The following is a 42,550-nucleotide window of genomic DNA, read 5'->3' as shown; positions in this document are numbered from 1 at the left end:
ACGGACGACGGGTCGGCCGCCGCGCTCCGCTCCGCCGCAGCCGCGCTGCGCCTCGCGGTGCCGGACGTCGTAGCGGTCGCCGCGTCGGTGACGCGCTCGGCGTCGGGGGTGGGTGAGGTCGCGTGCGTGGGCACGGTGACGTCCTTTCACGGTTCCGCGCTGACCGGGCGGGTCCGGGGGTCGGGCACACGGGCCGGGTCCACTCCCCGGACCGGGTCGCCGGGCTCGTCACCCGACAACGGCTATACCGTCCAGCCGGTATAGTAGTCGACCGTCCGGACGGTGCACAAGGTGATCTCCGTCGCTAGGCTCGACGCCCATGGCCCCCACCCGCGACCGCATCCTCGACGCGCTGCAGGACGTCCTCCTCGAGGACGGCCCCGGCGGCGCCACGCTCGACGCGGTCGCCGAGCGCGCGGGCGTCTCCAAGGGCGGGCTGCTCTACCACTTCCGCAGCAAGGACGACCTGTTCGAGGGACTGCTCGACCGGCTCGACGCGGGCGGCGCCGCAGCGGACGCGCAGTGCCCGCCCGACCCCGACGGCGCGGCGCGCTGGTTCCTCGACGGCTCGCAGACCGCCGACGGTCCCGAGGAGCGCACGCTGCTCGCGGCGCTGCGCCTGCTCGGCACCTACCCGCCCGCGAGCGACCGCATGGCCCGCTACCTCGACGACTGGGCCGCGGGCCTGCGCCGGGCGATCGGCGACCCCGTGACCGCGCGCCTCGTGCAGCTCGTGGGCGACGGCCTGTTCCTGCACGCCCTGCTGGGCAGCGGCGACACCCCGCTCGACGCACGCGTCAAGGACGCGGTCCGCACCCTGCTCGACCAGGCCTGACCCCGCCGCGCCCCGCCGAGCGCGGTACTCGTTTCCGGCGCGCTCGGTGGCGTTCTGCCGCACTCGGCGGCGTAGCGCGCGCTGGGCGCGCGGCACATGATCGGCGGTGGGCGGGTCAGTCGGTGGCGGCGGGTGACGACGCCGCGGCGGGCAGGTGGGACGCGAGCAGCTCGGCCAGGTGCACGCCCTGCACGCCCGCGAGCTGGTCGGCCTGCGTGCGGCACGAGTACCCGTCGGCCAGGTAGACGTCGCCCGGCGCCGCGGCGCGCAGCGCGGGGAGCAGCGCGTTCTCGGCCACCGCGACCGACACGTCGTAGTGCCCCTTCTCCATGCCGAAGTTGCCCGCGAGCCCGCAGCACCCGGCGAGCGTCGAGAACTGCGCGCCCGCGTCGGTGAGCAGGCGACGGTCCGCGGTCCACGTCATGACCGAGTAGTGGTGGCAGTGCGGCTGCACGACGGCCGTCACGTCCGACAGGTCGGGCACCTGCCACCGGTCCCCCGGGCCGATCGGCGCGGGCGCGGTCAGCAGCTCGGCGAGCGTGCGGGTCGCGCGGGAGACGGCCGTCGCCCGCGGGTCGTCGGGCAGCAGGTCGACGAGGTCGCTGCGCAGCACGGCCGTGCACGACGGCTCGAGCCCGACGATCGGGATGCCGTTGACCGCGAACGGCCCGAGCACCTCGAGCAGGTGCTCGAGCTGGTGGCGCGCACCGTCGAGCTGACCGGTGCTGATCCACGTGAGGCCGCAGCACGCGTCGTGGTCGGGCACCAGCACGTCGTAGCCGGCGTCGCGCAGCACCGCCACGGCCGCGTGCGCGACCGACGGCGCGAGCGTGTCGCTGAACGAGTCGGTCCACAGCAGCACGGGCGGACGCGGCGCACCGTGCTCGGCACGGGCCCCGCCCGTCGCGTCGTCGGCCGCCGCCGCACCCCCGGCACCCGCGGTCTCGGCCGGCAGCGCGACGCGCTCGGCGTCGCGACGCCCGACCACGCGCACGTCGCCCGCGCGCCGCCCGTCCTGGCGGGCCCACGCACGGAACGGCACGGGCGCGAACGACACCATCTTCCGACGGGTGTCCATGCCGCCCAGCCTGAGCACGAGCTTCGCGACGGGCCGCACGCCCAGCACCGCGTTGGCGAGCGCCGCGAGCCCCGGCACGCCCGTGACCAGGCGCGCCCAGCGCGGCAGCCAGCCCAGCGCGTAGTGGTTCACGGGGCGCAGCCGGCCCTGGTAGGTGCGGTGCAGCACCTCGGCCTTGTACTGCGCCATGTCGACGCCCGCCGGGCAGTCCGACGAGCACGCCTTGCAGCTCAGGCACAGGTCGAGCGACTCGTGCACCTCGGCCGACGACCAGCCGCGCGACACGAGCGACCCGTTGGCCATCTCCTGCAGCACGCGCGCGCGGCCCCGCGTCGAGTCCTTCTCGTCCTTCGTCGCGAGGTACGACGGGCACATGAACCCGCCCGCGGCGTGGTTGTCGGCGCGGCACTTGCCGACGCCGACGCACCGGTGCACGGCGGTCGTCAGGTCCCCGCCGTCGTGCGCGAACGAGAAGCCCGACGCGGCGGGCAGCGCGCGCGCCGCGGGCCGGCGCAGGTCGGCGTCGAGCGGCCGCGGCCGCACCAGGACGCCCGGGTTGAGCAGGTCGCGCGGGTCGAACAGGTCCTTGACGGCGCCGAACAGGTCGATCGCGCGCTGCGAGTACATGACGGGCAGCAGCTCGGAGCGCGCACGCCCGTCGCCGTGCTCGCCCGAGAGCGAGCCGCCGTGCTTCGCGACGAGCGTCGCGGCGTCCTCCATGAACGCGCGCAGCGGCCCGCCCGAGCGCTCCATCGGCATGTCGATGCGCAGGTGCACGCAGCCGTCGCCGAAGTGCCCGTAGGCGAGCCCGTCGACGCGGTGGTCGGCCATGAGCGCCTCGAGCTCGCGCAGGTACGCGCCGAGCCGCTCGGGCGGCACGGCCGAGTCCTCGAACCCGGGCCACGCCTGCGCACCCGACGGCGTGCGTCCGCCCAGGCCCGCACCGTCCTCGCGGATGCGCCACATGGCCGCGGCCTCGGGCCCGGGCGGGAAGATGCCGACGGCGTCGGTGCCGGCGTCGGCCGCGAGCGCGCGCGCCGTGGCCATCGCCTCGTCGAGGGTCGCGCCGCCGACCTCGCACATCATCCAGCCGGCGCCGGGCGGCAGGTCGGGCACGGCCGACGCGCCCTTGACGCGCCGCACGACGTCGACGAGCCGCGAGTCCATGCCCTCGATCGCGAGCGGGGCGTGCGCGAGCAGCGCGGGCACCGCGTCGGCGGCCGTCGGCATGTCGGGGTAGCCGAGGACGACGAGTACGGGCGCCGACGGCACGGGCACGAGGTTCACGGTCGCGCCGAGCAGCGTGACGAGCGTGCCCTCGGTGCCGACGAGCATCTTGGCGAGGTCGGTGCCGTGCTCGGGCGCGAGGTGCTCGAGCGAGTACCCCGACACCTGGCGGCGGAACCGGCCGAGCTCGGTACGGATCACGTCGAGGTGCGCACGCACGAGGCCGTCGAGCCCGGGGACGACGTCGAGCGACCCCGCCCCGGCGCGCGCCGTGAAGCGTCGTCCTGTGCCGTCGACGACGTCGAGGTCGACGACGTTGTCGGCCGTGCGCCCGTAGGCGACGGCCCGCGGGCCGCACGCGTTGTTGCCGATCATGCCGCCGAGCGTCGCGCGGGCCTGCGTCGACGGGTCGGGCCCGAACCGCAGGCCGTGCGGCGCGGCGGCCTTCTGCAGGTGCGCCATGATGACGCCGGGCTCGATACGTGCGGTGCGTGCGTCGGGGTCGATCTCGAGGACGCGGTTCACGTGCCGCGAGAAGTCGAGGACGATGCCGGTGCCCACGGCGTTCCCCGCGACCGACGTGCCGCCGCCGCGCGAGGTCAGCGGCGTGCCGGTCTCGCGCGCGACCTGCAGCGCCGCGAGCACGTCGTCGGTGTCCCGCGGGAACACCACGACCTGCGGCACGACGCGGTAGTTGGACGCGTCCGTCGAGTACTCGGCGCGCCGGCGGGAGGAGTCGTCGACGCTCCCGCGCACGACGTCGCGCAGCGCGTGCACGACGTCCCGGACAGGGGGCGTTCCGGTCGTCACAGCCACGCCCGGCAGTGTCCCACCCCCCGCGTAGGACCCGACACCCGCGTCCACGCGCTGTCCGGCACGAGCACCGTCAGCGGGTCAGCGGGCAGCCCGCGCAGGACACGGGTCGCTGCTCGCGCGGCGGGCACGTCGGGCACGCGGTGCGCCCCAGCGCGGACGACGACGTCTGCACGAGCCCGACCCGCGCGGCGTGGTCGAGCACGGTCTCGACGAGCCCGACGTCGACGCCGAGCCGCCGCGCGACCGTCGCGGGCCCGGCACCCCGACCCGCCTCCGCGACGACGTCGGCCAGGAGGCTCACAGCAGCGCCCCGACCCGGAACACCGCGACCGCCAGCAGCCACGCGACCGCGAGCTGCACCCCCACGCACCCGAGCGTCCAGCGCGCCCCGAACAGCCGCCACTGCTCGGCGACCGTCGCGAGGCACGGCGTGTACGCGAGCACGAAGACCATGAACGCCGCGGCGGCCGCGGCCGCGTGCCCGCCCGACGACTCCTCGAACGTCGCGCGCAGCCGGTCCCCCAGGTCCCCCGAGGCGGCGGGGTCGTCGGGCTCGTCGACCGCGTACGCCTGCGCGAGCGCACCGACCGCGACCTCCTTGGCGACGAAGCCCGTGACGAGCGCGGCCGACGCGTGCCAGTCGCCGAACCCGGCGGGCGCCAGCACGGGCGCCACCGCCTCGGCCGCGCGCCCGTACAGCGAGTCGGCGACCGGCACGTCGCCGACCGCGTGCCCGCCGACCACCGGGACCGCGAGCGCGACCCACACGACCGTGAGCGTCACGACGATGACCTGCCCGGCCTTGGTGAGGAAGGACCGCACCCGCGTCCACGTCGACACCGCCAGCGCGCGCAGCCGCGGGCGCTGGTAGGCGGGCAGCGCGAGCACGAGCGGCTCGCGCCGCAGGTCGCGGAACAGCGTGACGCGCAGCAGCAGCCCGCCCAGCACGACCAGCCCGATGCTCGCGACGTACATGAGGAAGTTCGCCGTGCCCGCCTGCCCGGGGAAGAAGATCGAGGACAGCAGGACGTACACGGTCAGGCGCGCGGGGCAGGACGTCCACGGCACGAGCAGACCGACCATGAGCCGCTGGCGCGCGTGGGGCAGCGTGCGCGTCGCCGCGAGCGCGGGCAGGTTGCAGCCGAACCCGACGACGAACGGCAGCATCGCGCGCCCGTCGAGCCCGATGGCGCGCATCGCGCGGTCGGCGACGAACGCGGCGCGCGCGAGGTACCCGCAGTCCTCGAGCAGCGCGACCGCGACGAACATCATCGCCATGAGCGGCACGAACGACGCGACCGTGCCGACGCCCGCGAGCACGCCGTCGACCAGCAGGCCGACGAGCCACGCGGGTGCGTGCAGCGCGTCGAGCCCGGCCGTCACGCCGTCGGCCAGCGGCCCCGTGACCAGGCGCTCCGCGCCGTCCATGATCGGCGCGGCGGCCGCGGTCGCGAGCTGGAACAGCAGCCACATGACCCCGAGGAACACGGGGACGCCCGCGACGGGGTGCAGCAGCACGCGGTCGATGCGGTCCGAGCGGGTCCGCACGCCCGCGGGCGGCGTGCCGCCGACGGCGCGGACGTGCTCGTCGACCCACGCGAACAGGGCCTCGACCTCGTCGGGCGAGGGCTCGGCGCCCGCCACGGCGTCGGCGGGCGCGGCCGGGGGCAGCAGCACGTGGCCCGCGTCGGGGTCGCGCAGCGTCGTCAGCACGGCCTGCGCGAGCGCGTCGGCGCCGCGGCCGCTGCGCGGGTGCACGGCCACGACCTGCACGCCCAGGCGCCCCGCGAGCGCGTCGGCGTCCACGTCGATGCCGCGCGAGCGCGCCACGTCGACCATCGTGAGCCCGACGACGACGCGCAGCCCGAGCCGCGCGACCTGCCCCAGCAGGTACAGCGAGCGCGCGAGCGCCCCGGCCTCGACCAGGACCACGGCGACGTCGGCCCGGCCGAGGTCACCGCCCCCGGCGACGACGTCGGCGGTCACCTGCTCGTCGGGCGTGCGGGCCACCAGCGAGTACGCGCCGGGCAGGTCGACGAGCCGCAGCTCGGCACGGGCCGCGGACGGCCCCGGGCGCCACGTGCCGGTCTGCAGCTCGACGGTCGTGCCGGGGGCGTTGACCACGCGCTGCCGGGCGCCGGTGAGCGCGTTGAACAGCGTCGACTTGCCCACGTTGGGGTTGCCCACGAGAACGACGAGCGGTGCGTCGAGCGTCGTCGTGGCGCCCGCGGGCTGCTCGTGGCAGCTCACGACGTCGCCCCCGCCGGGGAGGGGTGGGCGGGGGCGACGTCGACGGGACCGACCGCGACCCGGATGCGCGCGGCGGTGCGCGCGTCGACCGCGAACCGGTCGGCGCCGACGGCCACCACGAGCCCGCCGAACGCGGCGCGGTGCGTCACGCGGACGTCCCCGCCGGGGCGCAGCCCCAGCTCGTGGAGACGGACGCGCGGCCCGTCCTCGAGGTCGACGGCGACGACGCGGGCGGCCGCTCCGGGCGGCAGCGTGCACAGGTCCACGTCGCCGAACGTAGACCTGAGGCAAGGCTCACCTCACGGGACCCAGGTCCCGGGCCCGGACGTGCGCGAGGGCGGACCGGCGCGCGGCCGGACCGCCCTCGCGGCGGGTCAGGGGGTCAGTGCTCGAGCGTCGCGTCCAGCGTGATCTCGACGCCCGTGAGCGCCTTCGACACCGGGCAGCCGGCCTTGGCCTTCTCGGCCGCCGCGCGGAACCCGTCGGCGTCCAGGCCCTCGACCTCGCCGCGCACGTGCAGCGCGATGCCCGTGAGGCGGAAGCCGCCCGCCGGGTCCGGGCCGAGGCTCACGTCGGCGGTCACCTCGAGGGCGACGGGCGTGCCGCCCGCCTCGGCGACGTCGGCCGACAGCTGCATCGCGAAGCACGACGAGTGCGCCGCCGCGATGAGCTCCTCGGGGCTGGTCGTGCCGCCGGCCTCGTCGGCCGCGCGCTTCGGGAAGGAGACGTCGTACGTGCCGACCTTCGAGCTCGACAGCTCGACCTGGCCGCCGCCGTCCTGCAGCGTGCCGTTCCAGGCGGTCCGTGCGGTGCGCGTGGGCATGTCCACTCCTCGTGCGTCGGGTGCCGGGCGCGGGCAGCGCCCCGGGTCCGAGCCTAGGCGCTGGCCGGCTCCCCCACCCGGCCACGCGACAGGGCGCCGCCGCGCTAGGGTCGCGGTCGTGCCGGGCCGGCGACGTGGCCGACGCGACACGTGCGAGACGGTCCACGAGGCGCAGGGGGCGCACGCGATGTCATCGGTCCGCGGGTCGGACGCCCTCGCGGCGGGGTCGCCGCTGCCGTCGCACCGGCTGGACGTCGAGGGGCTCGTGCTCCGGTACGGCCGCGCGGGGTTCACGCTCGCCGTCGACCGCCTCGCGCTGCCCGCGGGCGTGCACTTCCTCGTCGGGCGCAACGGCTCGGGCAAGAGCAGCCTGCTGCGCGTGCTCGCAGGGCTCGAGCGCCCGCAGGCGGGCACGCTGCGGCTCGACGGCGCGGAGGTCGTCGGCGCGGACGCGTGGCGGGCGTACCGCGCGGCCTCGGGGTACCTCCACCAGGACTTCGCGGTGCGCGGCCGGGCGAGCGTCCGGGCGTACGCGCGCTACGGGGCGTGGCTGCGCGGCGTGGCGCGCGACGAGGTCGGGTCCCGTGCGGACGAGGTGCTCGACGCGGTGGGGCTCGCCGACCGGGCCGAGACGCGCGCGAGCCGCCTCTCCGGCGGGATGCAGCGCAGGCTCGGCCTGGCGGTCGAGCTGGCGAACCACCCGCACGTGTACCTGCTCGACGAGCCGACGTCCGGCCTGGACTTCGAGGCGCGGGACGCCGTGCACGACGTCGTGACCACGGCGGTCGACTCGGGTGCGGTCGTGGTCGTCGCGTCCCACGACGACCACGAGCTCAACCGGTACCCGGGAGCGACCCACCACGTCCTCGACGCGGGACGCCTCGTCGGGTCCGTCACCGGCGACGGTGCGGTCACGGTGCAGCGGCTGCTCGGCGGCGTGCGGTGACGCATCCACGCACGCGTGAGGTGCTCGACGCCGCGGCCGTGTCGGGCGCGCCCGCCGCCGCGCTGCTCCTGACGGCGGCCGGTGCGGTGCTGGTCCTCGCCGAGGACCCGGCGACCAGCCGGTGGCTCGGCGCGACGCCCGACACAGGGCTCTTCCTGTCGGTCCTGTCCTTCGCGGTCGGCGGCTGCCTGTTCGCGGTGGTCGGGTACCTGGCGGGCGCCCGCTGGTCGCACGACCGCGGGTATCCGCTGCGACGCAGCGTGCCCGGGTTGCCGCGCGTCGTCCTCGTGTCGGTCGCGGGCGACCTCGTGTGGCTCGTCGGCGCGCTGCTGCTGGTGCACCTCGTCGCGTTCGGGCGGAGCGCCGCGCTCGGTGCGTCCGCGCCGCTGTCGGGCTGGCCGCTGAGCGTGCTGGGCCTGGCGTCCGCGACGTCCTGCTACGTGGTGGCCGCCGTCGTGGGCGCCGCGCTGCGCACCCCGTTCGGGGTGGTGCTCGTCGCACCGGCGCCCTACGCCGCCACGCTGCTCGCGGGCGAGGTGGCCGTGTCGTCGCGCCCCGAGGTGCAGCAGCTCGTCGCACCGTTCGTCGACCAGGCGTGGTACCCGAGCCTCGTGCCCGCCGCCGGTCCCCTCCTGGTGCTCGCGGCGTACTGCCTCGCCGTGGCGGCGACCGCCGGCACGGCCCTCGTCGTGCTGCTCGGGGCGCGGCTGCACGCGGCACGCCCGCACGCCGCCACGGTCCTGCTGCCCGCGGCCGCCGTCGTGGCGTGCGCGGGCCTCGTGACGGCGGGGTGGTCGCCGAACGGGTTCGCGCGACCCGACCCGTCCGGCCCGGCGTGCTCCGCCGACGGGCGCGTGTGCGTGTGGGGCGGCTCCCGCAGGACGCTGCCGGTCCTGGAGGCCGCCGAGCGACGCGTCCGCGCCGCCGTCGAGCGGGCCGGCGCACCCGCCGACCTCCGCTTCGTGCAGCACGGCCTGCCGTCCGACGACACCGCGGTGCCCGTCGACACCCCGCCCGGGCACGTCGGGGAGGCCGACGTGCGCGCGCAGATGGTCGCGGCGTACGCGCAGCGGTGGACGGACCGGTGCACGGGCACGGCCGACGACCCGACGCTCCTGCCGACGCTGCACGACGCGCTGCTGCGCGCGGCCGACGACGGCTCGTCGGAGGACCTGGGCCCGGCGCTGCGACGTGCCCGTGCGTGCTGACCGGCCCGTCGCGACGTGGTGCGCGCGGCGCCTGGTCGGCCCGGCCCTGCTCGCGGCCACCGGGGTCGCGGCCCTCGCCGCGCTGCTCCCGGCGACGCTGGGCACGCCGCAGCTGCGCGGCGGGGCGCTCGAGACCGCGACGGCCGTCCTCACGTCGTTCGTCGTCGCGACGTGCCTCGTCCCGCCCCTCACCGCGGGGGACCTCGCCCTCGAGGAGCGGTCGCCCCGCCCCGTGCGCGCGCTGCGCGCGGGGCTCGGCGTGCTGCTGCTGGTCGCGACGTCGGCCCTGGTCGCGGCGAGCGCGCTCGCACGCGGCGGTGACGCGGCGACGTCCGCCGCCGCGGTGCGCACCCTCGTCGTCGTCGCCGCGCTCGCGCTGACGGCCGCGCGCGTGGCCGGAACGACGGCGGGCTTCGCGGCGGCGCTCGGCTACCTGGGGTGCTGCCTCTTCGGGGGAGCGTCGGCCGACGGGACGGTCGAGGCGTGGGCACGTCCGCTGGCGCCGTGGCGCACCCTGCCGGACGTGCCGCTGCTCGTCGTGGGCGCGGTGGTCGTCGTGGCGCTGTTCGCCGCGCGACCCCGGCGCGGGCGCCTGCGGGCGCGTCCGTAGGGCACGGACGTCCGCACCCTCAGCGGGCGCGCTCGAGGTGCCCCGCGACGACGTGCGACGGCGCTCCCGCCGCCCGCAGCGCCCACGCCGCGCGTGCGTGCAGCGCGCGCCGCCGCTCGGCGCCCAGCCCCGCGTAGAGCGCGGTGCGGACGACGTCGTGACGGAACACGAGCCGGTCCCCGCGCGCGTGCACGACACCCGCCGCGAGCGCGTGCCGCAGGGTCCGCCAGCAGTCGGCGACGGGCTCGTCGGCCAGCGCCGCGAGGTCCCCGACGACGAACGACGCCCCGAGCACCGCCGCGGTGCCGAGCAGGTCCAGCACGTCCGCGTCGAGGTAGGCGACGTGCGCGCGTCCCACGTCGTCGAGCTGGTCCAACCACGTCGACCCGACGGTCTCGACCGTGCCGCGCGAGCGCTCGAGCACGCCGCACGCCTGCGCGGTCCGCAGCACCTCCACGACGAGGCTCGGGTTGCCGCCCGTCGTGGCGAGGACGCCGCGCAGCGCCGGGCCCACCGTCGCCCGCAGGAGGTGCTGCGCGAGCTCGACCGTCGCGGCCGGCGCGAGCGGCGCGAGCTCGAGGTACCGCGCACCGGCGCGCGTCCACGCGGCCACGACGGCGTCGAGCTCGGTGCGGTGCGGCACGCCCCGCAACGTCATCACGGTCAGGGCGTGGGGCAGCGCGCCCTCGCCCGCGAGCTCGGCGAGCAGGTGCAGCGAGCACGCGTCCGCACGGTGCAGGTCCTCCAGCACGAGCACCCACGGGCCCTGCTCGCCGCGGTGGCGCAGCAGCGCCGCGAACAGCTCGTCGGCGCGCGCGTACCGCGCGGGCGCGGCGGTGCGCTCGGCGGGCAGGACGTCGAGCAGCGCGTCGAGCTCGGCGACGACCGGGCCGCGGGAGTCGCGGCGTGGCGTCGGTGCGAGCAGGACGTCGGCGAGCAGCGCGTACGGCGACCCGTCCGGGCCGGCCGCACGCCCCGCGCACACGCCGACCCCCAGCAGCGCCGCCGACCCCTGCAGCGCCTCGACGAGCCGCGTGCGACCGACGCCCGCCTCGCCCTCGATCAGCACGGTCGCCCCGCCGCCCGTGGACACCGCGGAGAGCAGGTCGTCGAGGTCGTCGAGCTCGGCACCGCGCCCGACCAGCGGGCGCACGGGTGACGTCGGCTCCGTCATGCAGCCGATCGTAGGACTCAGCCGGTGTACTCCCAGTGCCACGGCTCGGGCTTGCTGCCGGACGCACGCGCCCACTCGGGCAGCGTCCAGTCGTAGGCGGGGGCGTTCTCGCGCATCCACTGGTGCTGCGCGGTGCCGAAGGTCTGCACGCTGCCGCCGAGGTCGACCGCGACGCCCAGGCCGTGGTTCGACGTGCCGGGCGTCGCGCACAGCGAGCCCTTGGCGGCGCGGCACGCGACCTGCGCGGCGTACGAGCGGTACGAGTCGGAGACGGCCAGGTGCGTGCCGAAGCGGTCGAAGAACGCGGCGTCGAGCGCGTCGAGCGCCTCGGCGGCGTCGCAGCGCAGCATCGCCCGGTCGTCGAACCCGACGCCGCACAGCGCGGAGCTCGGGATCTTGCCGTTGGCGTACCCCTGCAGGGACGCCTTCCACGCGGCGCGCTGCGCCTCCTGCTCGGCGGCGACGCGCGCGGCGTCCGCGGCGGCGGCCTCGGCGGCGGCGGCCTCGGCCTTCTTCTGCTCGGTCGTCGTGCGGACGACCTCGGCGGCCTGCTTGACGCGGTCGAGCGCGGCGCGCAGCGGCGTGGTCGCGGGGTCGGACGTGTCGGGCAGCGTCGCGTCGGCGATCGGGTCGCCGGTCGCACCGGTCGTCGGCGCGGGCGTCGAGGAGGTGCCCGGGGCGGGCGCGGCGGCTGCGGTCGCGGAGTCGGTCGCGGACGGGGTCGCGGAGGCGCTCGGCGACGGGCTCGCGGCTGCGGCGTCCGTCGCGGCGGCGCTCACGTCGGCGGAGGGCTGCGGCGTCGCCGCGGCGTCGGGCGCGGCGCCCTGCTCGGCGGACGTGCGCTCGAGGTCGCGCGACACGTTGGGCGTGCGGTCGACGTCCGACGCGGCGGCGGGCGCGTCGACGTCCTGCATCGCGGCCTGGAGCTCGGCCGTCGCGGCGTCGAGCTCGGCGAGGACCTCGCCGGGGACCGCGGCCTGCTCGGCGTCGGACCGGACGACCGACACCTGCTCGACGACGCCCTGCGCGGCCTGGACGGCCTGCGCGCGCAGCTGCTCGGTGCGCGCGTCGTGCGTGTCCGTGGTCGCGGTGTGCACGAGTGCCGCGACGTCCTCGGCGATGCTCGGCTCGGCGTCGGCGGCCGCGACGACGGCGCCCATGCTCAGCACGAGGCCGAGTGCGACGCCGCCCTGGGCGACGCGCTGCGGGACCCGTGCGGCGCGCACGGTACGGGGGCTGGCGGCCGGCTGCGGACGTGGCGCGACGTGCCTGCCGCCGCCCGACCGACGCCGACGGCTCGGCAATCTGTCACTCACGCGAAACACGTTAAGTGAGTCGGACGGTCGCCCAGTCGGCTTGAGCGGTTCAGCGCGCGAAGATCGTGTGCACATCCTGTTACCGGACCGTCACACCTCGGCGCGCCGCCCCGCACTACCCTGGCTCCCGTGACCGCTGACGACGCCCGCCCCCCGGCGCGCGGCGTGGACCCCGCACCCGACGGCAACGGCCTCGACGACCTGTACGACATCGCCCGGCTCGCGCGCCGGCTCGACGTCGAGCACGCGACGATCCGCGTCTGGCTGTCCCGCAAGGTGCCGTGGCTGCCCCCGCCGGACGGTCGCCTCAACGGTGGCGCGGTGTGGCGCGCGACGACCCTCGAGGGCATCGAGCAGCGGCGCTTCCGCCGCCGCCCCGGCCGCAAGCCGCGGTTCACCGCCGCCCCCGCCGCGGCGGACGTGCCCCGCACGGGCGCCATCCCGATCGTCACCGCACGCACGGGCGCGATCCCGGTGGTCCCGCCGCGCACCGGCGCCATCCCCGTCGTCACCGCACGCACGGGCGCGATCCCGGTGGTCCCGCCGCGCACCGGCGCCATCCCGGTCGTCACCGCACGCACGGGCGCCATCCCGGTCGTCCCGCCTCCGGGCAGCCCGCTGGGCGGGCGGCGGGGCGGGCCGCTGCCGACGCCGCCCCACGGCACCGAGGCGCTCTCGCCCCGCTGACGCGCACCTGCGACCCCGCTGCGGCACACCCCCGCGCGGCCCCGCTGCCGCACGCCCGCGCGACCCCCGGTCGCCGCGCGCCCGCGGCGACCGGCAGGTCGTGCGACCTGGACGGGACACCGACTCGTCCGTGAAGCACTCGCGAAGACGGCGAACCGGACGAAGAAGAAGTTGTGGAGAAGGGGTGACGAAAGCCCCTACCGGTCAGTAGCGTGCACAGGGTGCCCGGCGGCTGTGACCACAGCCAACGTCGGGTATGACGTCCGGGGGGGCCGTCTGCGGCCTGCCGTGACGTCGTCGTGCCCCCGACGTCCGACCCCCGGGATGGATTCCATGCCACGTCGCCTGCTCGCCGGCCTGACCGCCGCGTCCGTCGTCCTCACCAGCGCCCTGCTCGGCACACCGGCCGCGAGCGCCGCCCCACCACCGGACGACCTGTCCGGCCTGCTCGTCGCGGGCGACGTCCCGGTCACGAAGGTCGAGGGCGTCGGCGACGCGCTCGCCGAGGCCAGCGGGACCGTCACGGCGTTCGTCGAGCTCGACACCCCGTCGGGCGTCGAGGTCGCCGCCGAGGGCGGCACCCCGGCCCAGGTCCGCGAGGCCGCGGCGACGACCGAGGCGGCCGCGGCGGACGTCGTGCCGGCCGAGGCGTCGACCGCGACCGCGCGCACCGCCGCCGCGCAGCCGCAGCGCCTCGCCACCGTCACGAACCTCGTGTCGGGCGCGCTCGTGCTGGGCGACGCCGACCAGCTGCGCACGCTCGCCGACGACCCGAACGTCCGGTCCGTGCGCCTGGTCGCCGAGCGCACGCTCGACAACGCCGCGCAGGTGGAGTTCACCAAGGCCCTCGCGACGTGGCAGAGCACGGGCGTGCTCGGCACCGACATCACGGTCGGCGTCATCGACACCGGCATCGACTACACGCACGCCGCGTTCGGCGGCCCCGGCACGGTCGAGGCCTACGAGGCCGCGTACGGCGAGGACGGCACGGCCCCGGTGCCGGCCGGCTCGTTCGACCCCGACAAGTTCCTCGGCGGCTACGACTTCGCCGGCACCAACTACCGGGCGGACGGCACCGACCCCGCCGAGCTCGTCCCGGTGCCCGACGAGAACCCCATCGACGTCCACGGCCACGGCACGCACGTCGCCGGCACCGCCGCCGGCTACGGCGTGACGCCCGACGGCACGACGTTCGACGGCGACTACTCGACGCTCGAGTCGGTCCTCGACTGGCCCGTCGGCCCCGGCACCGCGCCGATGGCCAAGCTGTACGCGCTCAAGGTGTTCGGCGACGTCGCGGGCTCCACGAGCCTGTCGTCGCTCGCGCTCGACTGGGCGGCCGACCCCAACGGCGACGGATCGTTCGACGACCGCATCGACGTGCTCAACCTGTCGCTCGGCGCCGCCGGCGCGCCGGCCGACGACCCCGAGTCGCTGCAGGTCTCCGAGCTCACCGCGCTCGGCACGACCGTCGTGCTGTCGGCCGGCAACGAGGGCGACATCGAGGACGTCGGCGGCTCGCCCGGCAACGGCTTCGCGGGCCTGACCGTCGCGTGGTCGGTCGGCAAGGACCTCGCGTTCGACGCGACCGAGGTGACCGAGGCGTCCGACCCGGCGCTCGTCGGCCGGCACGCCGGTCAGAACTCGGTCAACTACAGCGGCCCCGACGTCACCGCGCCCGTCGCCTACGTCGGCGCGACGTTCGACGGCTGCACCCCCTTCACGCCCGAGCAGGCGTCGACCGTCGCGGGCAAGATCGCCTACCTGTGGTGGGACGACGACGACGCCACCCGCGCGTGCGGCTCGGTCGCACGGTTCAACAACGCCGAGGCCGCGGGTGCGGTCGGCGTGCTCCTGCCCACCGAGCTCGCGGTGTTCTCCGCCGGCATCGGCGGCAACGCGACGATCCCCGGCTTCCAGCTCACGGCCGCCTCGACCGACGCGCTGCTCCCCGAGATCGAGGCGGGCACGCTCGTCACGACGATGGGCCCGTCGCTCGCGCTGAGCACCCGGCAGGACGTCGCCCCCGACACGCTCTCGACGTCGTCGTCGCGCGGCGTGCACGGCTCGCTCGGCTGGGGCAAGCCCGACGTGGCGGCACCCGGTCAGCAGATCGTGTCGGCGAACGTCGGCTCCGGCAACGGCGGCGCCAGCAGCAACGGCACGTCGATGGCCTCGCCGCACGTCGCGGGCATCGCGGCGCTCGTCCGCGAGGCGCACCCGGGCTGGTCGGCCGCGCAGATCAAGGCGGCGATCGTCAACACCGCGACGCACGACGTCGCGACCGAGCCCGGCGGCGACGTCTTCTTCGGCCCGCCGCGCGTCGGCTCGGGCCGCGTCGACACGCTCGCCGCGGTCACCAACGACACGCTCGTCTACAACGCCGAGCGGCCGCAGCAGACCTCGGTGAGCTTCGGCCTGGTCCCGCTCGCGGACAAGACCGTGACGATCCGCAAGGCCGTCACGGTGCAGAACCTCGGCTCGACGGCGCGCACCTACGCCACGAAGGTCACGTCGAGCACCACGTCCGGCGGCGCGACCATCACGGCCGCACCCGCCAACCTGCGGGTGCCCGCGGGCGGCACGGGCGTCGTCACGCTGACGTTCACGGCCGACCCGGCCACCGTGCAGCGCGAGATCGACCCGACCATGCAGGCCGAGCAGATCGCGGGCCTGCCGCGCGAGTTCGTCTCGCAGGTCTCCGGCCGGCTCGTGCTGACGTCGGGCGACAAGGAGTGGCGCCTGCCCGTGCAGGGCACGCCGCGCCCGACGTCCGACCTCGAGGCCGCGCCGCTCGCGTTCCCCGACCCGTCGGCCGCCACCGCCGAGCTCGCGTTCAGCGGGCGCGACGTGCAGTCGCTCGGCTGGTACGGCCTGGCCACGCCGCTCGTGCACGCGGCCGACTCGCCGCGGCTCGAGGAGCTGCCGCCGGGTGCCGAGACCTCGGCCTCGACGATCAAGGCGGGCGACATCCGGCACGTCGGGTGGGCGTCCACGGCGCCCGCGCTCGCGGCCGACGGCGGCGACCCCGCCGAGGGCTACCTGGGCGTCGGGATCGCGACGGACGGCGACTGGGCGGCCCTGGGCCACGCGCTCAAGCCGTTCGTCCTCGTCGACACCGACGGCGACGGCGAGCCCGACGTGATGTCCGTCGTCGCCAAGCTCGACGAGACCGACTACACGGTCGTGCAGACCTACGACTACGACACCAACGAGCTGATCGCCGGGCCCGAGCTGCTGTACCCCTTCGGGGGGAACATCGAGATGGGCGCGTTCGACAACAGCACCGTCGTCGTCCCGGTGCCGCTCGCGGCGCTCGGCGTCGAGCCCGGCACGCCGGTCTCGGTGTGGGCGCAGATGCGCAGCACCTACGCCTTCCCCGCCGACGGGATCGTCGACGAGGTCGGGCCGTTCACGGTCGACCCGTACGACCCGCCGCTGTGGTTCGGCTCGAACGTGGGCTCGGACTTCGTCTCGCAGACGTTCGACGGCGCCACGGTCGAGGCGCACGGCGGACCCGGCGCGGCGGACCAGAAGGTCCTCGTGCTGCACCACTCCAACGGCACGGGCGACCGCGCGCAGGTCGTCGACGTCACGGTGCCCGACGCCGTCGAGACCGTCACGACGCTCGACGTCGAGTCCTCGTCCACCGCCGGCGAGGAGACGCTGCTGCAGGCCGCGGTCACCCCGCCGGAGGCGACGGGCACGTTCACGTTCTACGACGGCGAGGTCGAGCTCGGCACGGCCGCCGTGACGGACGGGACCGGGGTGCTGGCCACGTCGACGCTGAACGCGGGCACGCACGCGCTGCGCGTCCAGTACACGCCGGACTCGCCGCTGTACACGGCGTCGTCGTCGGCGGTCGTGGAGCTGACGATCGAGGCGTCCGCCTCGACGACCACGCTGCGGGTGAGCCCGTCGCTCGTCCGTTACGGCAAGCCGGCGACCGCGACCGTCACGGTCACGGGCGCCAGCTGGGCGCCGGCGGGCACCGTCACCGTGCGCGAGCGCGGCAAGGTGGTCGCGTCGGGCGAGCTCGTCGTCGACGGCCTCACCGGGACCGCGACGATCCCCCTGCCGCGCGACCTGGCCACCGGGACGCACCGCCTCACCGCGGTGTTCGACGGCACGGCCGACGTCGCACGGTCCGAGGGGCAGTCCCAGGTGGCCGTGGTGCCGGGCACGTCCACCGCGACGCTCGAGACCGAGTCGTGGACCGTCCCGCGCGGCAGCACGCCGAGCGTCACGGTGCGCGTCGGCGGCGGCGAGGGCGCACCGGCCGCGACCGGCCGCGTCACGGTCCTGCTGGGGCTGCGGCCCGTCGGGACGTACACCCTGCAGGACGGGGCCGCGGCGGTCACGCTGCCGGCGCTGCGGTCGTCGTCGGTGGTCACCGCGCTCTACCTCGGTGACGGCAACTACCTGCCGACCGTCACCGCGAAGGTGATCAGCGCTCGCTGACATCCGTCCCGCGACGAGCGGGTGTCGTCCGGCGTCCGTCCGGGCGACACCCGCTCGCGTGCGTCAAGACCTCTCGCGGGGCGGCCGATGAGAGCCGTATGGGACTGGACCGACGGACGCCGCAAGGGAGCGGACCCGTGCTGCCCACCCCCCACGGGCCGGCCGATGCGCACCTCGCCGACGACGGCGCGCACCCGACCGTGGCGGACGGCCGAGCACCGGACGAGGGCGCGCTGCAGCGGGTCGTGGAGCATCTCGAGGACGTTCCGGACGACGAGCGCACGACCGACGGGGCGTCGGGCGGCGACGGCACCGTGGCCGCCGAGGTCGGTCCCGTCGCCGCGGCGCTCTCCGACACCCGGCACACGATCGACGGGCTGAACCCCGCCGAGCTGCTGTTCCTCGCGCAGCAGCGGGCGCTCGTCGCCGGGCTCTGCGACGACCCGGGCGACGCGACAGCGGTCGGCGCGCTGTTCGACCGCGTCCGCGAGCAGTGGGCGCAGGCCGAGGACCGACCCGACCCGCGCTCGCTGGCCGACGCGTTCGGCGTCGCCCTGGGCGACCTCGTGCGGGCGCAGGCCCCCGCGCTGGACTGGGCGGTGTGCAGCGACCGGTACGGCACCGAGATCGTGCTGGCGCAGCGCACGCCCGAGGTGCTCGTCTACCCGATCGCCGCGGTCGCGCAGTACTGGGAGTCCGCCGCGCAGGGCTGGTTCGTGCGTCACCTCGCGGACGTCGTGCACGGCGTCGTCCCGCGCGCGCCGGCCGCCGTCGAGGACTGACCGGGCGTCGGCGCGTGACCTCCCGGGCCGTCCGCGGGGCGTCGGACCGCCGCGCCCGGTGTGTCCGTCTCACCCCACGGCGTCCCGTGCGGATAATCGTCCCGTGACCACGTTCGACGACAGCGACCTGTTCGACCACGTCGAGGACGCCCCCGGCCCCCGCCCCGGCCGGCGCGTGGGGGTCGTGCTCGCCGTGGCGGCCGCCCTGGTGGTCGCCGGGGTCGTGTGGCTCCTGGTCGCCCGTGCGCAGGCCGCCGCCCCGCGCGCCGACGGCATGGCGGTCGAGCTGCTCGACCGCCGGCAGGAGCCGACCGACGACGTCACGGCCGAGGTGGCGCAGGAGACGGGCGTCGACCCCGCGACGACACGGTTCGCGGTGCGCACCTCGGAGGGGCAGCACTTCGCCGCGCTGCGCTGGGACGGGGCCCTGTGCCTGCTCCTCGTGCCGGACGGCGACGAGCCCCGCGTGTCGTGCGCCGCGCCCAAGCCGCGGGCCGTGGCCACGCTCACGGCGGAGGACGGGTCGAGCGTGCGGCTCGGCGCGGACGACGCTCCCCCGCCCCCGGCGGGCGAGGAGTGGCAGCCCGCCGGGTCGAACGTGTGGGTGCTGCCCGCTCCCCCGGCCGCGGGCTGACGGCCGACGGGTCCGCGCTCAGCGGGCCGAGGCCGCCTCGGTGAACGCGTCCACGACGCGCCGGACGCTCGAGGCCACCCCCCAGCGCTCCGCGAGCCCGACGAGGGCGTCGGGCTCGGCAGGTGCCTGCGGGAGCCGGTCGTCGACCTCGGCGACGGGTGCGTCGGGCGCGACCGTGACGACGCGCGGCGCGACCGCGAGGTAGTCGGCCGCGTCGGTCAGGCGGGTCCGCTGCGTCGCCGTCAGGCCGCGGTCGCCGGCGTCACGCGCCGCGAGCACCCCGGCGAGCGTGCCGTACCGGCGCAGCAGCGCCGCCGCGGTCTTCTCACCGATGCCCGGCACGCCGGGCAGGCCGTCGCTCGGGTCGCCACGCAGCACGGCCATCTCGGCGTAGGCGCGCCCGGTGGGCACGCCGTACCGCTCGTCGAGCACGCCCTGGTCGACGACCAGGAGGTCCTTGACGCCCTTGACCGGGTAGAGCACGCGCACCGGCACGTCGTCGTCGACGAGCTGGAACAGGTCGCGGTCGCCCGTGACGACGTCGACCGCCGAGCGCTCCCCCGCCGGGCGCGCGGACTCGCGCGCGACGAGCGTGCCGATGACGTCGTCGGCCTCGTACCCGGGTGCCCCGAGCCGCGGGACGCCGAGCGCGGCCAGCAGGTCGACGATCACGGGGACCTGCGCCGTCAGGGCCTCCGGCACGTCCTCGACGCCCGTCGTGCCCGGCACCTCGCGCGCGACGCGGTGCGCCTTGTACGACGGCACCGCCTCGACGCGGAACGCGGGCCGCCAGTCCTCGTCCCAGCACGCGACGAGCCGCGTCGGGCGACGCTCCGCGACCAGCCGGGCGACCATCTCGAGGAAGCCCCGCACCGCGTTGACGGGTGCCCCGTCGGGGGCACGCACCGAGTCCGGGACCCCGAAGTAGGCGCGGAAGTACAACGAGGCGGAGTCGAGCAAAAGCAACTTCTCCTGCCGCGATGTGCCCATGAGTTGGAGCGTACGACCTGACCGACCACGCCCGCCCGCCTTCACCCGGACTCGCCTGTTACAAGCTCGGGCCTGACGAAGCACTCTTCCGAGTGGATGGACGGCTTCGTCCCGCCCGCACGACCCCCTATCGCGGGCGTAGCTATCGCGGGTCCGGCTGACCTACTCCCGCAGGTGTCCCTCCCAGGCTCACACCCGCGCCACGTCGGCGCCGCGTTCTCCGGGGACGGGTGCGTCGATCGAGCGCGATCCGGAGGGGAGCGTCGACGTGGTCACGCTGGGGCTCCAAACCCCGGGCGTCTCCTTTTCTACCTGAGGGGCGAGACTAGGCTGGCGTCGCCCAGGCAGCGGGCGCGCTAGGTCTTTCTGGCGTTCGCACGTGCTAGCGAACGGGTGACGGTGAGCGAAACCGGCTCGCGGCAACGCGCACCGACGCAAGGATGCGGACATGTTCGGCACCGTTCTGTGGGATGTGTACACGCGCGACCAGACTCCTGAGGTCCATAGAGCGCTCGACGGAGTGGCCAGCGCCGAGGACAACTACGGCTGGGCGAGCACCGCGGTCTACGCGTTCTACGACCCGGGCCGCACCGGCACGCGCAACGGCGTCGACCCGCTCCTGTACATCGGCCTCGCTGTCGACGTACCGAACCGGTTCGCGCAGCACAATGCCCTCTACCCGACGCCGGCACGGTCCTGCAAGCGTGAGCAAATCGCACACTGGTTCACCGAGCACGAGCGCCTCGGGTTCGCGACCTTCGTGCAGTCGCCGCTCGATCAGGCGCACGTCGCACGGTTCAAGAAGGCGATCGACGGTGACGTCGACTGGTCCGAGGAGTTCGCATACGACCAGGACTCTCGAGACGCGATAGCCACCCTCGAGGGTCAGCTCATCGAGGCCTCACGTCTAGGCACCGGCGCCCTCCCTCGGTGGAACAAGGTCGGCGGCAGCAGGACGGGCGCCGGGCAGGCCAAAGGAGGAATCGGGGCATCACTCATTGCGCTGCTCACCGGCGCCACCGACAACCTGTTCGTCGCTCGCCGATCGATCCGCGAGCTGTGGACCGACGACGAGGCGTGCGAGTTCGAGATGGACCTGCTGCACCCTGCGCGAACGCAGGCGTTGATGTCGGCGACCGACGCCCCGGCCGGCAACACGGAGATCCGAGCGCGGCTGTTGGACACCGCTCGCGGCCGGGCACTGTTCGCCGACGCGTTCAACACCGAACGAATCGCCCGGATGACGGCTCGCAACTACCTGGAGTCCAGCACCCGCTCCTCAGTGTCTGGCCGCCTCCACGGATCGGACGCGAGCGGTGAACGGTTACCTTTCGACTATGCCGCTCGTTAGTGTCAGCGCAGTACGCATCCAAGGCGTGCTGGCGAACCGGCGCATGATCGCCGCGGACGTCGCGACCCGGATCACGCGCCCTGTCGACCTCGGCGCCATCGTCGAGCAGGACTCGGAAGTCGACCTCGACGACCTAATCGCGATCGCGGTTGTCGTGAAGCAGCCGTGGCCGTACCTTCTGATCGACGACCCGGAACCCTCCCCCGACCGATCAGGACCACCGCACCGTCACGAACCGACGTAGCGGCCTCAGCGCGGCGCTCATCCACGAGCTTGAAGCCGCCGAACGCACGCTCGAAGCCTCCGCGGATCTGTTCCCGGAGGCGCGCACGCGGTTGCCAGCCGTGATCATCGCCCGGACTCCGACGTCGAAGCCGCCGGCCGCCCGGTGCGTGAGGCCCTCGGAGTTTCAGTCGGGCAGCAACGCGCGCCACGAGGTCAGTACGGTTATTTGCGATTGTGGCTCGCTGCGCTGCACGACCAGCATGTGTACGTCTCGCAACGCCGGCTGGACGACCCGACCGTGCGGGCGTTCAGTCTGCGCCGCAATGCTCGGTGCATCGTCGCCGTTGACACGGGCGACCGCCCTGCGCTCGGGTGTTCTCCTTGGTGCACGAATACGTTCACGTCCTGATGCACGCGACCCGCGTGTGCGACCTCGACGACCACGCCAGCGTCGAACGCTTCTGCAACGCGGTGGCCGCGGCCACGCTCCTCCCGGCGGCTACGGTTCAGGCCGAGCGAGCATGGGCGTGGGGGGAACGACCCTGAGGAGGACGACGCCCACCTCCAAGACCTGCGCCGCCTCGAGGGGGTCAACCAGGCTGTCATCCTGATCAGGTAGCGCGACCGAGGCATCCTCAGCCTGCCGATGTTCGACGCCCTCGACGCGCGCCGCCAGCGCCGTCGGTCCGAATCGAGCCCAGCGGAAGCTACTACCCCACGCAGATCAACCGTGTCGGAAGGCTTTTTGCCCGAGAGGTCTGTCGAACGGTGCCGCTGGATGACGTCGCGACCCTCGCTGTTCGGCGTCACACCCCGCTACTGCATCGACACCAACGTGATCGTGTCGTTCCTCAGTCGCGGCGACGACGAGTTCTACGGCTCCGACGTGTTCGCTACGCAGTGGGCGGTGTTCGAGCGCCTCACCACGAATTCCGGGGCCCTACGACGGAGCAGCTCGCCCTCGCGAAGACGATCGTCAACAGGTGCCCCGCTTACGGCCGGGACCGCCACTACCTCGGCGATCTCATGGTCATCACACTCGCGGGCGTGCACGACCTGACCGTGATATCCCTCGAACGCAGTGAAGGATCTACCCCCTCCCGCACCCGTCCGAATATCCCGTTCGCGTGCGCGGAGTTCGGGATACACACCACTGGCATGTCAGGGTTGCTGCGGCGGGAACAACGCTAATCGGCTGCGCGTGCGGGCGCACGAGCCGCCGCCCCCGGATCCGGGTGTCACTTTCCCGACCCAGCGATGCGCGACATCGACGCCGTTACAAGCCCGGGCAGTCCCTGAGACCACTTCGAACGCGCGCTCGAGGCCGACGGGTGCCCTCGCCGTGCGCTTCCGCCGAGACGCGCGCCGGAGCAGATCGTGCGGTTGCAGGACAGGTGTCGTTGTGGGCGTCCACACACGTTGCCGGATCGCGTTACCCGACGCAGGAATCAGGTCCGCGTGCCGCTTATCGAGTCGGGGCATCTCTGCAGGTTCGCTGTGCCGCCCGGCCTTCCTACTCGGACACCAGCACACGCAGCGGACCTTTGGTGATAGCGCGCAGGTAGCTCTCGGCCCCGGCGAGGAGCCGGAGCTGCTCGGCCGAGCACCGCACCTTGCTGATGCCCGGCTGCGCGACGACGGTGACGAAGCGCGGGTACAGCTGCGGGGCGAGGGACACGACGCGGTACAGGTCCTCGATCGTGCCCACCTCTAGCGGGTGGCGGTTGTGCCGTCGGTAGTAGGCCCGGACTCGACGGTCGAGGTGCTTCAGCAGAGGCAGCCCGCCGTGGTCGCGCCAGCGGGCTCCGCGAGTGGCCTGCCCGCAGACGTCGTACAGGTCGTCGACCCGCGCGCCGGGGGTGCTCCCCACGGAATACTTGCAGTGCACGAGGGTGATGACCAGGTCGGAACCGTCGATGCGCAGCCCGACCAGGTCGGCGGCCTCGCCCGCCCTGTCGTCGTCGATGAGGACGTCGAAGTCCTGCTCGGCGAGCAGCTCACGGGCCACGTACGCCTGGATGGAGTCCGCACGCCGGGCGTCGCCCTGCGACTCAACGCGAATGTCGACCCCGTCCCAGGTCCGCACCTCGAGACGGTTGCGGTCAAAAGGTTCCACGCTGTCACTGGCGTCGACCAGGTGGTCGTCGCCGGTGATCATGCGGTCTCCCGACAGGTACAGGGTCGGCTTGTGCGCGTTAAGCCAGTCCGACAGCGGGACGGGCTCCCCACGACGCGCGCTGACCTGGGCCTCGTCGCACACAGGGAGGTAATGGACGCCGTCCTGCCCGACGCTGGCCGTGTAGCCAAGGCGCCAGTCCGGGGTCACCACGGTGAAGCGGAACGGCCCAGTGGTGCCGTGGTCGTCGATCTCGAAGTCGGCGTCGGTGATCATGACGCTCTTCCCGTCGTGCTCCAACCGGAGCGCCGTGCCGTTGCCGAGGTACAGCTCCCAGGGCCACTCGACCGCGAGCAGCGGGTGCGCGGGGCGCGCCGTCACGGGCGTCGGGACGAGCATCCCACCGAAGACGGCGTCGACGTCAATCGTCCGGTCGGTCAGCCGGGCGCCCTGCTGCACGCACCAGTTGCGCCACTCGAGCAGGCCGTTAGCTGCGCGCATGGACCAGAACCGTCCGGACATCGCGGCCGCGATGGTGACGCGGTTGCCGGTGTCGTAGCCGGAGGCGGCGATGTGGGTCCTGGACTTCGGCTGCCCGTTGGCCGGGCGGATCGCGTTCTCGACATTCGATCCGACGAACAGGGCGAACCGCGCCTCCCGGTCACGTGGGTCGAGCAGGCCCACGTTCGTGGGCACCACGCGGTCGACACCGCCAAAGACCCGGAAGGTGGGCTTTCCCTTGAGCGCCACGGCGGGGTGTCCGAGTACTGCCTCCGCCAGGGGTGCGTAGTCCTTCTTGGTGTCCGAGCCGTGCACGAACAGCAGCCCGTGCCGGACGTCGAGGAACATGATGACGAGGTTGTAGCTCGCGACCTGGAGCGAGGGGATCCGCCCCCACCGCAGCTCCGCGGGCACCTCAAGGACGAACCAGGCCAGGTCGCCGTGCCGGCTCGTGCTGACGACGCCGTCGAGGATCCGGTCACCGTAGGCGGTGCGCGCCGCTTCAGGAGCCCAGTCCGCCACCGAGGTCTCGAACGCGACGGCGCTCATCTTCGGCTCGAGCAGGCCGACCGGGATATCAGCCGGGTGGTCTGGGAACGAGTTCGCGAACTCCCGCTCCTCCTCGGCGCGTGCGGTCTCCTGCTCGGAGATGTTACTCAGCACGCTGTTCCAGTCCGCGTCCTCGCGCAGCAGGTACCGCATCGGCGACCACGCGATCTCGGGTTCGCGCTTGACGAAAACCGACGCGGTGCCGACCTTGTGCTTCGTGGAGACGCGCGCGACCCGCCCGATGAGCTGGATCATCGGGCTCAGCGACCGCCGAGCCTCGTGGAACGCCGCGACCTTCAGGGTCTGCAGGTCGAACCCCTCGCCGAGCATGTCGACGCACACGACGATCTTGCAGATCCCGGAGCGCAGGTCGGCCAGGTTCGACTTGATGGCCTTCTTCGTCAGGCCCTCGTGGACGATTCGGGGCTGCAGATCACGGGCGATCTCGGTGTAGAGGTCGTGGAGCTCTTCGGCGTGCGCGCGATCACGGGCGCGGGCCAGCATGACGTGCTCAAGTCCGGCTGCGCGGTCCGACCGCAGCCGTTGGACGGCGGCCGCGGCGAGGTCCTCGTCCGGGTCACCCGTCCCGAGCACGGCCGTGAAGTCGATCTTGCTGAAGTAGTCCTGCTCCTGAGCGAGCCGCAACGGGAACCGGAAGATCGTCCGGCCCGGGATGACACGACGGTCCGTGCGGAACGGTGTGGCGGTGAACAGCAGAACGGGCCGGCCGGCGAACGCGTCGATGATCTCCGACCAGGTCCGGGCGGGTGCGTGGTGCGCCTCGTCGACGACGAGGTGGCTGCACGCCGCGAACAGCGCCTGTCGGACTTCCGGCTCGCAGTGACTGAGCACCTTCGGCGTCGCCACGATGACGTTGGCGGAGGCGACGAGCTCGAGGGCCTCGTCCTCGTCGGCGATCCGGTGACCGAGGCGCACGACCCGGGGGCGTAGCGCGCCGGGGGCCACGGCGCCGACCTCCTGGAGGATTCCCAGCGTCTCGAACGTTCCGGCGATCTGCTCACGCAGGACGTCCGACGGCACGATGACGAGCACGGCCTCGGGCTGGGTCGCCACCATCCAGGCGACCATCGTCTCGGTCTTCCCGGTGCCCGTCGGCATGACGACGATCGCCGGGTCGGTGACTCCCGACGCCTGGTAGCCGATGATCGAGTGCAGCGCGCCGACCTGTGGGCGACGCAGACCTCCGCCGGCGCCGTGGATCTGGAACGAGACCGCGTCCACGTAGGAGTCGAGCACCGCGGACTTCGTGCTCATCGAGTCGAGGTTCCCGGTCCAGGTGAGCCTGTTCGTCGAGGCGAGGACCGGGAGCACCGCGGCCATCGGGTCCTGCGGTGTCCGGTGCACGCCGCGGACCACCGGCCACCGCCCTCGCGCGCTGAACGCGAACTCACCGTCATCCGTGGTGCGCACTTCGATGCCCTCGTGCGGGGGAACGATGAGTTGCCGGACCTCGTGCGCGCCCACGGAGACGGCGCGCGCCCACACAGGTGCGGTCATGTACGGCACGGGCCGCTCCAGGGACGTCGGATCGGGGTGATTCGATCGTGCCGTACCGCCGCACCCCGCGGGGCAGGTTTCGGCAGGTCAGTCACTGGCCGCGCCGCGTGCACCCCGGGTGCGCGGCGCGGCGCCCGTGCCGCGTGACCGTGCCGCAAGTCGGCCCGCCGAACCCCCGACCGTGGCCGCGGTTCGAGGCTCGGCCGCTCAGCGGCTAGGGCGTGTCTCCGTCGCCCGTCGCCCGTCGCCCGTCGTTCGAGGGCAGCAACGGCTCGACCCGAGCCCTCTGCTCGTCGGAGAACAGCCGATCCCGGGAAGACGAAACCACCGGGCCAGCCTGCCCGACCACCACCATCAGCTATAGGAGACATGCCCTAGCTGTACCGACAGGGAATCATTGATCGAGTGAGGTGGGACGCGCTGACGCAGTGATGCGCGAGGAGGGCCTCCCACAGTGGAGTGGAACTGCCCAGGTATCCGCTTCGCTCACAGGAGGCCCTCGTTGTCCACGCTAACGCCGCCCTGACGCCCCGCGCCCGGCTCACCGTCGCTCCATTGGTGCTCGATCAGCAGGCCCCCATCGGTGAGGTTGCAGCTCGGCTCGCGGCCGACGGTGAAGCGGTGGGACCTGTCGGGGCAGCCGAAGCCCAACGGCGCGTACCGTCGAGCCGCTAAACCCGACTGATCCGCTGAAGGACGCTCCGCAACGACTCGCGGTCACGTCTCCGCGCGTCATCGCAGGCGCCGCTCTGCCGCAGCGGCACACGGCGACTCGCGTCATGGAGCCGCTGAGGATCAGCAAGGAACCACCTTGCGGCGTCGTCGCCGCCGTCGAGAGCGTCGAGTGGACCGCGTGCAACCCTGATGTAGCGCACGACCTCGGCACCGTAGAGCCGCGTCAGGAGACGAAGCGAGCGCCAGCGACGGACGGGCCCCAACTCCAACGCTGCTCCGTACAGCGGCGCGCATTCGGCTGCGCGCCCGAGCATCGTCGTCATTTCGTCGCCGCCGTCCCACTCGTCCATTCGGTCCTCGCGACGGTCCAGATCGACGACGAGGGCTCCGGCCGCAGCGTGGAGACGCCTGCGTGCGGCATTGCGGCTTCGTCGCGCGTCGTCGTCGCGCAGGCCGAGTCCGAGGGCAACGGCCGTCGCCGCCGTCGTCCCGATTGCGCCGGCCCACTCACCCCACGTCCCAAGTTCCACGTCGCGATCTTGCCGCGTCCGGTGCTCTGGCGTGCGCGTTTTGGCGAGTCCGGGGCAACCGCCTTGCGCGAGGAAGCGTCGCTTCGCACTAGAAGACGCGGCAATCTCCTAGCCGTCCCCAGCAGTCGGCGTCACGACGCCGCCGAAGTCGACGACGTGCCCGTCCCGCTGGAGCAGCTGCGACACGACGAGCGTTCCATGGTCCGGATATGCGATGACCGCACCCGTCCGGGCGTAGACCTTGCCGTCGTCGCCGGCCCGCCATCGAGCACGCCCTAGCACCCCGGCCGCGTCAGACACCGTCCACCCGCGTTCGTCGCGCTCGACCGAGAGTACGTCGTCGATCCGGACCCGCGCGACGCGCTCACTCGGCTCGGGACGCGCCGCGAGACCCCATATCGGCGGCGTCCCGGCCACGTACAGCGTCTCGGCGAAGGGCAGACGCCGACCGCGAAGCACCGAGCCGTCCTTGCGGCGTGAGAGCACAACAATCGGCGAGGTCGAGCGGGAGAAGAGACCCATGCCGCTGACCCTGCCGGGCCCAATCACGGCGGACAAGACCGCGCCGCGCAAGACCGGTCACCCCGGGTGCCGAAATCCGCGTCGCGGCAGCCATCGTGTCCAGCGGCTGGGCGGCGAACCGAACGAAGGTGGACCGATCAGGTACTGCCTCATGCGGTCATGGCGTACCACTCGACCCGCCGCGGTGCGCACCCACCAGGTGCCGAGCGCGTCCTGAAAGAACACCTCGGTGATCAGTTCGTAGTCCGACTGCCCTATCCAGGCGCTGAAACTGTGACCCGGGACCACGCTCCGGATCGTCTCATGAGGCGGCACGACGAATGGCACCGGCACCGTGCTCATCCCGTACTTTGGCGCTCCGGGCGCGACGGTCGTGGGCTCGATGTTGCGAGGCTTAACGAACACCCTCACCCCCTGGAGCGCGACGCCGGTCCCGTTCCGAACCCACAAGATGGCCCCCGTGTCGGCGATGTCGCCGCTGAGGTCAACCGGGACTGCCCAGGCCGTTACGCGGGTCCTCGCGAGGAGTTGCTCGACGTGGCGATTCCATACCGAGAGCAGGAGGGTCGTCGTCCCGACGATCGCCGCGATTCCACGGTAGAGCGTCGCTCCAGTCCATGCCGGTATGCGTGGTTGAAGCATCGGCAGCAAGCATCATTCCCGAACCGTCTCGCACCAACCGGTGTCAGAGACGCGACGCGCCCCACGCACCGCGCACCGCTACTCGTCCTGCATCACGACGAAGGCCCCCAACGATAACCGGTCGGGGGCTTCTCGTCGTCTAGACACTCTCGGCGTCAGGCCGACCGCACCCCGGCGCATGGTTCACTCGGCCCTCTGGGGTGCGCGGACAGGCGTCTACGTGGGATGCAGCCGACTCGTCGAGCCAGCGCCAAAGGACATCGACCCGGGCGGCGTCAACGCCGCGCCGGCCGCGGACGCCGGGGCGGAGCACTACTGGACCGTCGACTACGCCCGCGAGTAGTACACGGCGGACGTCGACCTCGCTCGGCCGTGGCACGGCCCATGGAAGAGGTCGTGTCGAGCGGCTCCGTTTCCGAGACGACGTCGAGCCCTTCGTCGAGGAGGAGACCGAAGTCAACGACCGAGCACTCGAGCCGGTCGAGGTGCCAGACGAGGACGGTGTCCGCGGCACCGTCGCGGACGAGCGCGCGCACGCGGCCGAGCCCCGGGCGGATCGAGGCGCCGCTTCGATGGGCATACGTCGACGTCCTCGACGATCTCGACGAGGTCCCAGCCGCGCACCGAGGCAACGGCCGTGATGATCTGGCGCTGACGCGGAACCGAGGTCGAGTCGTCATCGGCGCGAGAGAGGCGGACGTATCTGACGACGCGGCGGGGCTTGGTATTGCTCAATGTGTCTATTGGACGCCTACAGCGAGGCGGAGTCGAGCAGCAGCAGACGTCCCGCAGGACCGGCGGTGGCAGCCATGGGGGCACGCTACCCACCGCGGCCCCCGCGCACCCCCGGTGCGCCCGCGCCGGCCCCGGGCGCGACGGCGGGGCCGGGCGACGCCCCTCCAGCGCCGCCCGGCCCCACCGTGTCCCGCGGGCCCCTCAGCCCGCGTGCCACCCGGGCCGTGGCCCGGGGCGTCCGTCAGCCCGCGCTGAGGTCGAGCTGGTCGTCGACGACCGCGACGACGCTCCACGTCCCGCCGTCGGCGTCGCTCAGCTCCCAGGCGGGCACGAGCAGGCTCGCGCCGTCCGGTGCCGTCAGCAGCGTGACCCCGAGGCGGGCGCCGGTGATCGTCACCTGCTGCACGGGCCACGCGATCGGGTCGCCCGCGGCCGGCACGGGCGGCACGGTGGGCTCGGCGGGCTCGGGCGCCACGTCCGACGTCATCGGCGCGGACGCGTCGTCCATCATGCGCACCGCGAGCGGCACGACCCCGCCGTAGCTCGCGCCGAACCGCGGGTCGTTGAGCCGCTCGACGGCCGCGTCGGCGCTGATGACGTCGTACGTCCCCAGCTCGACGAGCGGGGCGAGCGCACCCGACACGGACTGCACGCCCGTGCCGGCGAGCTGCACCGACCACACGAGCCCGGTCTGCGTGCCGTCGACGACCTGCGCGGCCATGACGGAGACGAGCCCGTCGACGCCCGTGTCCTCCGAGACGGTGAGCTCGGCGCCCGAGAGGTCCACGCCCAGGCGCGTGAGCAGGTCGCGCGCGGCGGACCGCGCCGCGTCGCCGCGCGGCGTGGACGCGGGGTCGCACACGCTCGGGTCGGCGGGGGCGACCTCCTCGGGCTGGACGGGCGCGATCGCGAGGCCGGGCTCGGTGGTGGCGAGGTCGCCGCCCGCGGGGTCGGGCGCGGGCTCGACCGACGGGGCCGACCCCGGGGTGTCCAGCCCGCACAGCGACGGGTCCCACGCGCGGTCGTAGAACCACATGCCGGCCTGCCCGTCGATGCCGAGCGACACGGTCGCGCCCGTTCCGTCGTTCGGGCCGACGACCCACTGCCCCCACTCCTGCCGGGGCTCGCCGTCGACCCCGAGCACCTCGGCGACCCGCGCCGCGGTCTCACGCGTCGCGGTGCCCGTGGCGTCGAACGCCCACGCGCGCCCGGTCCCGGCGGCACCGGTCAGCCCGTCGGCGGTGAAGACCGTGCGCCCGCCGAACCAGCCGGGGGCGATCTTCGCGCGGTCCGCGAGCGCGGTTCCCGCGCCCATCTCCATGGCCGGGCCCGACGCGGGCGAGACCCCCTGCAGCGCGATCGGCGGGGCCGCCGGCGCGTCGCCGCCCGCCGCCCCGACCGCGTACCCGCCGCCGCCGACCAGGCCGACGCCGACCGCGACGGCCGCGACCTGCAGCCAGCGCGCGGGTCCGCGTCGGCGTCGCCGCGCGGCCGCGAGCTCGTCGCCGTCCTCGTCGACGTGGCCGTCGCCGTGCACGGCACCGCCGACGGCCACGCCCGTGGTGCCGGTCAGGCGCGCCTGCAGGCGCGGCAGGTCGGGCGTCGCGTCGGCGGCCGGGTCGGCCGCGCGCACGCGCGCGACCGCTGCGTCCTCGGCCGCGGTCACCGCGTCGCCGGCCGCGGCCGTTCCCTCGTCGTCGCTGGACGTGCCGCGGGGTTCGCGCGTGTCGTTCATGGTGTCCCTCCGAGCCGGTCGCCGGGCGTCGCCGCCCTCCACCCCGTCTGTGTGCCCGGGGCCGCGGCTCTTGCACGTACCCCGGGCCGCGCCCGCCGCGCGGGCGGGTGCGTCAGGAGACGCCGGCCTCGTCGAACGCGGCGCGCAGCCTGCTGCGCGCACGTGACAGCGCCGCGTCGGCGCCACCGCGGCCGACGCCGAGCACGGCCGCGAGCGCGTCGCCCGTCAGGCCCTCCCACGCGTGCAGCAGCAGGACCTCGCGGTCGCGCGGCGACAGCCCCGCCAGCACGCCGCGCACGGTCTCGTCGCGGACGGCACGCAGCGCCGGGTCGTCGGCGTCGACCTCCTCGGGCACGTCGGCCACCGGGACCGGCCGGCCCTTGCGCCGGTGGTTCGACACGACGTAACCGGCGGTGCGGTACAGCCACGGGAGCTCCGCGCCGGCGGGCACGTCGGCGCGGCGCCGCCACGCGACCGTCAGCACGTCCGCCGCGAGGTCCTCGACGTCCGACGGGGCCACGCGCCGCGCGAGGTAGCGGTGCACCGCGGTGGCGTGGTCGGTGACGAGGCCCTCGAACCAGGCGGCGTCGCGGTCCGCGAGGGCAGCGGACGGCGGACTCGGGTCGTGCGTCCCCGCAGCCGCGTCGTCGCCCGACGCGTCGGGCACGGCGTCCCCGGGCGCGTCGACGGCGCGCAGGGCGGGGCGGGCGGTGGGCTCGTGCTGAGGGTGCGCGGGCACTGCGGCTCCCGGGGCGGGCGGACGGACGGGCGGACCGGGCGGCGGCGTGGTGCTGCCACCGCCCTCACCCTCCCGGTGTCGCGACCCGGCCGGATCTTGCACGTCGCCGGGCACGAGCTCCACCCGCCCCGGCCGGGACCTCAGAGGCCGTCGGCCACCACGGCGGTCGCACGCAGCCACGCGTCGCGCGTCGAGGGCTTGAGCGCCGCGTGGTCGATGGGTCCGCCCGCGACGAGCGCCTTGTCGTGCGGCACCTCGACGACGCCGCGCGTCAGCGCACCGAAGTGCGTGCGCAGGCGCTGGCGCAGGTCCTTGTCGACCTTCGGCTCGGGGAACGACAGGATCGTCACCGCCTTGCGCACGAGCTCCTCCTGCCCCGTGGCGCGCAGCGCGTCCAGCGCCCACGCGGCCGACTGCGCGGTGTCCTCGCGCAGCGTCGAGACGACCACGAGCTGGTCGGCGGACTGCACGGCCGCCTGCCAGTTCGAGGCGCGCATGTTGTTGCCGGTGTCCACGACGAGCACGCGGTAGAACTGCGAGAGCACGTCGTGCAGCGCGTGGTACGACGCGGCGTCGACGCTCGACACCGACGCCGCGTTCTCGTCGGACGCGAGCACGTCGAACTGCTCGTCCTGCTGCGTGCGGACGAACGCGTCGAGGTCACCGATGCGCACCGTGCCGCGCTGCGTCAGGTCGGGCAGCGCGCGCAGCAGGTCCACAGCGGTCCGCTGGTGGTCCCCGTGCTGCGAGCGCCAGCCGAGCGTGCCGCGCGTCTCGTTGTTGTCCCACGCGAGCGTGTAGCCGCCGCGGGACAGGCCGAACGTCGAGGCGAGGAGCATCGTCGCGGTGGTCTTGTGCGCACCGCCCTTGGGGTTGACGACGACGACCGTGCGGGGCCCGTCGAACGTGCGGCGCACCGCGTCGACCTGCGAGCGGCGTCGGCGCTCGGCGGCGCCCGGGCGGGGTGCCACGGCGCCGAACGTCAGGCGACGCACGGCGCGCTGCCAGCCCTGCTCGGCGGGGCCCTCGTGCGCGGGGTGGCGCGCCGCGAGCAGGTCGTCGAGCGTCGGCAGGGACGAGCCGTCGGACGGTGCGCGCTCGGCGCGCGCCTCGGTGCGGGTCGCCGAGCGCGTCGCGGGGACCGACCCCGTCGCGGGCGTCGGCTCGACGGGTGCGACGGGCACCGCGCCCGAGGGCGGCGCGACGACGGGCGTGGGGGTCGACGGCGGCGCGGCCACGGGCGTCGTGGTCGACGCCGGCGCGGACCACGCGGGGTCGACGACGGGCACGGGCGTGCTCGCGGGCGGCAGGTCGGCGTCGTTCGCCTCGTCGACGCGACCGTCGGGGTGGATCAGCAGCGCCCACAGGCCGTCGGGGTCGCGCACCTCCACGGGCAGCGCACGGCCCGCGTCGGCCGCGAGCGCGGCGATGCGCGCGGTGATCGCGGCGCCCGCCTCGGCGAGGTCGGCCATCGCGATCTGCTCGCGCACGCCGTCGACCGAGATCTCGCCCGTGCCGTCCTCGCGGACCTCCGCCTGGATCTGCGGCAGGCTCGCCACGGCGTCCGCCCCGTCCACGGCCGCGACCGTCCCGGTCGTCGTGCCCGGCTCCGTCGCCACGTCGCCGCCGCTGTCCCTCATGGTCCGCTCCTTCGTGCTGCACCACGGCGGCTCGACCGCGACTGCCGGTGACCGGGCACGCCGCAGGCGCGAGCACGCCACATCCTGGACGAACGTATCGTCAGCAGGACGCGAACGCACAGCGGGCGCACACGTCACGCCGCGACCGCCGACCGTGTGACGTCGGCGGGGAGCGCGTCACTCGTCGGTGTCGACCTCGAACCACACGGTCGTGCCCCCGTCGGGCAGCCGCGCCGAGCCCCACGTGGTCGACAGCGCCTCGACGAGCGACATGCCGCGCCCGCTCGGCGCGGTCGGCTCCGCGTGCCGGACCTGCGGGACGCCGCCGCCCCGGTCGGTCACCGCGACGCGCACGCGCGGGCCGTCGACCCGCACGGCGACCCGCACCGGCTCGCCGGACGGACCGTGCACGACCGCGTTGGAGACGAGCTCGCCCGTCAGCAGCTCGATGACCTGGTTGCACGCACCGCCGACGCCCGCGACGGCGACCGAGCGCATGACCCAGTGGCGCGCGGCGCGGGGAGCGCTGCGCTCCGCCACCACCACGAGCTCGTCGTCGAGCAGCGGAGGCGGCGCGCCGCGCCGGCTACGGAGGTCTCGGACGTCACCCACGAGCACCAGGGTGCCCGACGCGGACGGACCTCGCCGCTCGGGCCACGGTCCGGACGCACGGACGGGACGCGCACCCGGCCCGTCCACGCACCGTGCCGCGGTGCCGGGCCCGCGCGATCAGGCGTCGCGGACGGGGGCGACCCACCCCTGCGGCGGCATGCAGATCCACAGCACCGCGTAGACGAGGAACGGGCTGCCGGGCAGCACCAGGAGCAGCAGCAGCACGAGCCGGACGACCCACGCCTCGACGCCCAGCCGGGCCGCCACGCCGGAGCACACCCCCGCGAGCCAGCGCCCCTCGTACGTCCTGACCAGTCCTGCCCGTGCGAACGCCGCGCGCACCCCGTCCATGCCGTCCTCCTCCGTCGTCGTGGCCTCCAGCATGCGGCCCGGCGCCGCGCGGCACCTCCGGGCCCGGCCCGGACCCGACCCTGGCCCGACCCCGAGGCCGGCCCGGGTCGACCCGGGTCGACACCTCGGTCGGCGTCGCCGTCGGCCCGAGGAGGCGTGCCGCTCACGGCGCGTCTGAGGTACCTCAGACGGCGTCGGTCGCGCGGGTGTGGGCAGCCGTCCGATCCGCCGGGCGGGGCCTCAGGACGAGCGTGGGTGCCGTGCCGGGGAGGGGTCCGCGACCGGCACGGACCGAACCCGCGGACCACGGGGACGGGAGACGACCATGGGGATCGAGCTGTGGGGTCCGGCGCTGGACGCCGAGGTCGCGTACCGGCGCGAGCAGGTCGCCGCCGGGGTGCGGCGCGCGCGGGAGGTGCGTCGCCCCGGTGTCGCACGCGGGGCGCGCGGCGGGGTACGCAGCACGCCGGGGACGACGGGCGCGACCGGCACGACGGGCCGACCGGTGGTCCGCGCTCCCGGACGTCAGTGGTCGCTGCGAGGATCGGGTGCGTGGCACGTGGCCCGATGAGCACGCCGTTCGTCGCACGCGCGGAGCAGGTCGCCCGGCTCGCCGAGGCCCTGGACCGCGCGCGCTCCGGCGCGCCCACGCTCGTGCTGCTCGGCGCGGACGCGGGCGTCGGCAAGACGCGCCTGCTGCGGCACGTCGGCGAGGTCGTCGCGGCCGACGGCGCACGCGTCGTCACCGGCCACTGCGTGGACCTCGGCGAGATCGGCCTGCCGTACCTGCCGTTCGCCGAGGCGCTGGGCGTGCTGCGCACGGCCGCCCCCGAGACGGTCGCGCGCGCCGTCGCCGCGCGCCCCGCGCTCGCGCGGCTGCTGGGTGGCGGGAGCGGCGGCACGCGGATCGACGACGCGTCGCCGGCCGACGCGGCCGACGAGCGCCGCGAGCTGTTCGAGGGTGTCGTCGAGGTGCTCGCGGCGTGCGCGTCGCGCGAGCACCCGCTGCTGCTCGTGCTCGAGGACCTGCACTGGGCCGACGCGTCGAGCCGCGACCTGCTGCGGTTCGTCGTGTCGCGGCTGCAGGACCAGCCGCTGCTCGTCGTGGCGACCTACCGGACCGACGACCTGCACCGCCGGCACCCGTGGCGTCCCGTGGCCGCCGAGCTCGTGCGGCACCCCCGCGCGAGCCACCTGACGCTCGCGCCGTTCACGGACGACGAGCTGCGGGAGTTCGCCGCGGCCGTGGCCGGGCGCCGGCTGCCCGACGACCAGGTGCACCGGCTGCGCGAGCGCGCCGAGGGCAACGCGTACTTCACCGAGGAGCTCATCGAGGCGGGCGCGGACGCCGACGCGCTGCCCTGGTCGCTGGCCGACGTGCTGCGCACGCGCGTCGAGCGGCTCGACGCGGCGACGGTGCGGCTCGTCCAGCTCGCGTCGGCCGCGGGACGTCGGGTCGACGAGCCGCTGCTGCGCGCGGCCGCGCTCGCGGACCCCGGCAGCCCCGCCGGCGGCGTCGACGCCGCGCTGCGCGAGGCCGTGACGCAGCACGTGCTCGTGGTGGAGGACGGGCGCATCGCGTTCCGGCACGCGCTGCTCGCCGAGGCCGTCTACGCCGACCTGCTGCCCGGCGAGGCCGCCGCGGCGCACCGCGCGTTCCTCGCGGCGCTCGACGCCGCCCCGGCGCCCGGCGCGGCCGCCCAGCGGGCCGCGCACGCGCTGCGGGTGCCGGACCTCCCCGTGGCGCTGCGGGCGTCGTGGGAGGCCGCGCTGCAGGCGCGCCGCGTCCTCGCCCCGGCCGAGGAGCTGCGCCACCTCGAGGTGGTGCTGCGGCTCTGGGACGCCCTGCCCGAGGTCGCGGCCGAGCTGCCGACGTCGCACGCCGCCGTGCTGCGCGCCGCCGCCGGTGCCGCGAGCCGCGCGGGCGAGTCGGAGCGCGCCGTGCAGCTCGCGCGCGGGGGCGTCGCGGCGGCCGGCGACGACCCGGTCGCGCGCGGCGGCGCGCGCACCGACCTCGCACGGCACCTGCTGGCGGCCGAGGGCATCGACGCGGCGCTCGCCGAGGTGTCGACCGCGCTCGCCGAGCTGCCGGACGCCCCGTCGCGCGAGCGCGCGTGGGCGCTCGCGACGTACGCGCGCGCCGCGCTCAACGCCGGACGCGAGGACGAGGCCACCGAGATCGCCGCCCGCGCCGCGCAGGTGGCGCGCGAGGTGGGCGACGTCGCGGCCGAGTCCGACGCCCTGACGACGGCCGCCGTCGGCGAGCGGATCGACCACGAGCGGTCGACGCAGCTGCTCACGCAGGCGCTGGCGCGCGCCGTGGCGTCGGGCGACCACACGACGGAGCTGCGCACGCGCTACAACCTCGCCTCGACCGCCTACTACGCGGGCGACCTGCCGCGCGCGGCGCGCGAGGCCGACGAGGGTCGGGCCCGGGCCGTCACGCTCGGCATGTCGTGGGCGCCGTACGGCGTCGACCTGGAGATGTTCCGCGTGCTCGTGCGGTACGTCCGCGGGGACCTCGCGGACGCCGACGCGGGAACCGCCGGCGGCCCCGGGTACGCGCGCGCGTTCCTCACGTCGGTCGGCCTGTACGCCGCGGTGGCGCGCGGCGACGACGACGTCGTGGAGCGGGCCGCGGCGCTCGAGCCGTGGTGGCCCCGCGACCCGCTGCTCACGCAGATCGCCGGGGGCAACGCCGTCGACGCGCTGACGTGGCGGGGCGAGCCCGAGCGCGCGGTGGCGCACGCCGACCGGGTCGACGCGCACGTGCGCGCGGTGTGGTCGCCCGAGTACCTGGGCGGGATCTGGCTCGGCGCGCTCACGCTCGCCGCCGTCGCGGACGCCGCCGCGGCGCGCCGGTCCGCGGGCCAGGACGACGCTGCCCTGGTCGCGGACGCGGACGCCCGGCTCGCGCGCGTGGAACGGACGGCCGCCGCCGGGCGCCCGCGCGGCGGCGCCCTCGGGCCCGAGGGGCGGGCCTGGCTCGCCCGCGCCCGTGCCGAGCACGCGCGCGCGGCGGGGCGCGGCGACGCCCAGGTGTGGCGGTCCGCGCTCGTCGAGCTGGCGTACGGGCACCGCTACGAGACCGCGCGCGTGCGGTGGCGGCTCGCCGAGGCCCTCGTCGCGGCCGGTGACCGCGAGGCCGCGGCCCCCGAGGCGGCGCTCGCGCTCACGGAGGCGCGCGCGATCGGGGCCCGGCCGCTGGCCGACGCCGTCGCCGACCTCGTGCGGCGCGCACGGCTCGCGGGCGCCGGCGGCGCACCGGCCACGCCCCGGCCCGCCGCCGGGGGCGACGTGCTGACGGCGCGCGAGACCGAGGTGCTCGCGCTCGTCGCGCAGGGGCTGTCCAACCGGCAGGTCGGCGAGCGGCTGTTCATCTCCGGCAAGACCGTGTCGGTGCACGTGTCGAACGTGCTGGCCAAGCTCGGGGCGTCGGGCCGCACCGAGGCCGTCGCGATCGCGCACCGCCGCGGGCTGCTCGGCACGGCTGCCGCGCGCGAGGGGCGGGTGTCCGCCCCCGGCCCTACCGTGTGAGGCATGGCACAGACCCCGGCGGTGGAGCTCGACGTGCGCGGCCGCACCGTGCGCGTGACCAGCCCCGACCGTGTCGTCTTCCCGGCACGCGGCCTGACCAAGCTCGACGTCGTCGAGTACCTCCTCGCCGTGGGCGACGGGATCCTCGGGGCGCTGCTGCACCGGCCGACGACGCTCGAGCGCTGGCCCAAGGGCGTCTTCGAGGGCGCGCGCATGTCGACCCGGCAGGACTCGTCGGGCGACGCGTTCTACCAGAAGCGCGTCCCGCAGGGCGCACCCGACTACGTCGAGACCGCGCGCATCGCGTTCCCGTCCGGTCGCACGGCGGACGAGGTCGCCCCGACCGAGCTCGCGGTCGTCGCGTGGGCCGCGAACCTCGGCACGTTGACGTTCCACCCGTGGCCCGTGGTCCGTGACGACGTCGACCGCCCGGACCAGGTGCGCATCGACCTCGACCCGCAGCCGGGCACCGACTTCTCCGACGCGGCCCGCGTGGCCCCCCACGTGCGCGAGCTGCTCGCCGAGCACGGCCTGGAGGGCACGCCCAAGACGTCCGGCGGGCGCGGTCTGCACGTGTTCGTGCCGATCGAGCCCGCGTGGACGTTCGTCGAGGCGCGGCGGGCGACCATCGCGTTCGGGCGCGAGCTCGAACGGCGTCTGCCGGAGGAGGTGACGATGAAGTGGTGGAAGGAGGAGCGGGGCCGCAGGATCTTCGTCGACTACAACCAGATGGCGCGCGACCGCACGATCGCGTCGGCGTACTCGATCCGCTCCAACCCGCGCGCCACGGTCTCGGCCCCGCTCAGGTGGGACGAGGTCGCCGACGCGCACCCCGACGACTTCGACGTCACCACGATGCCGGCCCGGTTCGCCGAGGTCGGCGACCTGTTCGCAGGGCTCGTCGCGCACGCGGCGCCGCGGTACCGGCTCGACTCGCTGCTCGAGCTGGCCGACCGCCAGGAGCGCGACGACGGGCACGGCGACCTGCCCTACCCGCCCGAGTACCCCAAGATGCCCGGCGAGCCCAAGCGCGTGCAGCCGAGCAAGGACCGCGACCGGCCGCGATGACCGGGCCCGGGGCGACCCGCCCGTGACCGGGGCCGTCGCGTACCGCTCCGCCGCCGGACGGTGGGTGCTGCTGGCGACCGTCCTGGGGTCGGCCCTCGCGTTCATCGACGCGACCGTCGTCACGATCGCGCTGCCGCGCATCGCCGCCGACCTCGACGCGACGACCGCCGACCTGCAGTGGACGGTCAACGGGTACGCGCTCACGCTCGCGGCGTTCCTGCTGCTGGGCGGCGCGCTCGGCGACCGGTTCGGCCGACGGCGCGTGTTCCTGGTCGGGGTCGTGTGGTTCGCGATCGCGTCGGTCGCGTGCGCGCTCGCCCCGACGGTCGGTGCGCTCGTCGCCGCACGCGTGCTGCAGGGCGTCGGCGGCGCGCTCCTCACGCCCGGGTCGCTCGCGATCCTGCAGTCGACGTTCACGGGCGACGACCGTGGCCGGGCGATCGGCGCGTGGTCCGGGCTGGGCGGTCTCGCGGGTGCCGCGGCACCGTTCGTCGGCGGGTGGATCGTGCAGGTCGCGGACTGGCGGTGGGTGTTCGGCATCAACGTGCCGCTCGCGGCCGTCGTCGTCGTGGTGGCGCTGCGGCACGTCCCGGAGTCCACCGACCCCGGGGCGCAGCCACGCGTCGACGTCGCCGGGACCGTGCTCGGGGCGCTCGGGCTGGCCGGGCTCACGTACGGGTTCACGGTGTGGGCCGAGCCGCACGGCTCCGGTGCCGCGGTGGCCGCGGCGCTCGGCGTCGGTGCCGTCGCGCTGGGCCTGTTCGTCCGCGTCGAGGCCCGCTCGCGCGCACCGCTGGTGCCCCCGCACCTGTTCCGGTGGCGGCCCTTCGCGGGCGTCAACGGCGCGACGTTCCTCGTCTACGCCGCGCTCAGCGGGGTCGGGTTCTTCCTCGTGGTCACGTTGCAGGTCGTCGCCGGGTACACGCCGCTCGCGGCCGGCGTGGCCCAGCTGCCGGTCACGCTCCTGCTGCTGGTGCTCTCGCCCCGGGCGGGCGCGTGGGGCGTGCGCGTCGGGCCACGGCTGCCGATGACGGTCGGTCCGCTCGTCGCGGGCGCGGGCACCGCGCTGCTCGCCGGCATCGGGCCGGCCGCGCCGTACGTCACCCACGTGCTGCCGGGCGTGCTGCTGCAGGGCGTGGGCCTGGTGATGACGGTCGCGCCGCTGACGACGACCGCGCTCGCCGCCGCGCCCGACCACCTGGCGGGTGTCGCGAGCGGCGTCAACAACGCCGTGGCGCGCGTCGCGAGCCTGCTCGCGGTCGCGGTGCTGCCCCTCGTCGCCGGGGTCGGGGGGTCCCTCACCGACGCCGCCCGGCTCGCCCCCGCCCACCGCACGGCGATGCTCGTGTGCGCGGGCCTCCTCGTCGCCGGGGCCGCGGTCGCGTGGCGCACCGTGCCGTCGTCGAGCGTCGCGGTGCGCCCGCCCGACGGCCGCACCACGCAGCCGGCCGGGACCGACCCCGCCGCGCCGTGACGGCGTGGACCGCGCGCGCCGCGGACGGCGGCGCTCAGCCGCGGTACTCGTAGTGCCAGTACTCGGGGTTCGACCCGCCCTGGCGGGCCCAGCCGGGCGACACCCACCCGTACGCCGGGCCGTACGCGACGAGCCAGGCGCGCGCTGCCGAGTCCCAGCCGTAGTCGCACGGCAGCTCCGGGACGTCGATCGCGAGGCCGGTGCCGTGCGACGACGTCCCGGGGACGGCCGCCACCGTGCCGAGCGCCTCGCGCATGGCGACCTGCGTGTCGAGGTCCCGGTACGTGAGGTCGAGCGCCAGGTCGTGGCCGAGCGCGCCGCGGAACGCCGTGTTGAGCCGCTCGAGCGCCGCGGCGGCGTCGGAGCGCAGGTAGAACGGGGTGCCGCGCGAGTCGGCCGTCCAGGAGACCGCTGCCAGCGCCGACGCCGGGAGCCGACCGTTCGACCCGTCGCCGCCGTCGGTCGGCGTGGACGTGTAGAACGCCGGGCCCGAGTACGTCGTCGTGCACCGGTCGCGCGACGTCCCCGCCCCCGGGGCCGACGCGCCGGGCGGGGACGTGCCGGCGGCGGCCGCGGCGCGTCGCGCGGCCGCGCGGGCCGCGACCTCCTGCTCCTCGGCGCGCGCCCGCTGCGCGGCGACCGCGTCGAGCACACCCTGCTCGGCGGCGGCGACCTCGGCGGCGAGCCCGCGCGCGCGGGCGGGCGAGGCGGCGGGGCCGGCGACGACCGCGGCGTCGAGACGGTCGGCGAGCGCGGCGCGCGGCGCGTCGTCGTCCCCCACCTGCCCCGCCGAGGCGTCGAGGGTCTGCCGCGCGCGCTCGACCGCCGCGGCGAGCGCCGCCCGGGCACCGCCCAGCAGGGCGGTGGCGTGCGCGGCGTCGGCGTCGGCCGCCGACGCGCCGCGGCCGGCGTGGTCGTCCACCACCGCGACCCGCGCGTCCTCGACGCGTGCCACGGCCGCGGACAGGCGGGCGTCGGCGCTCTGCCGCTGCCGGTCGGTCCACGCCACGGTGCCCGCGCCGCCGCCCAGCGCGACCGTCGCCGCGACGACGACGGCGACGGCGGTACGGCGCACACGACCTCCTCGGGACCTCGACCACGCTAGCCGTCCCCCGCCGCACCGCCAGCGGCGGAGCGGAGCCCGGCCGGCCCGCTGCGGCGCGACCGTCCGCGCACGAGGCCCCGGGTCGCCCCCGACGTGCGCGCCCACGCCGAGGACGCCGCACGGTGCGCCCGGTCGTCGTGCAGAGCCCGCCGGGCCGCGGGACCGCCGCCGCGTGGGGCAGGATCGAGGCGTGGGATCACACGTTCCGGGGACTCAAGGGGACGCGACGGAGCGCCGATGCCACGGCATGGACATCGTCTCGCCCGCGCTCGCGACGAGGTCCACGGAGCCCGAGGGCCCCGTGCTCGCGCGCGTGCTCACCCCGGCCGAGTGGTCGCACCTCGAGCGGCTGCGCACCTGGCTGCGCACCGACGGGGTCGACGGCCACGACCCTGCCGCGCTCGACGCGCGGTGGACGCGGCTGCTGGGCGCCACGGGTGACGCGCCGGCTCCGGAGGGCGTCGCGGCGGCGATCGGCATCGCCGTCGGCGACCTGCTGGTGTCCACGGTGCCGGGCGCGCTCTGGATGATGTGCCCGGGCCCCGAGGGCGCCACGCCCGGCGTGCTGCACGAGCAGCGCCCCCACATGCCCGTGCTGCCCGTGCTCGACGCGCAGGCGCGCCGCCGTGCGCGCGTGCCCGCCTGGACCGTCGACTACGTCGCGCGCGCGACGGCCCACCTGCTCGCGGCCGCGCCGGGGGTGCCGACGCCGCACCGCTCCCCCGAGCAGCCGACCGCACGGCACGGCGCCCACGCGCTGCCGGACGCACCGCTCGACCACCCGTCGCCCGACGACGCGGCGTGGGCGGCAGCGGTCACCGCGCTCACCGAGCCGACGGCGCCGCGTCACGCCGGGCAGGACGAGGACCCCGCGGCGTTCTTCGTCACGCCCGACCGCGCGCCGGACGCCGGCGACGCGGCGCCCGGGGCGTCGGAGCCCACCCCCGCGCAGGGCGACCTCGCGTCGGTCGACCGAGGCGCTCCGGGCCTGGCGGCCCCCGACGCCGCTGCGCTCGCGGGGACCACCGGCATCGGGACGCACGACGCCGCGGCGCACGGCGTGGAGCTCGACGGGGCTCCGGCCGCCC

Annotated in this window: 33 protein-coding genes and 1 pseudogene; 16 read left to right on the top strand and 18 right to left on the bottom strand. The window is 75.5% G+C overall.

Features of this window, described 5'->3' with window-relative positions; genetic code table 11:
• Positions 1–319 precede the first annotated feature (319 nt).
• Positions 320–835: a TetR/AcrR family transcriptional regulator gene (locus ATM99_RS05140; RefSeq protein ID WP_062101849.1), complete on the top strand. Its 516-nt coding sequence runs from the start codon at positions 320–322 to the stop codon at positions 833–835.
• Between the two features lie 115 nt (positions 836–950).
• On the opposite strand, the gene ATM99_RS05135 is transcribed toward ATM99_RS05140, so the two are convergent.
• From ATM99_RS05135 to ATM99_RS05115, 5 genes are all read right to left on the bottom strand, one after another.
• Positions 951–3,956, bottom strand: coding sequence for an FAD-binding and (Fe-S)-binding domain-containing protein (locus ATM99_RS05135; protein WP_062101855.1), 3,006 nt, complete (start codon positions 3,954–3,956; stop codon positions 951–953).
• A gap of 70 nt (positions 3,957–4,026) precedes the next feature.
• Positions 4,027–4,257, bottom strand: coding sequence for a hypothetical protein (locus ATM99_RS05130; RefSeq protein ID WP_062101848.1), 231 nt, complete (start codon positions 4,255–4,257; stop codon positions 4,027–4,029).
• The gene (locus ATM99_RS05125; protein WP_062101847.1) at positions 4,254–6,206 is read right to left on the bottom strand and encodes a ferrous iron transporter B; all 1,953 of its coding nucleotides are present in this window, start codon (positions 6,204–6,206) and stop codon (positions 4,254–4,256) included. The genes ATM99_RS05130 and ATM99_RS05125 overlap by 4 nt, the downstream gene beginning before the upstream one ends.
• The gene (locus tag ATM99_RS05120; protein WP_062101846.1) at positions 6,203–6,472 is read right to left on the bottom strand and encodes a FeoA family protein; all 270 of its coding nucleotides are present in this window, start codon (positions 6,470–6,472) and stop codon (positions 6,203–6,205) included. The genes ATM99_RS05125 and ATM99_RS05120 overlap by 4 nt, the downstream gene beginning before the upstream one ends.
• Positions 6,473–6,588: 116 nt before the next feature.
• Complete coding sequence (locus ATM99_RS05115) at positions 6,589–7,029, bottom strand: OsmC family protein (RefSeq protein ID WP_062101854.1); 441 nt, start codon at positions 7,027–7,029, stop codon at positions 6,589–6,591.
• 187 nt (positions 7,030–7,216) lie between these two features.
• Between ATM99_RS05115 and ATM99_RS05110 the strand changes: the two genes are divergently transcribed.
• From ATM99_RS05110 to ATM99_RS05100, 3 genes are read left to right on the top strand one after another with little or no spacing between them, the layout of a single operon-like run.
• The gene (locus ATM99_RS05110) at positions 7,217–7,975 is read left to right on the top strand and encodes an ATP-binding cassette domain-containing protein (RefSeq protein ID WP_190278779.1); all 759 of its coding nucleotides are present in this window, start codon (positions 7,217–7,219) and stop codon (positions 7,973–7,975) included.
• Positions 7,972–9,183 (top strand): hypothetical protein, encoded by a 1,212-nt coding sequence (locus ATM99_RS05105; protein ID WP_150118141.1) that lies wholly within the window; start codon positions 7,972–7,974, stop codon positions 9,181–9,183. Before ATM99_RS05110 ends, ATM99_RS05105 begins: the two co-directional genes overlap by 4 nt.
• Positions 9,173–9,793 (top strand): hypothetical protein, encoded by a 621-nt coding sequence (locus ATM99_RS05100; protein ID WP_150118140.1) that lies wholly within the window; start codon positions 9,173–9,175, stop codon positions 9,791–9,793. Before ATM99_RS05105 ends, ATM99_RS05100 begins: the two co-directional genes overlap by 11 nt.
• A gap of 19 nt (positions 9,794–9,812) precedes the next feature.
• Here ATM99_RS05100 and ATM99_RS05095 read toward each other — a convergent pair whose 3' ends face one another.
• Together ATM99_RS05095 and ATM99_RS05090 are read right to left on the bottom strand one after the other, a co-directional pair.
• Positions 9,813–10,967, bottom strand: coding sequence for an AAA family ATPase (locus tag ATM99_RS05095; protein ID WP_062101842.1), 1,155 nt, complete (start codon positions 10,965–10,967; stop codon positions 9,813–9,815).
• 17 nt (positions 10,968–10,984) lie between these two features.
• Complete coding sequence (locus ATM99_RS05090) at positions 10,985–12,193, bottom strand: M15 family metallopeptidase (RefSeq protein ID WP_062101841.1); 1,209 nt, start codon at positions 12,191–12,193, stop codon at positions 10,985–10,987.
• Positions 12,194–12,412: 219 nt separating this feature from the next.
• Between ATM99_RS05090 and ATM99_RS19250 the strand changes: the two genes are divergently transcribed.
• The 4 genes from ATM99_RS19250 (at position 12,413) to ATM99_RS05070 (ending at position 18,847) form a co-directional block, all read left to right on the top strand.
• Positions 12,413–12,970: a hypothetical protein gene (locus ATM99_RS19250; RefSeq protein WP_190278778.1), complete on the top strand. Its 558-nt coding sequence runs from the start codon at positions 12,413–12,415 to the stop codon at positions 12,968–12,970.
• Between the two features lie 333 nt (positions 12,971–13,303).
• Positions 13,304–17,431, top strand: a complete 4,128-nt coding sequence (locus tag ATM99_RS19865) for a S8 family serine peptidase (RefSeq protein ID WP_062101839.1) — start codon at positions 13,304–13,306, stop codon at positions 17,429–17,431.
• Between the two features lie 137 nt (positions 17,432–17,568).
• Positions 17,569–18,213, top strand: coding sequence for a DUF3806 domain-containing protein (locus ATM99_RS05075; RefSeq protein WP_062101838.1), 645 nt, complete (start codon positions 17,569–17,571; stop codon positions 18,211–18,213).
• Positions 18,214–18,316: 103 nt separating this feature from the next.
• A complete protein-coding gene (locus tag ATM99_RS05070; protein ID WP_062101837.1) occupies positions 18,317–18,847 on the top strand; it encodes a hypothetical protein in 531 nt (176 codons plus the stop codon).
• 18 nt (positions 18,848–18,865) lie between these two features.
• Here ATM99_RS05070 and ATM99_RS05065 read toward each other — a convergent pair whose 3' ends face one another.
• Positions 18,866–19,837 (bottom strand): 5'-3' exonuclease, encoded by a 972-nt coding sequence (locus tag ATM99_RS05065; RefSeq protein ID WP_062101836.1) that lies wholly within the window; start codon positions 19,835–19,837, stop codon positions 18,866–18,868.
• Positions 19,838–20,285: 448 nt separating this feature from the next.
• Between ATM99_RS05065 and ATM99_RS05060 the strand changes: the two genes are divergently transcribed.
• From ATM99_RS05060 to ATM99_RS19905, 3 genes are all read left to right on the top strand, one after another.
• Positions 20,286–21,188, top strand: coding sequence for a hypothetical protein (locus ATM99_RS05060; RefSeq protein WP_062101835.1), 903 nt, complete (start codon positions 20,286–20,288; stop codon positions 21,186–21,188).
• Positions 21,175–21,432, top strand: coding sequence for a hypothetical protein (locus ATM99_RS05055; protein WP_150118138.1), 258 nt, complete (start codon positions 21,175–21,177; stop codon positions 21,430–21,432). Before ATM99_RS05060 ends, ATM99_RS05055 begins: the two co-directional genes overlap by 14 nt.
• Before the next feature lie 353 nt (positions 21,433–21,785).
• Complete coding sequence (locus tag ATM99_RS19905) at positions 21,786–21,959, top strand: ImmA/IrrE family metallo-endopeptidase (RefSeq protein ID WP_082659292.1); 174 nt, start codon at positions 21,786–21,788, stop codon at positions 21,957–21,959.
• Positions 21,960–22,926: 967 nt separating this feature from the next.
• On the opposite strand, the gene ATM99_RS05045 is transcribed toward ATM99_RS19905, so the two are convergent.
• The 3 genes from ATM99_RS05045 to ATM99_RS05030 all read right to left on the bottom strand — a co-directional run bounded on the left by ATM99_RS05045 (position 22,927) and on the right by ATM99_RS05030 (position 28,475).
• On the bottom strand, positions 22,927–25,854 hold the full coding sequence (locus ATM99_RS05045) for a DEAD/DEAH box helicase (RefSeq protein ID WP_190278777.1): 2,928 nt from the start codon (positions 25,852–25,854) through the stop codon (positions 22,927–22,929).
• A 1,556-nt stretch (positions 25,855–27,410) separates the two neighbouring features.
• Positions 27,411–27,824 (bottom strand): hypothetical protein, encoded by a 414-nt coding sequence (locus ATM99_RS05035; RefSeq protein WP_150118135.1) that lies wholly within the window; start codon positions 27,822–27,824, stop codon positions 27,411–27,413.
• Between the two features lie 57 nt (positions 27,825–27,881).
• Positions 27,882–28,475 (bottom strand): hypothetical protein, encoded by a 594-nt coding sequence (locus tag ATM99_RS05030; RefSeq protein ID WP_150118134.1) that lies wholly within the window; start codon positions 28,473–28,475, stop codon positions 27,882–27,884.
• A 211-nt stretch (positions 28,476–28,686) separates the two neighbouring features.
• Between ATM99_RS05030 and ATM99_RS19810 the strand changes: the two genes are divergently transcribed.
• Positions 28,687–28,809 carry a hypothetical protein gene (locus ATM99_RS19810; RefSeq protein ID WP_255356805.1) on the top strand — a complete coding sequence of 41 codons (123 nt, stop codon included), beginning with the start codon at positions 28,687–28,689 and terminating at the stop codon, positions 28,807–28,809.
• Between the two features lie 40 nt (positions 28,810–28,849).
• On the opposite strand, the pseudogene ATM99_RS19900 reads toward ATM99_RS19810, so the two are convergent.
• The 6 genes and pseudogenes from ATM99_RS19900 to ATM99_RS05005 form a co-directional block, all read right to left on the bottom strand.
• Positions 28,850–29,146: pseudogene (locus ATM99_RS19900) on the bottom strand (recombinase family protein); the annotation flags it as partial.
• Between the two features lie 296 nt (positions 29,147–29,442).
• Positions 29,443–30,936, bottom strand: coding sequence for a hypothetical protein (locus ATM99_RS05025; RefSeq protein WP_062101828.1), 1,494 nt, complete (start codon positions 30,934–30,936; stop codon positions 29,443–29,445).
• Between the two features lie 112 nt (positions 30,937–31,048).
• On the bottom strand, positions 31,049–31,675 hold the full coding sequence (locus ATM99_RS05020; RefSeq protein WP_223304805.1) for an RNA polymerase sigma factor: 627 nt from the start codon (positions 31,673–31,675) through the stop codon (positions 31,049–31,051).
• A 140-nt stretch (positions 31,676–31,815) separates the two neighbouring features.
• Entirely contained in the window at positions 31,816–33,315 is a 1,500-nt protein-coding gene (locus ATM99_RS05015) for a chromosome partitioning protein (protein ID WP_062101852.1), read from the bottom strand.
• 177 nt (positions 33,316–33,492) lie between these two features.
• Entirely contained in the window at positions 33,493–33,927 is a 435-nt protein-coding gene (locus ATM99_RS05010) for an ATP-binding protein (RefSeq protein ID WP_062101851.1), read from the bottom strand.
• Between the two features lie 117 nt (positions 33,928–34,044).
• Complete coding sequence (locus ATM99_RS05005) at positions 34,045–34,278, bottom strand: PspC domain-containing protein (protein WP_062101850.1); 234 nt, start codon at positions 34,276–34,278, stop codon at positions 34,045–34,047.
• A gap of 567 nt (positions 34,279–34,845) precedes the next feature.
• Between ATM99_RS05005 and ATM99_RS04995 the strand changes: the two genes are divergently transcribed.
• Genes ATM99_RS04995 through ATM99_RS04985 form a run of 3 tightly spaced genes read left to right on the top strand, consistent with a single transcriptional unit; the run spans position 34,846 to position 40,357 of the window.
• Positions 34,846–37,815, top strand: coding sequence for a helix-turn-helix transcriptional regulator (locus ATM99_RS04995; RefSeq protein WP_062101826.1), 2,970 nt, complete (start codon positions 34,846–34,848; stop codon positions 37,813–37,815).
• A 3-nt stretch (positions 37,816–37,818) separates the two neighbouring features.
• Positions 37,819–38,883, top strand: coding sequence for a non-homologous end-joining DNA ligase (gene ligD / locus ATM99_RS04990; protein WP_062101825.1), 1,065 nt, complete (start codon positions 37,819–37,821; stop codon positions 38,881–38,883).
• A gap of 22 nt (positions 38,884–38,905) precedes the next feature.
• Positions 38,906–40,357, top strand: coding sequence for an MFS transporter (locus tag ATM99_RS04985; RefSeq protein WP_062101824.1), 1,452 nt, complete (start codon positions 38,906–38,908; stop codon positions 40,355–40,357).
• Between the two features lie 34 nt (positions 40,358–40,391).
• Here ATM99_RS04985 and ATM99_RS04980 read toward each other — a convergent pair whose 3' ends face one another.
• Positions 40,392–41,432, bottom strand: coding sequence for a D-alanyl-D-alanine carboxypeptidase family protein (locus ATM99_RS04980; protein WP_062101823.1), 1,041 nt, complete (start codon positions 41,430–41,432; stop codon positions 40,392–40,394).
• Positions 41,433–41,709: 277 nt separating this feature from the next.
• Between ATM99_RS04980 and ATM99_RS19235 the strand changes: the two genes are divergently transcribed.
• The coding region (locus tag ATM99_RS19235) for a hypothetical protein (RefSeq protein ID WP_369798000.1) at positions 41,710–42,550 on the top strand (841 nt) is incomplete at its 3' end.

This window comes from Cellulomonas sp. B6 (assembly GCF_001462455.1).
GTDB lineage: Bacteria > Actinomycetota > Actinomycetes > Actinomycetales > Cellulomonadaceae > Cellulomonas.
The sequence above is the reverse complement of the archived record's forward strand: the minus strand, read 5'-3'. Positions and strand labels throughout refer to the sequence as shown.

Bases quoted from the DNA above. Each gene is read 5' to 3' on its own strand.
- ATM99_RS05140 (WP_062101849.1), top strand. From the start codon at position 320: ATGGCCCCCACCCGCGACCGCATCCTCGACGCGCTGCAGGACGTCCTC.
- ATM99_RS05115 (WP_062101854.1), bottom strand. From the start codon at position 7,029: ATGCCCACGCGCACCGCACGGACCGCCTGGAACGGCACGCTGCAGGAC.
- ATM99_RS05110 (WP_190278779.1), top strand. From the start codon at position 7,217: ATGTCATCGGTCCGCGGGTCGGACGCCCTCGCGGCGGGGTCGCCGCTG.
- ATM99_RS05095 (WP_062101842.1), bottom strand. From the start codon at position 10,967: ATGACGGAGCCGACGTCACCCGTGCGCCCGCTGGTCGGGCGCGGTGCC.
- ATM99_RS19865 (WP_062101839.1), top strand. From the start codon at position 13,304: ATGCCACGTCGCCTGCTCGCCGGCCTGACCGCCGCGTCCGTCGTCCTC.
- ATM99_RS05065 (WP_062101836.1), bottom strand. From the start codon at position 19,837: ATGGGCACATCGCGGCAGGAGAAGTTGCTTTTGCTCGACTCCGCCTCG.
- ATM99_RS05060 (WP_062101835.1), top strand. From the start codon at position 20,286: ATGTTCGGCACCGTTCTGTGGGATGTGTACACGCGCGACCAGACTCCT.
- ATM99_RS05055 (WP_150118138.1), top strand. From the start codon at position 21,175: ATGCCGCTCGTTAGTGTCAGCGCAGTACGCATCCAAGGCGTGCTGGCG.
- ATM99_RS05045 (WP_190278777.1), bottom strand. From the start codon at position 25,854: ATGAGCACGAAGTCCGCGGTGCTCGACTCCTACGTGGACGCGGTCTCG.
- ATM99_RS05035 (WP_150118135.1), bottom strand. From the start codon at position 27,824: ATGGGTCTCTTCTCCCGCTCGACCTCGCCGATTGTTGTGCTCTCACGC.
- ATM99_RS05025 (WP_062101828.1), bottom strand. From the start codon at position 30,936: ATGAACGACACGCGCGAACCCCGCGGCACGTCCAGCGACGACGAGGGA.
- ATM99_RS05015 (WP_062101852.1), bottom strand. From the start codon at position 33,315: ATGAGGGACAGCGGCGGCGACGTGGCGACGGAGCCGGGCACGACGACC.
- ATM99_RS05005 (WP_062101850.1), bottom strand. From the start codon at position 34,278: ATGGACGGGGTGCGCGCGGCGTTCGCACGGGCAGGACTGGTCAGGACG.
- ATM99_RS04995 (WP_062101826.1), top strand. From the start codon at position 34,846: ATGAGCACGCCGTTCGTCGCACGCGCGGAGCAGGTCGCCCGGCTCGCC.
- ligD (WP_062101825.1), top strand. From the start codon at position 37,819: ATGGCACAGACCCCGGCGGTGGAGCTCGACGTGCGCGGCCGCACCGTG.